Annotated in this window: 56 protein-coding genes, 2 tRNA genes and 3 pseudogenes (2 of these 61 cut by a window edge); 38 read left to right on the top strand and 23 right to left on the bottom strand. The window is 70.8% G+C overall.

What is annotated here, in order from left to right; translation table 11 throughout:
* Together PV796_RS20985 and PV796_RS20980 are read right to left on the bottom strand one after the other, a co-directional pair.
* Positions 1-321: the 5' portion of a DUF2617 family protein gene (locus PV796_RS20985; protein ID WP_274914850.1), read on the bottom strand. Its footprint begins 198 nt before the window's first position; the window shows 321 of its 519 coding nt (coding positions 1-321); its start codon is at positions 319-321; its stop codon lies off the left edge, out of view.
* A gap of 453 nt (positions 322-774) precedes the next feature.
* The gene (locus PV796_RS20980; RefSeq protein WP_274914849.1) at positions 775-1,077 is read right to left on the bottom strand and encodes a hypothetical protein; all 303 of its coding nucleotides are present in this window, start codon (positions 1,075-1,077) and stop codon (positions 775-777) included.
* 232 nt (positions 1,078-1,309) lie between these two features.
* On the opposite strand from PV796_RS20980, the gene PV796_RS20975 reads away from it, so the two are divergent.
* Positions 1,310-2,488, top strand: coding sequence for a pyridoxal phosphate-dependent aminotransferase (locus PV796_RS20975; RefSeq protein WP_274914848.1), 1,179 nt, complete (start codon positions 1,310-1,312; stop codon positions 2,486-2,488).
* Positions 2,489-2,586: 98 nt separating this feature from the next.
* Entirely contained in the window at positions 2,587-3,789 is a 1,203-nt protein-coding gene (locus tag PV796_RS20970; RefSeq protein WP_274914847.1) for a hypothetical protein, read from the top strand.
* A gap of 90 nt (positions 3,790-3,879) precedes the next feature.
* Here PV796_RS20970 and PV796_RS20965 read toward each other — a convergent pair whose 3' ends face one another.
* On the bottom strand, positions 3,880-4,416 hold the full coding sequence (locus PV796_RS20965) for a YbjN domain-containing protein (protein WP_274914845.1): 537 nt from the start codon (positions 4,414-4,416) through the stop codon (positions 3,880-3,882).
* Between the two features lie 122 nt (positions 4,417-4,538).
* Positions 4,539-7,172, bottom strand: coding sequence for an ATP-dependent chaperone ClpB (gene clpB, locus PV796_RS20960; protein ID WP_274914844.1), 2,634 nt, complete (start codon positions 7,170-7,172; stop codon positions 4,539-4,541).
* 193 nt (positions 7,173-7,365) lie between these two features.
* Between clpB and PV796_RS20955 the strand changes: the two genes are divergently transcribed.
* From PV796_RS20955 to PV796_RS20945, 3 genes are all read left to right on the top strand, one after another.
* Positions 7,366-7,947, top strand: a complete 582-nt coding sequence (locus PV796_RS20955) for a Uma2 family endonuclease (RefSeq protein ID WP_274914843.1) — start codon at positions 7,366-7,368, stop codon at positions 7,945-7,947.
* A 42-nt stretch (positions 7,948-7,989) separates the two neighbouring features.
* A complete protein-coding gene (locus PV796_RS20950) occupies positions 7,990-8,394 on the top strand; it encodes a pyridoxamine 5'-phosphate oxidase family protein (RefSeq protein ID WP_274914842.1) in 405 nt (134 codons plus the stop codon).
* 510 nt (positions 8,395-8,904) lie between these two features.
* Positions 8,905-9,309 (top strand): hypothetical protein, encoded by a 405-nt coding sequence (locus PV796_RS20945; RefSeq protein ID WP_274914841.1) that lies wholly within the window; start codon positions 8,905-8,907, stop codon positions 9,307-9,309.
* A gap of 80 nt (positions 9,310-9,389) precedes the next feature.
* Here the strand turns inward: PV796_RS20945 and PV796_RS20940 are convergent, their stop codons facing one another.
* From PV796_RS20940 to dnaK, 4 genes are read right to left on the bottom strand one after another with little or no spacing between them, the layout of a single operon-like run.
* A complete protein-coding gene (locus PV796_RS20940; RefSeq protein WP_274914840.1) occupies positions 9,390-9,845 on the bottom strand; it encodes a heat shock protein transcriptional repressor HspR in 456 nt (151 codons plus the stop codon).
* 1 nt (position 9,846) lies between these two features.
* Positions 9,847-11,034 (bottom strand): molecular chaperone DnaJ, encoded by a 1,188-nt coding sequence (dnaJ, locus tag PV796_RS20935; protein ID WP_274914839.1) that lies wholly within the window; start codon positions 11,032-11,034, stop codon positions 9,847-9,849.
* 45 nt (positions 11,035-11,079) lie between these two features.
* Positions 11,080-11,766, bottom strand: a complete 687-nt coding sequence (grpE, locus tag PV796_RS20930) for a nucleotide exchange factor GrpE (RefSeq protein ID WP_274914838.1) — start codon at positions 11,764-11,766, stop codon at positions 11,080-11,082.
* Complete coding sequence (dnaK, locus tag PV796_RS20925; protein ID WP_274914837.1) at positions 11,763-13,616, bottom strand: molecular chaperone DnaK; 1,854 nt, start codon at positions 13,614-13,616, stop codon at positions 11,763-11,765. Before dnaK ends, grpE begins: the two co-directional genes overlap by 4 nt.
* A 334-nt stretch (positions 13,617-13,950) precedes the next feature.
* Here dnaK and PV796_RS20920 point away from each other — a divergent pair, with 334 nt between their 5' ends.
* The gene (locus PV796_RS20920) at positions 13,951-16,221 is read left to right on the top strand and encodes a (Fe-S)-binding protein (RefSeq protein WP_274914836.1); all 2,271 of its coding nucleotides are present in this window, start codon (positions 13,951-13,953) and stop codon (positions 16,219-16,221) included.
* Positions 16,222-16,643: 422 nt separating this feature from the next.
* Positions 16,644-17,591, top strand: a complete 948-nt coding sequence (locus PV796_RS20915) for a Yip1 family protein (RefSeq protein ID WP_274919157.1) — start codon at positions 16,644-16,646, stop codon at positions 17,589-17,591.
* Between the two features lie 108 nt (positions 17,592-17,699).
* Here PV796_RS20915 and PV796_RS20910 read toward each other — a convergent pair whose 3' ends face one another.
* From PV796_RS20910 to dcd, 3 genes are all read right to left on the bottom strand, one after another.
* A complete protein-coding gene (locus PV796_RS20910) occupies positions 17,700-19,265 on the bottom strand; it encodes a ricin-type beta-trefoil lectin domain protein (protein WP_274914835.1) in 1,566 nt (521 codons plus the stop codon).
* A 151-nt stretch (positions 19,266-19,416) separates the two neighbouring features.
* The gene (locus PV796_RS20905) at positions 19,417-19,914 is read right to left on the bottom strand and encodes a phosphoribosyltransferase (RefSeq protein WP_274914834.1); all 498 of its coding nucleotides are present in this window, start codon (positions 19,912-19,914) and stop codon (positions 19,417-19,419) included.
* Between the two features lie 69 nt (positions 19,915-19,983).
* Positions 19,984-20,559, bottom strand: coding sequence for a dCTP deaminase (gene dcd, locus PV796_RS20900; protein ID WP_274914832.1), 576 nt, complete (start codon positions 20,557-20,559; stop codon positions 19,984-19,986).
* 559 nt (positions 20,560-21,118) lie between these two features.
* Here dcd and PV796_RS20895 point away from each other — a divergent pair.
* Positions 21,119-21,192: transfer RNA gene (locus tag PV796_RS20895), tRNA-Gly, on the top strand.
* A 910-nt stretch (positions 21,193-22,102) separates the two neighbouring features.
* Here PV796_RS20895 and PV796_RS20890 read toward each other — a convergent pair.
* Both PV796_RS20890 and PV796_RS20885 read right to left on the bottom strand, forming a co-directional pair.
* The gene (locus PV796_RS20890; protein WP_274914830.1) at positions 22,103-22,231 is read right to left on the bottom strand and encodes a hypothetical protein; all 129 of its coding nucleotides are present in this window, start codon (positions 22,229-22,231) and stop codon (positions 22,103-22,105) included.
* Positions 22,228-22,713, bottom strand: a complete 486-nt coding sequence (locus PV796_RS20885) for a hypothetical protein (RefSeq protein ID WP_274914828.1) — start codon at positions 22,711-22,713, stop codon at positions 22,228-22,230. The genes PV796_RS20890 and PV796_RS20885 overlap by 4 nt, the downstream gene beginning before the upstream one ends.
* 434 nt (positions 22,714-23,147) lie before the next feature.
* On the opposite strand from PV796_RS20885, the gene PV796_RS42405 reads away from it, so the two are divergent.
* From PV796_RS42405 to PV796_RS20855, 6 genes and pseudogenes are all read left to right on the top strand, one after another.
* Positions 23,148-23,513: an asparagine synthase-related protein gene (locus PV796_RS42405; RefSeq protein ID WP_446750612.1), complete on the top strand. Its 366-nt coding sequence runs from the start codon at positions 23,148-23,150 to the stop codon at positions 23,511-23,513.
* Positions 23,514-24,169: 656 nt separating this feature from the next.
* Positions 24,170-24,412 (top strand): annotated as a pseudogene (locus PV796_RS20880) (asparagine synthase-related protein); the annotation flags it as partial.
* Between the two features lie 209 nt (positions 24,413-24,621).
* Complete coding sequence (locus tag PV796_RS20875; protein ID WP_274919155.1) at positions 24,622-25,161, top strand: lasso peptide biosynthesis B2 protein; 540 nt, start codon at positions 24,622-24,624, stop codon at positions 25,159-25,161.
* 308 nt (positions 25,162-25,469) lie between these two features.
* Positions 25,470-26,549, top strand: a pseudogene (locus PV796_RS42400) (IS630 family transposase).
* 114 nt (positions 26,550-26,663) lie between these two features.
* A complete protein-coding gene (locus PV796_RS20860; protein ID WP_274914826.1) occupies positions 26,664-27,050 on the top strand; it encodes a hypothetical protein in 387 nt (128 codons plus the stop codon).
* An 11-nt stretch (positions 27,051-27,061) separates the two neighbouring features.
* Positions 27,062-27,427, top strand: a complete 366-nt coding sequence (locus PV796_RS20855; protein WP_274914825.1) for a hypothetical protein — start codon at positions 27,062-27,064, stop codon at positions 27,425-27,427.
* Positions 27,428-27,441: 14 nt separating this feature from the next.
* Here the strand turns inward: PV796_RS20855 and PV796_RS20850 are convergent, their stop codons facing one another.
* Complete coding sequence (locus tag PV796_RS20850; protein ID WP_274914824.1) at positions 27,442-28,308, bottom strand: hypothetical protein; 867 nt, start codon at positions 28,306-28,308, stop codon at positions 27,442-27,444.
* A gap of 596 nt (positions 28,309-28,904) precedes the next feature.
* Here PV796_RS20850 and PV796_RS20845 point away from each other — a divergent pair.
* A complete protein-coding gene (locus PV796_RS20845) occupies positions 28,905-29,219 on the top strand; it encodes a hypothetical protein (RefSeq protein WP_274914823.1) in 315 nt (104 codons plus the stop codon).
* A 369-nt stretch (positions 29,220-29,588) separates the two neighbouring features.
* On the opposite strand, the gene PV796_RS20840 is transcribed toward PV796_RS20845, so the two are convergent.
* Positions 29,589-30,587: a bifunctional lysylphosphatidylglycerol flippase/synthetase MprF gene (locus tag PV796_RS20840; RefSeq protein ID WP_274914822.1), complete on the bottom strand. Its 999-nt coding sequence runs from the start codon at positions 30,585-30,587 to the stop codon at positions 29,589-29,591.
* Between the two features lie 201 nt (positions 30,588-30,788).
* On the opposite strand from PV796_RS20840, the gene PV796_RS20835 reads away from it, so the two are divergent.
* The 8 genes from PV796_RS20835 to PV796_RS20800 all read left to right on the top strand — a co-directional run bounded on the left by PV796_RS20835 (position 30,789) and on the right by PV796_RS20800 (position 38,243).
* Entirely contained in the window at positions 30,789-32,495 is a 1,707-nt protein-coding gene (locus PV796_RS20835; protein WP_274914821.1) for an aldehyde dehydrogenase family protein, read from the top strand.
* Between the two features lie 93 nt (positions 32,496-32,588).
* Positions 32,589-33,722 carry an acyl-CoA dehydrogenase family protein gene (locus PV796_RS20830; RefSeq protein ID WP_274914820.1) on the top strand — a complete coding sequence of 378 codons (1,134 nt, stop codon included), beginning with the start codon at positions 32,589-32,591 and terminating at the stop codon, positions 33,720-33,722.
* Between the two features lie 10 nt (positions 33,723-33,732).
* Positions 33,733-35,073 carry an aspartate aminotransferase family protein gene (locus PV796_RS20825; protein ID WP_376568335.1) on the top strand — a complete coding sequence of 447 codons (1,341 nt, stop codon included), beginning with the start codon at positions 33,733-33,735 and terminating at the stop codon, positions 35,071-35,073.
* Entirely contained in the window at positions 35,066-35,578 is a 513-nt protein-coding gene (locus PV796_RS20820; protein WP_274914819.1) for a type II toxin-antitoxin system RatA family toxin, read from the top strand. Before PV796_RS20825 ends, PV796_RS20820 begins: the two co-directional genes overlap by 8 nt.
* The gene (locus PV796_RS20815) at positions 35,578-36,069 is read left to right on the top strand and encodes a hypothetical protein (protein ID WP_274914818.1); all 492 of its coding nucleotides are present in this window, start codon (positions 35,578-35,580) and stop codon (positions 36,067-36,069) included. The genes PV796_RS20820 and PV796_RS20815 overlap by 1 nt, the downstream gene beginning before the upstream one ends.
* Positions 36,070-36,138: 69 nt before the next feature.
* Positions 36,139-36,378 carry an acyl carrier protein gene (locus tag PV796_RS20810; protein ID WP_274914816.1) on the top strand — a complete coding sequence of 80 codons (240 nt, stop codon included), beginning with the start codon at positions 36,139-36,141 and terminating at the stop codon, positions 36,376-36,378.
* Complete coding sequence (locus PV796_RS20805) at positions 36,375-37,625, top strand: beta-ketoacyl-[acyl-carrier-protein] synthase family protein (RefSeq protein WP_274914815.1); 1,251 nt, start codon at positions 36,375-36,377, stop codon at positions 37,623-37,625. Before PV796_RS20810 ends, PV796_RS20805 begins: the two co-directional genes overlap by 4 nt.
* Positions 37,626-37,745: 120 nt before the next feature.
* Positions 37,746-38,243: an SRPBCC family protein gene (locus PV796_RS20800; protein ID WP_274919153.1), complete on the top strand. Its 498-nt coding sequence runs from the start codon at positions 37,746-37,748 to the stop codon at positions 38,241-38,243.
* Here the strand turns inward: PV796_RS20800 and PV796_RS20795 are convergent.
* Positions 38,203-38,952 carry a hypothetical protein gene (locus PV796_RS20795; RefSeq protein WP_274914814.1) on the bottom strand — a complete coding sequence of 250 codons (750 nt, stop codon included), beginning with the start codon at positions 38,950-38,952 and terminating at the stop codon, positions 38,203-38,205. The two genes, PV796_RS20800 and PV796_RS20795, sit on opposite strands and share 41 nt — an antisense overlap.
* Before the next feature lie 201 nt (positions 38,953-39,153).
* Between PV796_RS20795 and PV796_RS20790 the strand changes: the two genes are divergently transcribed.
* The 8 genes from PV796_RS20790 to PV796_RS20755 all read left to right on the top strand — a co-directional run bounded on the left by PV796_RS20790 (position 39,154) and on the right by PV796_RS20755 (position 45,406).
* Positions 39,154-39,240, top strand: a tRNA-Cys gene (locus tag PV796_RS20790).
* A 202-nt stretch (positions 39,241-39,442) separates the two neighbouring features.
* Complete coding sequence (locus tag PV796_RS20785) at positions 39,443-40,123, top strand: class I SAM-dependent methyltransferase (protein WP_274914813.1); 681 nt, start codon at positions 39,443-39,445, stop codon at positions 40,121-40,123.
* Positions 40,124-40,146: 23 nt separating this feature from the next.
* Positions 40,147-41,574 carry a cytochrome P450 gene (locus tag PV796_RS20780; RefSeq protein ID WP_274914812.1) on the top strand — a complete coding sequence of 476 codons (1,428 nt, stop codon included), beginning with the start codon at positions 40,147-40,149 and terminating at the stop codon, positions 41,572-41,574.
* A 64-nt stretch (positions 41,575-41,638) separates the two neighbouring features.
* Complete coding sequence (locus tag PV796_RS20775; RefSeq protein WP_274914810.1) at positions 41,639-42,658, top strand: hypothetical protein; 1,020 nt, start codon at positions 41,639-41,641, stop codon at positions 42,656-42,658.
* Positions 42,655-42,804, top strand: coding sequence for a hypothetical protein (locus tag PV796_RS20770; RefSeq protein ID WP_274914809.1), 150 nt, complete (start codon positions 42,655-42,657; stop codon positions 42,802-42,804). The genes PV796_RS20775 and PV796_RS20770 overlap by 4 nt, the downstream gene beginning before the upstream one ends.
* An 80-nt stretch (positions 42,805-42,884) precedes the next feature.
* Complete coding sequence (locus PV796_RS20765; protein ID WP_274914808.1) at positions 42,885-43,376, top strand: SRPBCC family protein; 492 nt, start codon at positions 42,885-42,887, stop codon at positions 43,374-43,376.
* Positions 43,377-43,484: 108 nt separating this feature from the next.
* On the top strand, positions 43,485-44,072 hold the full coding sequence (locus tag PV796_RS20760; RefSeq protein WP_274914807.1) for a flavin reductase family protein: 588 nt from the start codon (positions 43,485-43,487) through the stop codon (positions 44,070-44,072).
* Positions 44,069-45,406, top strand: coding sequence for an NAD(P)/FAD-dependent oxidoreductase (locus tag PV796_RS20755; RefSeq protein WP_274914806.1), 1,338 nt, complete (start codon positions 44,069-44,071; stop codon positions 45,404-45,406). The genes PV796_RS20760 and PV796_RS20755 overlap by 4 nt, the downstream gene beginning before the upstream one ends.
* A gap of 53 nt (positions 45,407-45,459) precedes the next feature.
* Here the strand turns inward: PV796_RS20755 and PV796_RS20750 are convergent, their stop codons facing one another.
* Positions 45,460-45,849, bottom strand: coding sequence for a hypothetical protein (locus tag PV796_RS20750; RefSeq protein WP_274914805.1), 390 nt, complete (start codon positions 45,847-45,849; stop codon positions 45,460-45,462).
* 90 nt (positions 45,850-45,939) lie between these two features.
* Between PV796_RS20750 and PV796_RS20745 the strand changes: the two genes are divergently transcribed.
* From PV796_RS20745 to PV796_RS20725, 6 genes and pseudogenes are all read left to right on the top strand, one after another.
* A complete protein-coding gene (locus PV796_RS20745) occupies positions 45,940-46,752 on the top strand; it encodes an AraC family transcriptional regulator (RefSeq protein WP_274914804.1) in 813 nt (270 codons plus the stop codon).
* 335 nt (positions 46,753-47,087) lie between these two features.
* Positions 47,088-47,849: an AfsR/SARP family transcriptional regulator gene (locus PV796_RS20740; protein WP_274914803.1), complete on the top strand. Its 762-nt coding sequence runs from the start codon at positions 47,088-47,090 to the stop codon at positions 47,847-47,849.
* Positions 47,850-48,114: 265 nt separating this feature from the next.
* Positions 48,115-48,357, top strand: a pseudogene (locus PV796_RS42395) (transcriptional regulator); the annotation flags it as partial.
* A gap of 33 nt (positions 48,358-48,390) precedes the next feature.
* Positions 48,391-48,945 carry an AfsR/SARP family transcriptional regulator gene (locus PV796_RS20735; RefSeq protein WP_274914802.1) on the top strand — a complete coding sequence of 185 codons (555 nt, stop codon included), beginning with the start codon at positions 48,391-48,393 and terminating at the stop codon, positions 48,943-48,945.
* Between the two features lie 230 nt (positions 48,946-49,175).
* Complete coding sequence (locus PV796_RS20730; protein WP_274914801.1) at positions 49,176-49,964, top strand: GntR family transcriptional regulator; 789 nt, start codon at positions 49,176-49,178, stop codon at positions 49,962-49,964.
* 3 nt (positions 49,965-49,967) lie between these two features.
* A complete protein-coding gene (locus PV796_RS20725; protein WP_274914800.1) occupies positions 49,968-50,789 on the top strand; it encodes a glycosyltransferase family 2 protein in 822 nt (273 codons plus the stop codon).
* Here PV796_RS20725 and PV796_RS20720 read toward each other — a convergent pair.
* Complete coding sequence (locus tag PV796_RS20720) at positions 50,786-51,712, bottom strand: FkbM family methyltransferase (protein WP_274914799.1); 927 nt, start codon at positions 51,710-51,712, stop codon at positions 50,786-50,788. The genes PV796_RS20725 and PV796_RS20720 overlap by 4 nt on opposite strands.
* A gap of 91 nt (positions 51,713-51,803) precedes the next feature.
* Positions 51,804-53,066, bottom strand: a complete 1,263-nt coding sequence (locus PV796_RS20715) for an amidohydrolase family protein (protein WP_274914798.1) — start codon at positions 53,064-53,066, stop codon at positions 51,804-51,806.
* A 157-nt stretch (positions 53,067-53,223) separates the two neighbouring features.
* Between PV796_RS20715 and PV796_RS20710 the strand changes: the two genes are divergently transcribed.
* Positions 53,224-53,673, top strand: coding sequence for a DoxX family membrane protein (locus PV796_RS20710; RefSeq protein WP_274914797.1), 450 nt, complete (start codon positions 53,224-53,226; stop codon positions 53,671-53,673).
* A 98-nt stretch (positions 53,674-53,771) separates the two neighbouring features.
* On the opposite strand, the gene PV796_RS20705 is transcribed toward PV796_RS20710, so the two are convergent.
* The 4 genes from PV796_RS20705 to PV796_RS20690 form a co-directional block, all read right to left on the bottom strand.
* The gene (locus PV796_RS20705) at positions 53,772-54,200 is read right to left on the bottom strand and encodes an RNHCP domain-containing protein (protein WP_274914795.1); all 429 of its coding nucleotides are present in this window, start codon (positions 54,198-54,200) and stop codon (positions 53,772-53,774) included.
* Between the two features lie 25 nt (positions 54,201-54,225).
* Positions 54,226-54,591 (bottom strand): RNHCP domain-containing protein, encoded by a 366-nt coding sequence (locus PV796_RS20700; RefSeq protein ID WP_274914793.1) that lies wholly within the window; start codon positions 54,589-54,591, stop codon positions 54,226-54,228.
* Between the two features lie 351 nt (positions 54,592-54,942).
* Entirely contained in the window at positions 54,943-55,347 is a 405-nt protein-coding gene (locus PV796_RS20695; RefSeq protein WP_274914792.1) for a Pycsar system effector family protein, read from the bottom strand.
* Positions 55,348-55,545: 198 nt separating this feature from the next.
* Positions 55,546-55,974 carry the final stretch of a DUF4407 domain-containing protein gene (locus PV796_RS20690; protein WP_274914790.1) on the bottom strand. Its footprint extends 870 nt past the window's final position, so only the last 429 of its 1,299 coding nucleotides appear in the window; the start codon falls outside the window, past its right edge; its stop codon occupies positions 55,546-55,548.

The raw sequence follows: 55,974 nt of genomic DNA, 5'->3' as shown, positions 1-55,974 counted from the left end.
CTGCGCCCGGCCGGCGAACGAGCCGCGCGAGAGCGTCTCGACGTGCGCCGCGAACTCGTACTCCCAGTCACCCAACCGTTTGGCCACGCCCAGCGGCAGCGGCGTGCTGCTGCCCGGCATACAGGCGACGGTCTCGGAACACGTGCCGTGCTCCTCTTCGAGCAGCACCTGATGAGAGGCCCCGAGCAGCCTCAACTGCACGTGGGCTCCGTCGAGTTGAAGATTCAGTACGGCCAGCGCCGGCAGGGGTTCCCTGCCCAGGGCCCAGGCCAGATCGGATGCTCGGGTATCGGTGTAGGCCGTTTTCAGGGTCGTGAGCATGGGGCGGCTCCGCAAGCACGCAGGGGTTGGTGGGTCGGCCCGTCCGTGAAGGGGATCAGGGAGCAGTGACTGCCTGCCGGCTCGTGCCCACGCGAGGTCCGAGAACTGGGGGATTCCCAAGGGAGAGGGAATCACGAATCGGGTGGTGCTCACAGCGTTTTTACCCATCTTCGCCCTGGTTTCCATCCCCTAGAGGGCCCCGCAGTTCACCTGTTCAACACCCCATCGCACAAAGGGTGTTGGGCCATTTCACGCCACTCGCCGGGCGCATATGCGAGGCCGCATGAGCTGGCCGCATGTGTGTCGACGGGGAGCCCGGAGAAGCCCCATATAGACGGTTCTGGACGCCCCGGAAAAGGGCGGTGCCCATGACCGCGGACGGATGCGTTCCGCGGTCATGGGCACATGCGTACGAGCGCCTCCCGGAGGCTTCATCGGCCCCCGGCGCCACTGTCAGGAGCCGCCACCGCAGCCACCCCCGCCACCGCAGGAGGAGCCCCCGCCACAGGAGTGTCCGCCGTGGTGGCCGCCGCCCCCGCCGCACGAGGAGTGGTGAGGGTGGTGCCCACCGCCCCCGCCGGAACCCCCGTCGCTCCCGGCCACCCACCAACTGCCGCCGCTGCCAACGCTGCTGGCGCTGCCGGCCCCCGCGTACCTGCCGCCACGGCCCCGCTTACGGGAGCCGCCCCGCGCGGCCAGGCCCACCGCCACCAGCACGAGGATCACCAGCACCGCGAACACCACGAATCCCAGCATGACTGCCTCACACCCCTTCCGTTCCCCCGAAGCGTGGGGCACCTCCCGCGCCTTCGGGCAGGGGGAGGGCATCGCTCCGTCGGCGCCGGTACGCCGCTGCCGCGCCGCCCCGCGCCACCGGCCGCCCGGTCGGGCCGCCGCCGTCTTCCATGGTCAGGTGGCTTGTGCCCGGCCCGCGGCGACTCAAAAGCACAGTTGAGGAACTCCAGAGGTTGGGCGGAGGATGGCGCCCATGGACCGACCGCTGCTCAACCGCCGCCTCGCCGCCTTCGGCACCACGATCTTCGCCGAGATGTCGGCGCTCGCCCAACGCACCGGCTCCATCAACCTCGGCCAGGGCTTCCCCGATGCCGACGGTCCGGAGGAGGTCCGGGAGGCGGCGGTGCGCGCCCTCCGCGACGGTCGTGGCAACCAGTACCCGCCGGGCCCCGGCATCCCCGAACTCCGCGCCGCCGTCGCCGCCCACCACCAGCGCTTCTACGGACACCGCGGCCTGTCCTACGACCCCGACACCGAGGTCCTGGTCACCGCCGGCGCCACCGAGGCCATCGCCGCCGCGCTGCTCGCCCTGGTCGAGCCGGGCGACGAGGTCATCGCCCTGGAGCCCTACTACGACTCCTACGCCGCCTGCATCGCGATGGCCGGCGGCCACCGCGTCCCGGTGACCCTGCGCCCCTCCGCGGAGACCGGCCGGTACCACCTCGACCTCGACGAGCTCCGCGACGCCCTCACCGACGACACCCGCCTGCTCCTCCTCAACACCCCCCACAACCCCACCGGCACCGTCCTGACCTCCGAAGAGCTCGCCGCCATCGCCGAACTCGCCGTCGAGCGCGACCTGTTGGTCATCACCGACGAGGTCTACGAACACCTGGTCTTCGAGGGCGAACACCTGCCGCTCGCCTCGTTCCCCGGTATGCGCGAGCGCACCGTCACCATCGGCTCGGCCGGCAAGACCTTCTCGTTCACCGGCTGGAAGGTCGGCTGGGTGACCGCCGCCCCCGCGCTGATCACCGCGGTCCGCTCCGCCAAGCAGTTCCTCACCTACGTCTCGGCCGGCCCCTTCCAGTACGCCGTGGCCGAGGCGCTGGCCCTGCCCGACTCCTACTTCACCGGGCTCCGCGACGATCTGCGCGCCAAGCGCGACATCCTCGCCACCGGCCTGGCCGACGCCGGCTTCCAGGTCTTCCGCCCGGCCGGCACGTACTTCATCACCACCGACATCCGCCCGCTCGGCGAGGGCGACGGCTTCGCGTTCTGCCGCTCGCTGCCCGAGCGCGCCGGCGTCGTCGCCATCCCCAACGCCGTCTTCTACGACCACCAGGACCAGGGCGCGCCCTTCGTCCGCTTCGCGTTCTGCAAGAGCGTCGAGGTGCTCCGGGAGGCGGCGGACCGCCTCAAGCGGCTGTAGCCGCCCACCGGCGCGCCACCCGATCCGACCACCCCGCTCGCACGCCCCGGCACGGGCACCGAGAGTCGGGTGCGACGACGGGTGAGCGGAGGTGGGCGGTGGTCGCCGAGACGTTGGGGGGCGGCGGGGAGCCGTCAGCGGCCGGCGGGGAACGGGTGGCGGCCGCGGCGCGACGGGCGGGGCCGGCGCTGCTGCTGTTCGCCGGGATCCGGGGCATCGGGGTGCTGTGCGTGGCGGGCTGGGCCCGGCACACCGGCCGGCATCCGCGGACGCTGCTGGGCGCGTCCTGGGACTCCCAGTGGTACCTGAGCATCGCGCAGCACGGCTATGGTTCGCCGGCCGTGACCCGGACCTGGCCCCAACTGCCGGCGGCCGACCTGGCGTTCTTCCCGCTGTACCCGTGGCTGGTGCGGGCCCTACGGGCGGCGGTGCCCCTCGGTGCGGCCTCCGCGGGGCTGCTGGTCTCCTGGGCCGCGGCGCTGGCGGCGGCCTGGGGGATCTTCGCGGTGGGCGAGCGCCTGCACGGGCGGCGCACCGGCGTCCTGCTCGTCGCCCTGTGGGCGCTGCTGCCGCACGCCGTCGTCGAGTCGATGGCGTACACCGAGCCGCTGCTGACCGCGCTGGCCGCCTGGTCGCTGTACGCGCTGCTGACCCGGCGCCCGGTGTGGGCCGGGGCGCTGGCCGCGCTGGCGGGGCTGGCCCGGCCCAGCGCGCTGGCGAGCGTCGCCGCGGTGGAGCTGGCGGTGGTGGCCGTGGCCTGGCGGCAGCGCCGCCCGGACGGCCGGGCCGGCGGGCGGGTGCCACCCGGGCGACTGTGGGCGGCCGCGCTGCTGGCGCCGACCGGGTGGCTGGCGTACGTGCTGTGGGTGGGGTGGCACACCGGCCACGGACCGCTGGGCTACCTCGACGTGCAGGCACTGTGGGGCTCGCGGTTCGACCTCGGCCGGGACACGCTGCGCGCGGTCCGGCGCCTGGTGCTCACCGGGGCGCCACCGGCGTACTGCATGGCGCTCGCCGTGGTCGCGGTGGCGCTGCTGCTGTACGCCCTGCTGGTGGCGGACCGGCCGCCGGCCGCGGTGCTCGGCTACGTCACCGTGCTGGTCGTCCTCGCCCTGGGCGGCACCCACTACTTCGCGTCGAAGCCGCGTTTCCTGCTGCCGGCCTTCCCCCTGCTGCTGCCGGCGGCCCGGGCACTGGCCGGGGCCCACCGGCGCACCACCGCCCTGCTGTGCGGCGCGTTGGCCGCGCTCTCCTCCGGGTACGGGGCGTACCTGCTGACCGTCGCCGCGATACCGCTGTGAGGCGGCCGGGCGCCGGCCCGGGAACGACCGCGGGCCCCGGAGCCGACGGCGTCGGTTCCGGGGCCCGGGCAGCCAGGACGCGAGGGGCTCTCAGCCCTCGTCGTCGCCCGGCTTCTCGTCGGAGTCGCCTTCGATCTCGGCCTCCAGGCCGAGCTGCTCGACGATCCACTTGTCGAATTCGATCGAGGCACGTACCCAGCTCACCGTGCTCGACACGAAGTGTTCGAGCGAGACGCCGGTGCCGACCAGCATCGATGCCTCACCGATCAGACGGACGCTGCCGTCGTCGTGGGTGTGGGTGTACACCTTGGGCCAGAGCGTCCGACGGTTCCAGTCGTCGATCGCCTCCAGCAGCTTCAGCTTCTCGTCGATGTCGTGGGCGCGGTCGTAGAACGTGCGGACGGAGAAGATCTCCTGCTCCGCCTCACCGCGGAACATGAAGTACGTGCGGAACTGCTCCCACGGGGCGGCGAGGTCACCCTCCTCGTCGACGACGTACTTCAGCTCCATCTGGTCGAGCAACTGCTTGACCAGGTCCTGGTCGGGGACGACGGGCCCCTCAGGCCCCGACGGCTGCGGTTCGGGCTGGCCCCCGAAATTCGGAATCGAGGACGGGTCGATGCTCACCGTGGAATTCCCTTCGTATGGTCCCTGCCATCCTCCCCCATACGCTCCCGGTCCTGGCAACCCCGGGGCGGCGGACCGGCGCGTATGGGGGCGACGGCGCGGCCGCGGGGCGCCCGGCGCCGTCAGGCCGCGGGGCGCACCGCGGCCACCGACAAGCGCTCGCCGTCGGTGTCCACGTCCACCCGGACCGTGTCCCCGTCGAGCACGTCGCCGGCCAGGATGGCGCGCGCCAACTGATCACCGATGGCCGTCTGGACCAGGCGGCGCAGCGGGCGGGCTCCGTAGGAGAGGTCCGGGGCCGGAGCGTCGACGACCGGCTCCTGGCCGAGCCAGGCGAGCCAGGTCAGCGCGCGGTCGGTGACGTCCAGGGTGAGGCGGCGGTCGCCCAGGCGACGCTGCAGGTGGTCCAACTGAATCCGCGCGATCCGCTGAAGCTGATCAGTGCCCAACGGATGGAACACCACCAGATCATCAAGCCGGTTGAGGAACTCCGGACGGAAGGCGGCACGCACCGCCTCCAGCACCTTCTCCCTCTTCTGCTCCTCCTTCAGCAACGGATCCATCAGGAAAGCGGAGCCGAGGTTGGAGGTCAGGATGAGGATGGTGTTCCGGAAGTCGACGGTGCGCCCCTGACCATCCGTGAGCCGACCGTCATCCAACACCTGCAACAAGATGTCGAAGACCTCGTGATGCGCCTTCTCCACCTCATCGAGCAACACCACACTGTACGGACGACGACGTACCGCCTCCGTAAGCTGACCACCCTCCTCATACCCAACGTAACCAGGAGGCGCGCCCACCAGGCGGGCCACGCTGTGCTTCTCGCCGTACTCCGACATGTCGATGCGGACCATCGCCCGCTCGTCGTCGAAGAGGAAGTCGGCCAACGCCTTGGCCAGTTCGGTCTTGCCCACCCCGGTGGGACCAAGGAAGAGGAAGGAGCCGGTGGGCCGATCCGGATCAGCGATACCCGCACGGGTGCGGCGCACCGCGTCGGAGACCGCGCGGACCGCCTCGCCCTGACCGATCAGCCGCCTGCCCAGCTCCTCCTCCATGCGCAGCAGCTTGTGGCTCTCGCCTTCCAGCAGTCGTCCGGCGGGGATGCCGGTCCAGGAGCCGACCACGTCGGCGATGTCGTCCGGGCCGACCTCCTCCTTGACCATCGACTCCTTGGCCGCCTCCTGCTCGGCCTCCGCCTGCGCGGCCTGCGCCAACTCCCGCTCCAGGCCCGGGATCTCGCCATAGAGCAGTTGGGAGGCGGTGTCGAAGTCGCCGTCGCGCTGGGCCCGCTCCGCCTGCCCCCGCAACTCGTCCAGCCGCTCCTTGAGCTCACCGACGCGGTTGAGGGACTGCTTCTCCTTCTCCCACCGCGCGGTCAGCCCACGCAGCTCCTCCTCCTTGTCCGCCAGGTCCTTGCGCAGCTTCTCCAGCCGCGCCACCGAGCCGGCGTCGGTCTCGTTCTTGAGCGCCAGCTCCTCCATCTTCAACCGGTCCACCGAGCGCTGGAGTTCGTCGATCTCCACCGGCGAGGAGTCGATCTCCATCCGCAGCCGGGAAGCCGCCTCATCGACCAGGTCGATGGCCTTGTCCGGCAGGAAACGGGAGGTGATGTAGCGGTCGGAGAGGGTGGCCGCGGCCACCAACGCCGAATCGGCGATCTGCACCTTGTGGTGCGCCTCGTAACGCCCCTTCAACCCCCGCAGGATCGCCACCGTGTCCTCAACGGTCGGCTCCGCCACCAACACCTGCTGAAAACGCCGCTCCAACGCCGGATCCTTCTCGATCCGCTCGCGGTACTCATCCAGCGTCGTCGCACCCACCATCCGCAACTCACCCCGCGCCAGCATCGGCTTGAGCATGTTGCCCGCATCCATCGCCGAATCCCCACCAGCACCCGCACCAACCACCGTGTGCAACTCATCAATGAACGTGATCACCTGCCCATCACTGGCCTTGATCTCCGCCAAAACGGTCTTCAACCGCTCCTCAAACTCACCCCGATACTTCGCCCCCGCAACCATCGCCCCCAAATCCAACGCAACCAACCGCTTGTCACGCAACGACTCCGGCACATCCCCCTTCACAATCCGCTGCGCCAACCCCTCCACCACCGCGGTCTTGCCCACACCCGGCTCACCAATCAACACCGGATTGTTCTTCGTACGACGGGACAACACCTGCACCACCCGCCGAATCTCCTGATCCCGCCCAATCACCGGATCCAACTTGCCCTCACGAGCCGCCGCAGTGAAATCCGTACCGAACTTCTCCAACGCCTTGTACGTGCCCTCCGGATCGGCGTTGGTCACCCGCTGGCCGCCGCGGCTGGCCTCGAAGGCGGCCAGCAGCTTCTTGGCGGTGGCGCCCTGCTGCTCCAGCAGCTCACCGGTGCGACCGCCCTTGGCGGCGATGCCGATGAGCAGGTGCTCGGTGGAGATGTAGGCGTCGCCCAGCTCCTTGGCGCGCTGGGCGGCGTCCGCGATGACGGCGAGCAGCTCGCGGTCCGGCTGCGGCGGGGCCACGGTCGAGCCCTGGATGCTGGGCAGCCCGGCGAGCTGCCGCTCGGCGCCGGAACGGAGCTGGGCGGCGTCCGCCTCGACGGCCGCCAGCAGATCCATGATGTTCTCGTTGTCCTGCCCGGCGAGCAGGGCGAGCAAGAGGTGCGCGGACGTCATGTCCGCGTGCCCGGCGGTGACCGCCCGCTCATTGGCGGCGCTCAGCGCCTCCCGGCTCTTGTTGGTCAGCTCGGCGTCCACGTCTGCCTGATCCTCCTCGTGCGTCCGGCGCTCCGCGCGCTCCCCTATCCAATCCTGCCTTGCTCAACATGCGATAAGTTGAGTCTACTCCACTCAAGTAAATCGCTCACGCTTACGAGTGAAGATCCGACCATCGGCTTCATCCCGCCGGCGGGGCCCGTGACACTGGCCTTCGACCACAAGGAGGTGCAGCATGACGGCTATGGCACACGAGCCGATGGCCACGGACAAGGAAACCCTCCTGGACTTCTTTCTCAGCCTGGACACCCCTGAGGGGTTCCGGGCCGAGCTCGTCGAGGGGGAGCTTGTTGTGACACCGCCGACGGACGGCGACCACGAGGACTACCTGGGCATCATCAACGAGCAGGTGTATGGGCAATCGGCAACGCCCATGCGGAGCTCGGGCGGCAAGGGGTTGGTCCTCTCCAGCTCGGGCGACCATCCCGCAGACCATGTGATCCCCAACGCCACCTTCGCCCCGCGCTCCTTGCGCCTCTTCCGGGGCGCACCGCCCTGGATGCCCAGCGACGGCGTCGCCATGGTCGTCGAGGTGACGTCGAGCAAGCCCCGCAACGACCGCGAGGGAAAGAGGTACGCCTACGCGCGTGCCGGTATTCCGCTCTACCTCCTCGTCGACCACGACAGGTCGGCAGTGACGCTGTTCAGCGAGCCTTCCGACGGGGACTACGGGGGCAGCACCACCGTCCCCTTCGGCAAAGCCCTCCCCCTCCCCGCCCCCTTCTCCTTCGACCTGGAGACGACCGAGTTCGAGTGACCGGCCGGGGGCCGCCCTCCGGCCCCCAACTACCCTGGCCCCATGGCCCACGACCTGAGCGCACTGCCCCCCGAGTACCTCGCCTTCTGGGACGAGCACCTCATGTCGACCCTCACGACGCCGCGGGCCAACGGCACCCCGCACGTCGTCCCGGTCGGCGTCACCTACGACGCCGGGCAGCGGATCGCGCGGGTCATCACCCGCAAGGACAGCACCAAGGCCAAGAACGTCCTCGCCGCCGGCGTCGACGGGGCGCGGGTGGCGGTGTGCCAGGTGGACCGCCGCCGCTGGGCGACCCTGGAGGGCATCGCCCGGGTGCGGACCGACGCGGCGGCGGTGGCCGACGCCGAGCGCCGGTACGCCGAGCGGTACGGCCGGACCCCGTCGCCCAACCCGGACCGCGTGCTGATCGAGATCGCGGTGGCCCGGGCCCTCGGGCGGGCCTGAGCGCCCCGCCGGCACCCGCCCCGCCACCCTGCGCGCCCGCGCACCACGCCCCTGGTATCGGCCGTATGCCCGCCGACGCGCCTGGCCGGTACGGGTACCGGGCGGGCCGGCCCGTCCACCAGGTCCGGACCTGGCCGAAACCGGACCGTTCAAATCCGCTCCTGGGCCCCCAACTGGTACTCAAGAACGGCAGGAACCGAACACCTCCGCACATCCGTGAGCGGCATCGGACCTGTCCCGGGCAGAAAAGACGGCAGTGGGAGGCCGCATGGCGTCGGCACTACGCAACACGACGACCGTTCCGCGCCCGCTGCCCGGGAAACGCACCAGGCGTCCCCGCCCGTGCGCCGAGAACTGCCCGCGCTGCGGCGGGCAGTTGGCCGTGAATCAGGACGGCTGGAAGATCTGCCACGCCTGCGGATATGCGTCGCCGCCCGGCGCCGCCCCTCCACCCCGGGCCCTTCGCGGGGGTATCGTCGCCCCCACAGTCGCCACGCCCCGGAGGGCACGATGAACTCGGTCCGAGTGACGGCGATCGCCTGCCTGATGCCGCTGTCCGAGCTGGACGAGGATCCGTTCCTGGTCGATGACCGCAGCCAGCACGCCATGTGCAAACAGTGGGCGGCAGCCCGTGACTACCGCCTGACCTGCCAGCTCAGCCTGCACCAACTGCGCGCCGACCACAGCGCACTGTGGCACGACGTCGAAAAGGGCCTGGTCGACGTGTTCGTCGCGCCCAACCGCCGGGCGCTGGAGTACGCCATCAACGGCGCCGACGAGTTCACCGAACGCTGCGCGGCGGCCGGCGTCCGACTGGAGACCGCCGACCTGGACGAGCCGGTCTACACCCTGGCGATGAAGTCGCGGGTGCACCGGCGGCTGTCGATGCCCACCGCGGGCTACAACGGCTGCTGACCACGGGGGAGTTGGGCGGGAATGCGCGAAGGGCCGGGGTGGCTGCGCCATCCCGGCCCTTCATCGCGTCGACCGCGGCGTCACTCCGACGACCGCTTGGGCCGCCAGACGACCAACGCGCTGGTCTGCTGCACGTCCTGGTACGGCACCAGATCGCGGCGGTACGAGGCGTGCACCGCCGCCTCCCGCTGCCGCATCGTGCTGGCCGCGCCCTCCAGGGCGCCCTGGAGCTCGGCGACCCGCTGCTGGAGCGCCGCGACCTGGTTCTCCAGCTCGATGATGCGCTTGATGCCGGCGAGGTTGATGCCCTCCTCCTGCGACAACTGCTGGACGGTGCGCAGCAGTTCGATGTCGCGGGCGGAGTAGCGGCGGCCCCGCCCGGCCGTGCGGTCGGGCGAGACCAGCCCCAGGCGGTCGTACTGCCGCAGGGTCTGCGGGTGCAGGCCGGAGAGCTGGGCCGCGACGGAGATGACGTACACCGGCGATTCTTCGGTCAGTTCATACGGGTTACGACGCTGCCCGCCCCGGCTGTCCATCTCATGCTCCCTTCGCGGCCTGGAACAGCTCCGCCCGCGGGTCCGGGCCCGCGGTCGCCTCGCGATAGGACTCCAGCGCCTGCCTGGCCTGGTCGCCGAGGTCCTTGGGAACGACCACCTCTATGGTGACCAGCAGATCACCGCGGGTGCCGTCCTTACGGGTCGCGCCCTTGCCGCGGGCCCGCATGGTGCGTCCGTTGGGCGTGCCGGCCGGCAGCTTGAGCGTGACCGGCGGGCCGCCCAGCGTCGGCACCTTGACCTCGCCGCCGAGCGCGGCCTCCGGGAAGGTGACCGGCACCGTGACGGTGAGGTTGTCGCCCTTGCGGCCGAAGACCGGGTGGGCCTCGACATGGACGACCACGTAGAGGTCACCGGCCGGGCCGCCGTGCTCGCCCGGAGCGCCCTTGCCGCGCAGCCGGATGCGCTGCCCGTCGGAGACGCCCGCGGGGATGCGGACCTGCATCGTGCGGGCGCTGGACGCCCGGCCGCTGCCCTTGCAGACCTCGCAGGGCTCCTGCGCGATCAGGCCGCGGCCCTTGCAGTCGGCGCACGGGTCGGTGAGCGAGAAGCCGCCGCCCGCGCCCCGGCTGATCTGGCCGGTGCCGACACAGGTCGGGCAGACCCGCGGCGTACCGTTTTTGTCGCCGGTGCCCGAACACGCCTTGCAGGGCGCCTGGCTGGACATCCGCAGCGGGACCGTGGCCCCGTCGACCGCCTCGGTGAAGCTGAGCGTCACCTCGGACTCGATGTCCTGGCCGCGGCGCGGCTGCGTGCGGGTGCCGGTGCCGGCGCCGCCGCGGTTGAACAGGCCGCCGAAGACGTCCCCGAGCCCGCCGCCGAAACCGCCGGCACCGGAGCCGGAGCCGCCCGCGCCCCCGGCGCCCCCGAAGAGGTCGCCGAGGTCGAAGTTGAAGCTCCCGCCCCCGCCGGGGCCGGGCCGGAAGCCGCCGTTGCCGAACAGCGCCCGGGCCTCGTCGTACTCCTTGCGGCGCTTGGCGTCGCCGAGCACGTCGTTGGCCTCGGAGATCTCCTTGAAGCGCTCCTCGGCCTTGGCGTCGCCCTTGTTGGCGTCCGGGTGGTTCTCCCGGGCCAGCTTGCGGTACGCCTTCTTGATCTCCGCTTCGGTGGCGTCCTTGGGGACGCCGAGGACCTTGTAGTAGTCCTTCTCCACGAAGTCCTTGGTGCTCATCCTCGACGTCCCTCCTTCCGAACGGCTCTCGTTCCGGCCCGCACGTCAGCCCTCGTCCGGGCCACCGTTCTCCTTGTCCGCGGCCTCGGCACCCTCGGCTCCCTTACCGCCCTCGGCGCCCTTGGGCTCCTCGTCGGAGGCCGACTTGGCGCCCTGCGCACCCGGCTGCGGCTCGGCGACCGCGACCCGCGCGGGGCGGATCGTGCGCTCACCGATGCGATACCCGGGCTGCAGGATGGCGACGCATGTCGTCTCCGTGACGTCGGGCGCGTAGGAGTGCATCAGCGCTTCGTGGATCGTCGGGTCGAAGGGCTCGCCCTCCTTGCCGAACTGCTGCAGACCCAGCTTGGCCGCCACCGTCTCCAGCGATTCGGCCACCGACTTGAAGCCGCCGACCAACTCGCCGTGCTCCCGGGCCCGACCGATGTCGTCGAGCACCGGCAGGAGCTCGGAGAGCAGGTTGGCGACCGCGATCTCCTTGACCGACACACGGTCCCGCTCCACCCGGCGGCGGTAGTTCTGGTACTCCGCCTGGAGGCGCTGGAGGTCGGTGGTGCGCTCGCTGAGCGCGGTGCGCACCTGGTCCAACTGAGCCGTCAGACTTGCGTCCTGGACGTCCCCGGCCGGGGCCGAGCCCGCCTTGTCGGCGGACTCGGCCGGTGCCGCGTCTTCGGGGGCGGCATCGGAAGGGACGTCGGGCTTCTCCTCGAAGCCCGGGGTCTCCTCCGTCACGCCGCACCGTCCTTCTTCGGCTTCTCGTCGTCGACGATCTCGGCGTCCACGACGTCGTCCTCGGCCTTGGCCTGCTGCTGGCCGCCGGCCTGGGCGCCCTCGGCACCCTGGGCCGCCTGCGCGTCGGCGTACATGGCCTGGCCCAGCTTCTGGGAGACCGCGGCGACCTTCTCGGCCGCGGTCTTGATCTCGGCCGTGTCCTCGCCCTTGAGCTTCTCCTTGAGCTCGCCGACGGCGGTCTCGACCTCGGTCTTGACCTCGGCGGGCACCTTGTCCTCGTTGTCCTTGAGGAACTTCTCGGTCTGGTAGACCAGTTGCTCGCCCTGGTTGCGGGTCTCGGCGGCCTCGCGACGCTGGTGGTCCTCCTCCGCGTAGCGCTCGGCCTCCTCACGCATGCGGTCGACCTCGTCCTTCGGCAGCGAGGAGCCGCCGGTGACGGTCATCTTCTGCTCCTTGCCCGTGCCCAGGTCCTTGGCGGTCACGTGCATGATGCCGTTGGCGTCGATGTCGAAGGAGACCTCGATCTGCGGGACGCCGCGCGGCGCCGGCGGCAGGCCGGTCAGCTCGAACATCCCCAGCTTCTTGTTGTACGCCGCGATCTCGCGCTCGCCCTGGTAGACCTGGATCTGCACGGACGGCTGGTTGTCCTCGGCCGTCGTGAAGATCTCCGAACGCTTCGTCGGGATCGTGGTGTTGCGCTCGATCAGCTTGGTCATGATGCCGCCCTTGGTCTCGATACCGAGGGACAGCGGGGTGACGTCCAGCAGCAGGACGTCCTTGACCTCACCCTTGAGCACACCGGCCTGGAGGCTGGCGCCCATGGCGACGACCTCGTCCGGGTTGACGCCCTTGTTGGCGTCCTTGCCGCCGGTCAGCTCCTTGACGAGCTCGGCGACGGCGGGCATCCGGGTCGAGCCGCCGACCAGGACCACGTGGTCGATCTCGGACAGCGCGATGCCGGCGTCCTTGATCACGTTGTGGAACGGGGTCTTGCAGCGGTCGAGCAGGTCCGAGGTGAGCTGCTGGAACTGCGAGCGCGTGAGCTTCTCGTCCAGGTGCAGCGGGCCCTCGGCGGAGGCGGTGATGTAGGGCAGGTTGATCGTCGTCTCGCTGGACGAGGACAGCTCGATCTTCGCCTTCTCGGCGGCCTCGCGCAGGCGCTGGAGCGCCATCTTGTCCTTGGCGAGGTCGACGCCGTGGCCGTTGTTGAACTGCTTGACCAGGTAGTCGACGATGCGCTGGTCCCAGTCGTCACCACCGAGGTGGTTGTCACCGTTGGTGGCCTTGACCTCGACGACGCCGTCACCGATCTCCAGCAGCGACACGTCGAAGGTGCCACCGCCGAGGTCGAAGACGAGAATGGTCTGGTCTTCCTTCTCCAGGCCGTAGGCCAGGGCGGCGGCGGTGGGCTCGTTGACGATGCGCAGGACGTTGAGGCCCGCGATCTCACCGGCCTCCTTGGTGGCCTGGCGCTCGGAGTCGTTGAAGTACGCCGGGACGGTGATGACCGCGTCGGTGACCTTCTCGCCGAGGTAGGACTCCGCGTCCCGCTTCAGCTTCTGCAGGATGAACGCAGAGATCTGCTGCGGGTTGAAGTCCTTCTCGTCGATGTTGATCTTCCAGTCAGTGCCCATGTGGCGCTTGACCGAACGGATCGTCCGCTCGACGTTGGTCACCGCCTGGCGCTTGGCGACCTCGCCGACCAGCACCTCGCCGTTCTTGGCGAAGGCGACGACGGACGGCGTGGTCCTGGCGCCCTCGGCGTTGGTGATGACGGTGGGCTCACCGCCTTCGAGAACACTGACGACGGAGTTAGTCGTGCCCAGGTCGATGCCGACCGCACGTGCCATTTCGATTCCTCCAGCTAACTTGAGTGGAACAGGCTCAAGCGTGCAGCACCCGATCGATCCTGTCAACAGACCTGAGTCAGGGCCACTCAACTTTTATGGGGCGCTTATCCTCACCAGACCCTTCGGGAGGACGCCGGCGCCTGCGCGACGGTTGCGTGCGCGACACAGATCACCGGCCGGGCGGCTTCATGGGGCCCGGAATACTGGGTAACCTCAGCGCAGACCCGAAAAGTTACCGCTTAGTAGTTCCGCTCGGATCCCGCGGCCCGGCCGCTTCCGATCACGCGGAGCGCCTTCAGATTTCGCCCGCTCTCGCAGGTTCGAGGAGCCTCCCATGCAACTCGCCGCGATCATCGTGTCGCTGGTCCTAATCGCGGTCGGCGTCGCGCTGTTCGGCCGTGCCATCCTGCAGATCTTCCGCCAGGTCCGACTCGGCCAGCCGGTGCCCGCCGGCACCCGCACCGACGAGCCCGTGCAGCGCACGGTCACCCTGGCCAAGGAGTTCGTCGGCCACACCCGGATGAACCGCTGGGGCGTCATCGGCGTGGCCCACTGGTTCGTGGCGGTGGGCTTCCTGTCCCTGCTGCTGACGATCGTCAACGCCATCGGGCAGCTCTTCAAGGCCGACTGGATCCTGCCGGTGATCGGCAACTGGCTCCCCTGGGAGCTGTGGGTCGAGGGCATGGGCACCCTGACGACCCTGGGCATCCTCGTCCTGATCGCCGTCCGGCAGCTCAACCGGCCGGGCGGTGCGGGCCGCAAGTCCCGCTTCGCCGGCTCCAATACGGGCCAGGCGTACTTCGTCGAGGCCGTCATCCTCATCGTCGGCATCTGCATCGTGTCGCTGCACGCGCTGGAGGGCGCCCAGCACGGCGTCGACCACTACGAGGCGGCGTACTTCGTCACGTACCCCCTGGTCGCGGCGTTCAAGGGGCTGAGCCTGGGCACGCTGCAGAACCTCACCTACTTCTTCGCCGGCCTGAAGATCGCGACCTCCTTCATCTGGATGATCACGGTCGCCCTGAAGACCGACATGGGCGTGGCCTGGCACCGCTTCCTGGCCTTCCCCAACATCTGGTTCAAGCGCGAGGCGGACGGCGGCACGGCGCTCGGCGCGCTCCAGCCGATGGTCTCGGCCGGCAAGCCGATCGACTTCGAAGACCCGGGCGAGGACGACCAGTTCGGCGTCTCACAGATCGAGCACTTCTCGTGGAAGGGTCTGCTGGACTTCTCCACCTGCACCGAGTGCGGCCGCTGCCAGTCGCAGTGCCCCGCGTGGAACACCGGCAAGCCGCTCTCCCCCAAGCTGCTGATCATGTCGCTGCGCGACCACGCGCACGCCAAGGCCCCGTACCTGCTCGCCGGCGGCGGCAAGGACGCGGAGGGCACCGAGAAGGCGACCGAGGAGCAGCTCAGGGACGTCCCCGCGGCCGCCCTCGCCGAGGCCGAGCGCCCGCTGATCGGCACCCTCGCCGAGAACGGGGTCATCGACCCGGACGTGCTGTGGTCCTGCACCACCTGCGGCGCCTGCGTCGAGCAGTGCCCGGTGGACATCGAGCACGTCGACCACATCGTCGACATGCGCCGCTACCAGGTCATGATCGAGTCCTCGTTCCCGTCCGAGGCGGGCACGATGCTCAAGAACCTGGAGAAGAAGGGCAACCCCTGGGGTCTGGCCAAGAAGCAGCGGCTGGCCTGGACCAAGGAGGTCGACTTCGAGATCCCGGTCGTCGGCAAGGACATCGAGGACCTCACCGAGGTCGACTACCTCTACTGGGTCGGCTGCGCCGGCGCCCTGGAGGACCGCGCCAAGAAGACCACGAAGGCGTTCGCCGAGCTCCTCCACATCGCGGGCGTGAAGTTCGCGATCATGGGCGGCGACGAGGCGTGCACCGGTGACTCCGCCCGCCGCATGGGCAACGAGTTCCTCTTCCAGCAGCTCGGCCAGCAGAACGTCGAGGCCCTGAACACGGCCTTCGGCGAGGACGGCGAGGACGAGTCGACGAAGAAGCCCAAGTCGTCGAAGAAGATCGTCGCGACCTGCCCGCACTGCCTGAACACCCTCGGCAACGAGTACCCGCAGCTCGGCGGCGACTACGAGGTCATCCACCACACGCAGTTGCTCCAGCACCTCGTCGACGAGGGCAAGTTGATCCCGGTCACCCCGGTCGAGGGCCTGATCACCTACCACGACCCGTGCTACCTGGGCCGCCACAACAAGATCTACACGCCGCCGCGCGAGATCATCGGCAAGGTCCCGGGCCTGCGGAACGAGGAGATGCACCGCCACAAGGAGCGCGGCTTCTGCTGCGGCGCCGGCGGCGCCCGGATGTGGATGGAGGAGCGGATCGGCAAGCGCATCAACGACGAACGCGTTGATGAGGCCCTGTCGTTGAACCCCGACATCGTCTCCACCGCCTGCCCGTTCTGCCTGGTCATGCTGACCGACTCGGTCAACGGCAAGAAGAACGACGGCAAGGCCAGGGAATCCGTCCAGGTCGTCGACGTCGCCCAACTGCTGCTGGACTCCGTCAAGACGCCGATGGATCCGCCGGCGGGCGACGAGGAGACGGCGGGCACGCCGGAGCCGGCCCCCGCGACGTGAGTTCTCGACGTCCCGGACACCGGGGCGTTTGACGGCCGGTCCCCTAGGGGACCGGCCGTCTCCCTTTTCGCCCATCCACCGCCGGCCCGCTGGCGCGGAGCACTCGGGCCGCCAGGCTGAGCAGTGACCGTAAGAAGACCGGTCAGCTCAGCCCCAACTCACCTGTTCTCCCACCCGTCACCGCACCCGACAGCCCCGCGCAGCGGCTCCGCTTCGCCCCGCGCAGCGGCTCGGCGGCACGGCGGGAGAGCCGACGACGCGCGGCGCGGCCCGCCGCAGGCCCACGGCCGGAAAGCCGGAATCGTGGGGCCGGCCAAGTGCAGCGAACTGTCACAGCTCGGCCCCAATGGGCCACCGCCGCTCCATCGCGGGCCACCCGATCTGCCGGACCAGGTACGTTCGGGAGCGTGGCTGGATTCAGGATGGGTCGCGGACGGGACGCCCGTCCCGCGCAAGACGGACAACAGGCGGGGCCGCAGGGGCCGCCCGGGTACGGGCCGCCGGCGACGTACGGGCAGCAGCCCCCGCAGCCCCCGCCCACGCCCCCGCGGGGCCAGTGGCCCCCGGCGCCGCAGCCGTACGGCGGCCCGGGCCAGCAGGGACGCCCGCAGGGGCAGGGGCCGCAGGGCGAGCCCGAGTACTTCGGCGACGGCGGCGGCTACGCACCGTACGACGCCCAGAACAACGCCCCGGGCCACACCCAGCAGTTCAGCGTCGGCGAGGCGCCGGACGGCTACGGCACGTACGGGGACGGCTACGGGCCCGGCGACGAGCAGTACGCGGCGGGCGGCACCTACCGGGCCGGGCAGACGTCCGCGCCACCGGCCGGCCCCCGGCTGCCGTGGAAGGAGCTGCTGTCCGGCATCGTGCTGCGGCCCACGCCCACGTTCTGGCAGATGCGGGACCACCCGTTGTGGGGCCCGGCGCTGATCGTCACGTTCCTCTACGGACTGCTCGCGGTCTTCGGCTTCGACAAGGCCCGCGAGGACGTGCTCAACGCCACGTTCAGCAACAGCGTCCCGTGGGTGCTGATCACCGCGGTGATGTTCATCGTCGGTGGGCTGATCCTGAGCGCGGTCACCCACACCATGGCCCGCCAGCTCGGCGGCGACGGCGCCTGGCAGCCGACCGTCGGCCTGGCCATGTTGATCATGACGATTCCGGACGTTCCGCGGCTGCTTTTCGCCATGTTCCTGGGGGGCGACAGCCCGCTGGTGCAGGTCCTGGGGTGGGCCACCTGGCTCGCCACCGGCTATCTGATGACGTCCATGGTCAGCAAGTCGCACGACCTGCCGTGGCCCAAGGCGCTGGGCGCCGCCGCGATCCAACTGGTCGCGCTGCTGGCCCTGGTGAAGCTCGGCACCCTGTAACGGGCGCGCGGCGCGATCCGGCCCACGGAAGAGCCCATGGCTGAGGGGCCCGTCCCGGGAGAGACATCTCCCGGGACGGGCCCCTCAGCCGTACCGAACGGCAGGCGTTCACGCGAAGCGCTGCGCCGCCGACCCGTCGCACTTCTGGAGCCGCAGCGGGTCCTTGGCCGCGCCCAGCGTCAGGCAGAGCGTCGGCGCGGCGGTCGGCCGGAGCGTGCCGCCGTCCCGGGTGAACTGCTGGTTGGCCGCGCCGGAGCAGCTCCACAGGATCAGGTTGGCCCCGGCCTCGTAGCGGGCGCCGGGGACGTCCAGGCAGCGGGCCTGGGTCAGCTCCACGTGCAGCGACTTGCGGTCCGGGTCGTACCACCAGCCCTGGTTGCGCTGGCCGTTGCAGTCCCAGCCGCCGACCGCGGTGCCGTTGCGGGACAGGCCGCCGGTGGCGTCCACGCACGCGCCGGTCGCGGCGTTCGTCAGCGGCCGGTAGGCGTCGTCCCAGGCGCCGGCGTACAGCTTGGGCTGCCCGGTGTCCGCGGGGTCGGCGCAGGACGCCTCGCGCAACTGCGGCGCCGCGTAGAGCTGGGTCAGGCAGGACGCGAACGCGGCGTGACCGCGGGCGTTGGGGTGGAACGACTGGCGGACCGAATTGGCGTCCGGCGGGAAGGGGTTGGCGATGTTGACGTACAGCCCGCGGGCCCAGGTGTTGGCCATGCACACCTCGTGGCCGTGGAAGAGCCGCGAGGAGTCGAGGTAGGTGACGCCGGTGTCCTGGGCGATCTTGCGGACGCCGCGCTCGAAGGCCGGCACGGCGGCGTTGCGGCCCCAGCCGGCGTCCGAGGTGTAGCCGGTGCAGCCGCCCGGGAGCTTGCCGGGGTAGTGCGGGTTGTCCTCCACGTCCGGCCCGATCGGGCTCGGGTACGACATCACCACGAACCGGTAGTCGCCGTCGGCGTATCCGGCGCCGCGCATCACCGTGCGCAGGTCCCGCACGGTCGTCTCGACCTTCGGCACCAGGCCGTCGACGCGCGCCTGCCACCCCGGTTGGTACTTCGGCTCGCAGGTCCCCTGCAACAGGAACCAGCGCTCGACGCAGTCCGTCATCACCGGGCCGAACTGGAGGTCGTCGTTGGCGCCGGCGACCAACAGCACCATTTTCAGCCGGGTGTTGCGGGCCGCGATCGCCAGGCTGTCGCTCTGCACCAGCTCGTCGGGGTACTGCTTGCTGCCGCCGATCCGGATGTTGCCGGTGTACGCCCCGGAGCAGGCGACGTTGTACGTCACGTCCGCCGCGATCCCGGTCCGGTGGATCGCCGAGTCCGGCGACCGGTGGCACCAGTTGGTGGGCCCGTCGGTGCCCGGCTCGTACGTCCCGACGCCCTCGCCCGAGATCTCGCTGTCGCCCAGCGAGATCAGCGAGGTCTTCCGGTCGGCGAGCGGCCGCACCGCGGGGTCGCCGTACAGCTTGGTCGCCTGCTGTGCCCGGATCCGTTCCAGTTCCGGCGCCAGGGGGGCAACGGCCCCCCGGCCGGCCGCCGTTCCGGCTCCCGCCGTCGTGGGCCGGACCCCGACGGCGCTCGCGCCGCCGGCCGTCACCGTGAACGCGGCAGTCAACACCGCCGCCGACAGCGCCACGGCGGCCCGCAGCCGCCGCCCTCGCCCGCGTCTCGCCCGCACCATGGGCCTCCCCTCCGGTCTGCTGTTACCGCCGGTTTTTACTCGGAGGTAGTGACCGGCGGAACACCGGGGACGGAACTGGCCGAAAGGCGCGCCACAAACGCCACGAGCCCGCGGAAGAACGCGGGCTCGTGGGAAGGCGACGGGGCGGCCGTCAGGCGTCGAGGATCTGACCCTCGCGCCGGACCACCGGCGGCTCGACGCTCCACGGGAAGTTGATCCAGTCGTCGGTGCGCTTCCAGACGTACTCGCACTTCACCAGCGAGTGCGGCTTCTCATAGATCACCGCGCTGCGCACCTCGGCGACGGTTCCCAGGCAGAAGTCGTGCACCAGCTTCAGCGTCTTGCCGGTGTCGGCGACGTCGTCGGCGATCAGCACCTTCTTGTCCGAGAAGTCGATCGCGTTCGGCACCGGCGCGAGCATCACCGGCATCTCCAGGGTGGTGCCCACCCCGGTGTAGAACTCGACGTTCACCAGGTGGATGTTCTTGCAGTCCAGCGCGTACGCCAGCCCGCCGGCCACGAACACCCCGCCCCGGGCGATCGACAGCACGATGTCGGGCTCGTACCCGTCATCCGCGATCGTCTGCGCCAGTTCCCGGATCGCTCCGCCGAACCGCTCGTACGTCAGGTTCTCCCGCACGTCACCCACGACTCTCCCAGACCTTCTCTTCGTCTCCGGGACCCGCACCGGCCCCGCCTCGCACCTGCATGAGGTGCCTCACACCTGCGTACGGTGGAAATTCTTGAACGACCGGGACGGGGTCGGACCGCGCTGCCCCTGATAGCGCGAGCCGTAGCGCTCGCTGCCGTACGGGTGCTCCGCCGGCGAGGTCAGCCGGAACATGCAGAGCTGCCCGATCTTCATGCCCGGCCACAACTTGATCGGCAGCGTCGCGACATTGCTCAGCTCCAGCGTCACGTGCCCGTTGAACCCCGGGTCGATGAACCCGGCGGTGGAGTGCGTCAGCAACCCCAGTCGCCCGAGGCTCGACTTGCCCTCCAGCCGCGAGGCGATGTCGTCCGGCAGGCCGATGACCTCGTACGTCGAGGCCAGCACGAACTCACCGGGGTGCAGGATGAACGCCTCGTCGCCCTCCGGCACGACCTCTCGGGTGAGGTCGGGCTGCTCGACGGCGGGGTCGATGTGCGGGTAGCGGTGATTCTCGAACACCCGGAAGAAGCGGTCGAGCCGCACGTCGATGCTGGACGGCTGCACCATCCCCTCGTCGTAGGGGTCGATGCGCACCCGACCTGCGTCGATCTCGGCCCGGATGTCCTTGTCTGAGAGAAGCACGCAGACGAGGATACGCGCCCGCGCACACCCCTTTTGCACGACGAGGGCCCGGCCCCCACCGGGGACCGGGCCTCTCCTGTCTCACGTCGACGTCACGCGCGGAGATCGCCGTCGGCCTCCGCCGCGACCTCGCGACCGCCGCTACCGCTTCGCGTGCTCCACCGGCACCGCGTGCCGCAACCGAGCACAGCGCGGGCAGCGCAGCAACCGCCCCGGACCGAGCCGGTCGGTGGTCTGCATGGGGAACGAAGCGGTGCTGAACACGTGCCCCTCGGCACAACGTACGACGGTGCGCTCCATCAAGTCCCTCTCCCAACTGCCTGGACAACAAAAGCCACATTAGGGGATGAACTGGATGGACTCGCGGGCGGCACTCCGGTGCCCCACCGTACGCCTCAACTCCCTTCCCCCGCACCCGCGTCCCGCCCCGCGGCGCCCCCCGAACCGCCCCGAAATCCGCCCCGCCACACGGCCCTTGGACATGCCAAATGCACCGCGGCGCGGTGATGGGGTAGAGTGTGCGGCGACGCTCCGCCTTCAGAACATGGGGCGGTGTTACGCGGGTGTAGTTTAATGGTAGAACATGAGCTTCCCAAGCTCAGAGCGCGGGTTCGATTCCCGTCACCCGCTCCATAACGAAGGCCCAGGTCAGAGACCTGGGCCTTGTTCGTTGTCTGGACCATTTTCCGGCGGCGTGCCATTCGCGTGCCACAAGTCACCCGTTAGCGCTCCGAGTTGGGGCCCGCAAGCCCCTCCCGGCCTCCCTGATCGGCCGTCTTCTCAAATCGCGAGGCATGATTTTTTTGGCGCGCGCCACGGCCCATCGAGTCGCCTGCAACGGTGCATGCGCAAACCACACTGACATCGCCGCGCTTGGTCGACGACGAAGGCCGGGCCGCCCCCTGTCAGCCCGGCCACTGACTGCAAGCCCTGACTTACGCCGGGACGGGCTCTCCCAGGATTCCGCGCAGGACCGCGCCCACAGCCGGCGATGCTTCGACCACCCGCCTCAGGGCTTCACCCGTGAGGTAGCGGTAGCTCTGCGGCGAGTGGAAGGCCCCGGCGGCTCGCAGGGCGCTGAGCGACACCGGCTCCTCGAAGGGCTGGGGCGCTTCAAGGGTGAGCCCGCTGGCCTGAGCAGCGTCGCTCGTGTACTTGTCGAACTCCCTTCTTCTGATACCGGTTTGGGCCAGTGGGCGCGCCACACCTCCCGGGGAGAGCCGACGCTGACAGCCGCGATGCGCGCCAGCCCCACCAAGGCCATGATGGGGGCGGTGGCGTAGAGGACCACGGTGGTGCCGGGTGGCGCGGCAACGCGCTGGCGGCGTACCTCGACCATCTTGGCGCCCGCCAGGATCGCGGTGGCGAAGCGGGGGTATGCGGACAGCAGCATCGGGCGTTCCAGATCGTTCACGTCCTTCGGTGGTGTCCCAGCGAAGGACGCCCCTGGCCGGCGCGCAGCAATTCGCGGTGCCATACGACCGTGTCACCAGCCAAGGCTTCCAGCCGCTGGGCGAACGCCGAGCCGCCTTCCTCCCCCCGACTAGTCGAAGAACGCCACGAGTTCGGCCTCCGCCCCCGGGGCGACCTCGCCGGCGCGGAATTCCGTGCCCATGAGATCGGCCGGCCGGTACATCTGGGTCTGCCGCAGCTCGTCCACGTGCAGCGTCACACCGACGGTGTCACGACCTTGGCTCCGGCCACATCCCAGGCCGCATCGGTGAGTTGTAACAACACCGAATCCCGGGTCACAAGCATCTGCAGGCCGGCGCACGAGGTCTCGGCCACGTATTGCAAGGCGCGCAGCAGCTCCGGATCGCTCGGCACGCCGTTGGCTGGTGCCGCTGATCGGACCCTCTGCATCAGCTCGCGGATCCGTGCGCACACCGCCTCGGCGTTCAGGGTGAGGTGACGCAACCACTGCGAAGCAGTCCGCTGCTGTTTGCGCTCCGCTGTGTTGGCGATATCCCGGATCTCGTACAGCAGTTGCGGTGTGGCAGCGACTTCGACGAGGACTGTCAGCCATCCAACTTCAAGTGTCTGCGACTCCGCCGCTTCACCCGTGGGCGCCCCCTCACGCAGGTCGGCGAACACACCACGGTCCACGGCCACGACCAACAGCGCTTCGCTCTCCATGCCCGCGAACAGGTCCAAGTGGCCATGGTCCAGCCACCAACCATCCAGGGTCTCCCCGTCCCATCCGCGGCTACGCACCTCCCCGCGCGGAACGAAACCCAGGCTCGTCCACATGTCGCTGAGTCCGTAGTCACGACGGCACTTGGCCTTGATTCCCAGCCGGTCCCGATGCCGGCGCCGGATCTCCTACACCAGCAACCGCGCTGCGCCTTTCCCACGGTGTCCCTCGGCCAAGCACAGGTGCGCAAGCCGCACGTGCGGGCTCCGCTTCGGAAGACCGAACAACGCTTACCTGATCACCTCACCGCTGTCGACTGCGGCGAGCAGACCACCATCGCTCGCGTGCTTGCGGTACGCGGGCGGCGTGAGCAACGCCAAATGTCTTGGTGTAGCGGTCACCCAAGGCCACGGCCGCGTCGACTAACTCGTCTTGCGTCTCCGCCACCTGCCCGATGCAGCCGGACCTTGCATCGGGCAGGTTCGTGACCTGCGGCATGGAAAGTGGATCTGCATGGTTGGCCCGTCGTTGGTCAGATCAACATCGGCGCCCGGTTCAGCAGTTACGCCAGCAGATTGACGGGCAGGCCCTCATCCCTCCCGACTCCGCCGTAGTTCCGTCGCAGCGTCTGCGCTCCGCTCTGACCGGCGCCGTCGCACTCCGAGCGGCACACGACCCCGACCTGTCATGCGACCTGTCTGGAGGACTGGACTCGACCCCCATCGCGGTCCTGGCAGCGCACGCGGTCCCCGCCTCAACGCCGTCACCGTCCACCCTGAAGGCAACGCATCAGGCGCGGGCCTGCATTACGCACGACTGACGGCCAAGGTGTACGTCGACCTCCCCGTCCACCACCTGCTGCCGATCACAGCAGAGCACTTGCCGTATACCCGCATCACCGCCACACCGGCCACCGACGAGCCTGCCCCCTCCGCCCTCACGCAGCCCCGTCTGACCGCCCAGCTGGACTGGCTGCACGTCGGAATCAACACCCGTACGCACCTGACTGGCGACGGCGGCGACAGCATTTTTTCAACCGCCCCTCTATCTCGCTGACTTGATACGCCAAGGCCACTGGAGGCGCGCAGCCGGAGAGGCGTTCGGCTGGGCCCGTCTCCGACACACCCAGGTTCCAACCCTCCTGCACGACGCCGCCATAGCCGCCAGGACCAACCGCCGCCAAGCCCTGGTCGACCTCGCCCAGGCTGTCGGCACGCACGACCGCACGATCACGGCCGCGTCCACTGGTTCCCCCTCCTGCCCTTCCCCACCTGGGCCGAACCACCAGCCCGCCGCCTCCTAACCCAGGCGGCACTCCAAGCCGCCGCTACACCGGACCCGTTGCCGGGCCTCGACGCCGCCGTCCGGTCCCTGGTCGACGAGATCCGCGAGGTCGCCCGCACAGCAGCCGCCGACGCACAACTCGCCGCCGCCTGCGACATCGACCTGCACAACCCGTTCCTCGACCCGACCGTGATGGACGCCGTACTGAGGACACCGATCGGCCAGCACCCACCGGTCCACGCCTACAAACCCCTGCTCAGCCGTGCCATGGCCGGCCTACTCCCGCCCGCCGTAGCGGCCCGCACCCCCAAGGGCAGCTTCGACGCCGGCCTCCGCGCCAACCTCCCCGACCTCCGCGCCCTGACCCACGGACACCTGGCCAACCTCGGCCTCATCAACCCGACCGCGCTCGACCGTGCCCTGCGCGAAGCCGCCGCTGGTATCCCCACACCGCTGGCAACCCTCGAACAAGCCCTGGCCGCCGAAGCCTGGTTGCCCGCGACCCCGCACCCGCCTGGACGACCGAACCCCTCCGGAGCGCACATGACTGACCCGCCCCGCTTCGCCACCGCGCCCGATCACGTCCGCGCCCTGGACTTTGGCCACGTGCTCGTCCTCATCAACTACCGCGCCGGCACAGTCCAATGCCTCCTACCCAACACGGCGAAGCACTGGCACGACGCAGCAGCCACCGGACGGCTGGATTCCCTCCCACCTGCCCTCAGCACCCAACTCCTCACCGCCGGCCTCTTACGCGCCCCTGCCGTCCCCACTCCGTGGCTGGCGCCTATCCCCGCAAAGGCCGCAACCCCAAGCTGGGGCAGCGCAGAACACGCCGCCGGCACGGCCCACCCCGCCCCCAGCCACGGCACCACCACCGCAGCTGCCGCACTCACCGCAGCCCTCACCGTCAAACGGCTCGGCCCCCGGAGCACCGCCCTGCACCGCATCACGACCGCCCTGACGAGTGGCATGTCAACCTGTCACCGCCCGCCACCCACGATCAGGCGGAGGCGGCCGTCCGCGCCGTCCACCGGGCCGGTTGGTACTCACCGGCGAGAACCGCCTTCCTGGAGGAATCCGCCGCCGCCGTGCTGCTCCTCGCCTCCCGACGCCTGTCGGTTACCTGGTGCCACGGCGTCGCTCCAGACCCCCGTACGACTCCACGCCTGGGTGCCAACTGACAACGGCACCCCGGCCGCCGAACCGCCCTCGACGCACGCCTACACCCCGGCACTCACCATAGGAGCCCGTCATCAGCACGCACACTGACCCGATCCTGTGACTCGGGACCGACACCTGCGCCCTCAGCCCCTACCGCGCCGACCTCGTCGAAACGTACTGGCGCTGGGAACAGGCCCCCTCCTCGTCGGCTACGGCCGCCAGGCACCCAGGCCACCCGCCTCACCCTCGACAGTTACGTAGCTACTTACCTTGAAGGCGGGTTGTCGTAGGGGCTGACGGTTGGTGATCGTCGCGGTATGCCGAAGGTATGAGGTATCCGCAGGGTGGAGGGCTGACCGCGGAGAGGCAAGCGTTCCGTGAGCGGGTCCGGATGGAAGCGGTCGGTATGTTCACCGAGGGGCTGGGCAGTACCGAGATCGCGAAGGAGTTACGGGTCAGTGTCCGGTCGGTTCAGCGCTGGCGCGGGGTCTGGCGGGAGGCCGGTCAGGACGCGGTTCGCTCCCGTGGCCCGGCGTCCCGGCCGAAGCTGAACGAGGCGCTGTTCGCCGTGCTTGAGGAGGAGTTGGCCAAGGGGCCGGCCGCTCACGGCTGGCCTGACCAGAGATGGACGCTGGCCAGGATCAAGACCTTGATCGGCCGACGCTTCCACAAGTCGATGACGCTTTCGGGTATCTCGCAGATGTTGCGACGGCACGGGTGGAGTCATCAGGTTCTGGCTCGTCGTGCCGTCGAACGTGACGTGGCGACGGTGACCGGCTGGGTGAAGGACGTGTGGCCGCACGTGGAACCCTCGCGGCGGCGCTTGGAGCCTGGATCGTCTTCGAGGGCGAAGCCGGATTCTCCATGACGCCGCCAGCCTCACACACTTGGGGCAAACGCGGGACCACTTCCGTCATCCGGGTCCGCGGCCGTTCCCAGCGCCGCATCTCCATCGCAGCCCTGTGCTGCTACAAACCCGGCGAACGCTCCCGCCTGGTCTACCGGCCCAAAAGACATACCGACCACAAGAGCAGAGGCCGCAAGAGCTTCGCCTGGACCGATTACCGAGACCACCTCATCGCCACCCACCAGCAGCTCGGCGGCCCGATCGTCCTCATCTGAGACAACTTGAACGTCCACAAGGACCGACGGATGAGGGCGTTCATCGACGCCCACGACTGCATCACCGCTTGCCACCTGCCGCCCTACACACCCGACCTCAACCCCGTCGAAGGAATCTGGTCCATCCTCCGCCGGACCAGCCAACACCGCCTTCGCCGACCTTGACCACCCCATCCGCCGAATCCGACACGGCCTCCGCCAGATCCAATACCGCAGCGACATCATCGACGGCTGCCTCACCGCCACCGGCCTCGCACTGACGACACCACACCTTCAACCTCAGTAACGGAGACCAGCAGGCTCATAAACGCTATGGGCCGAGCTGGTTGACACACAGCGGGTTGCCGTGTCGACGCCAGTTGAGCTACTGGAAGCAGCGAGTGGTGGCGTAGCGGGAACGATGGGGACTGACCTTTACGGTTACGCGCGCCAGCGCGTCGTCGATCTTTGGCGACATCTCAGGGGTGAAGCAGCCGACAGCGAAGCCGAAGCGCTGGCTCGGCTTGACACGTTGGAGCAGGCGGTGGCGGCCATCGAACCTGAGCAGCGGGCTGCCATGGCCGGAGGCGTGCAGGTGCCGGTGCGGGAGATTCTCGCCGCCTGCGTTGGTGACGATCGGCCCGAAGCGCTGCAGGAACTCATCGATGCATTGGAAGCACGGGCTGCTGAGACTCCGGTGATCTCGCACCAGACGATGACGGGGAACCTCGTCCTCGGCAACATCAATGTCGCAGGACGTGACAACAACTTGGGGGGCTCGCTATGTCCTCGCCAACGCCGCCCCTGAACGAACCTACGGTGGAGCAGGACGTCAAGGGCAACGTCGTCCTTGGCGACGAGAACATCACCGGCCGAGACAACAACATCACGAACTACCTGACCGGGCTGCGACACTTACGGCCACACCCGGTAGACCTGGATAAGTTGATGCTGGCGAACCGCTTCGTCAGCCCTGGTGACAACTTCGCCAGAGCCGCAGGCCGTCCGACCGTCCTTCGGGAGCGCCGCGAACGTCCGCGTCGTGGTCCTGCTCGCTTCCGAGGAACACGGCCGCAAGTCGGCTGGGCTCCGGCTGCTGACGGCACCGTCTGGTCCAGGTCAGTGACCCGGACCTCTGCCATCGCTCCCGGCCATCCGCACCTCACCAGTGAGGTGCGGATGTGAAGCCCGGTTCGCGGTCAGTCAGCGATGAGCATCTGGATGGGGCGAGGCATTTTCTCCCCCTTTTGCAAGCGCAGCGATTTAACAGGCCTGCCAGCCACCCATGCGTTCCACGCCTTGATGTAGAGGCCGATTTGACCACGTGTATCAGTTCGCCGTCGCTGAGACACGCCGCCTCGGAGCATGTTCACGACTTTAATCAAGGCCAGTCGAGGGTCTTCAGACCCCAGGTTGGCCTGAGTCGTGAGTCCGCGCAGCCATTCATCCACCTGCGCAACTGGCGCCGATTCGACTGTCAGGAAGTACGCACATGCCGCGGCAGTAGGAATGAAGCCCAGCTCCTTGCCCAACACTCTTCCCTGCTTGACAGCCTCACGGAATTCCGAAGATTGGGGTCGAAAAATTTCGAGAATCTCATTGTTTGCAACCCGAGAATTATGTCCCACCCAGCTCCCGGACGGAGACGTTCGGAACAGGTGCACGTGCCTGATGGTCGCGGCGAGCAGAGTGGTGTCCCTTTCTCCACGCAGCGCAAGTACATCGCCGCCACTCCTGCGCTTTCCGGTATCGAGGACCGAGAATGTTTCCGGAGGTACATTCTCAAAGATAAGCACCTCAGTCGCAACGCCGGATTTGGCGATCGCATTCAGGCGATGTTGCCCATCTACAACATTCCCTGAGGAGATCGACCCGTCCAGGGCAATCCCTTGATGAGTTACCTGCCAACTCCCCCTGCGGATCTCCCCCGCCATCTGCGCCACGACCGACTTGTCCAGTGGACGATTGTTCGCGTTGCGCTTGAGCAACTCCCTCGCCATGTCCGGGGTCACAGTGACAACGCGGGGAATCGGAAAATCGGCGGAGGCGGCCTGAAAATCTTTCATGTGTACATACTCACACGCAATGACACCACAAAACATGTCGCGCGCATGAAATAGCCTTAACTTGGTCCATTGCTAACGAAGAAGGATCGATTCTGATCGATTAATACCCGATCCGGCTGTAGTATCAATGCCCGTCTGGGTGAGCAGCGGCGGGCGCGCCTTCCTCCCAAGCTCCTCAGCCCTGGGGCCCGGTCTCGGGCCATCCCTTAGATATTTGTTGAACCCACGCAGCCATCGGACACCAGCCCGCAGGGAGGTAGGTCATACGGCCGGCGTGTCCAACTAGTTGTCGAGCCCGCCGATGGTCGAGGACGTCCAGGAAAGCTGCGCTGGCCGGCGCGATATCCCGCTTGTCAACCCGGACTCGGGATCTCCAATCGCGCCATGGGCCCGCGCTCAGCTCCGGGGCGGGCCTGCGTGCGCTGACCGACCCGCTTCGGGGTCCACGAGTGCTCTGGCCGTGCGCACGGCCACACCCGACAGCCCCGCCCGCTCCTGACTGGCCGCCAGCGGGACGCCGTCGGTATCGGCGCCCACTCCGACGAGACCTGAGAACCCCACATACCCCGAACCCTCCACACGAAAAGGACACGGTCATGGCCACACTGTGCGAACGCCAGTCCTGCCGCGACCAGGTGCTCCGGGCCCTGTACGAAGCCGTCGAAGGCAACCGTCTCCTCGGCATCGCCGGAGCGCAGTTGCGTCGCGGCCTCCACGTACCGGAACAGGACCTGGCCGACGACGGCATAATCACCGTCGTCTGGGAACCGGACGGCACCCCCACGATGGTCACCCTCACCCACAAAGGAATCCGGCACCTGGAGGCCGAGGAGGATGAAACAGCTGGAGCCTTCGCACGCCTGAAGGGCATGCTGCCAGGGGTATCCGGTGCCTCAGATCGGCATCCCTGACGCAACCACAAGGCTCCAAGACGCCAAGCTGAGGGACCCGTGCCCCATCCGCGCCTTTGAGGACGGTGAACAGCGGTCAGTGCAGGTACGGAACACCCCCCGCGACGCGTCGCCCGAAACCACATAACCCGAGCTCAAGGGCCAAATCGAAGCCTGGCGCGCCAGACTTCCCAAGCTCAGAGCGCGGGTTCGATTCCCGTCACCCGCTCCACGGTCAAGAGCCCAGCTCAGGGATGCAACTCCCCGGCTGGGCTTTCTTGTTGTTCGGGGTGCTTCGGGCGCGGCGTGCCGGGGTGGGCGGCAACTCGGTTGTCCGGCGCGGCCGTTGGTTGGGCGGCCCCGGTTGTGGGTGCGCGCGGCGCCGGTGGGTCAGACGGACTTGGTGACGCGCAGCAACTGCCAGATGGCGGCGAGGCTGGCGCGGCCGTGGAAGGCGAGGTACTCGGGGAGCACCAGGTCGGGGCCCCATTTCTCCTTGTAGGCGAGCTGGCTGGCCGAGGGGTAGACCTTCTCGCCGCGGTCGGCCATCAGGCGCATGAAGCGCGTGGTCAGGCCGCTGGCGCCGGTGACCTCGTGGTCGGCCGACAGGCCGACGAACGGGGTGAAGCCGAAGTGCAGCCACTCGGCGCCCTCGCCCCGGAAGGTCTCCATGGCGTGCTGGTTGATGGCCTCCATCACCCCGGGCGGGGAGGTCGCCCGCCGGCGGCTGAGGTCGTGCAACCAGCCGGGCCGCGAACCGTACGCCGGCGAGTAGGAGATGTAGCCGATCGCCGTGCCCTCCAGGCGTCCCAGCAGCAGCCGGCGGTGCGGCTGCGCCGGGCCGCCGCGCTCGCCGACCAGGAACTCGATCTCCTTGACGTGGCGGCCCTTGGAGCGCAGCCACTCGCGGTCGATGTCGGCGAGCTCCGCGGCGACCTCCTCGTGCTCCACCTCGGTCACCTCCAGACCGCTCCGCTTCGCCTTGGAGATCTTGTTGCGCAGCTTCATGAACTTGCTGCCGCGCAGCGTGTGAGCGGGCAACCGCAACGCGTACGAGGAACCGACCTGGTTCACGGTGAAGCCGCACCGGGCGTACAGCTCCGCGTCGGCGCGCTGGAGTTGGACGGCGACCACCTTGCGCCGGGCGGCGCGGGCGAAGGCGAGGAAGGACCTCAGCAGGCCCTCCCGCTCCGCCCCGGGGGCGAAGGCGCCCCCGAGCTGGATCAGATAGCGGCCGGCCTCGCGGTAGGCGATCACCCCGTCCGTCGACGGGTCGGTGAAGTAGGCGTTGCCGTCATTGAGCGCGAGGAAGGCGCTGGGGTTGTCGGCGTGCTCCCGGAGGGCCGTGACCACTCCCTCGCGGTCGATCCTCTGGTGGACCGTGGTCATCGGATCCCCCTGTCGTCGGGAAAGCGGCGGCGAACTCCCGGCCGATGGTGGCGGATTCCGCTCTCATCGGCCTGACACGTCTGTCTCAGGTCCGTCTCCGCGGTTTGTCAGGCCGTGCTGTGACAGTCGGATCCGAGGCACCGACCTCGGACATTTCTTCCCGACCTTGAGCGGTCGGGGGCGGGAGAGCGGAGGATCTGCGTGAGCAGTGCCCGTACGACGCCCCGGGCGTCGCACGATGAGGACGCCGCCGGCGCTGCGGCGGGCGGCGGTCTGCTGACCTACACCTCACTGGTCGACGGCAAGAGCGTGCCGAGCGACCAGTGGGTGTACGTGGTCGACTCGGACGCGCTGCTGAAGGACGCGTTCTCAAGCCTGACCCTGAAACGGAAACTGGAGAGCGGCCGGCTGACCCCCGAGGAGGCCCCCGGGGACAGCATCGTCGGCCGGGTGGCGCGGGCCGATTCCGAGACCGTGGTGCAGGCCGTCGAGGCGGCGTCGCGCGCGAGCGTCGAGTGGAACGCGTTCCCGCTCGACGTGCGGCTGGACCAGTTCGGCGCCCTGCTGCACCGGCGGCTGGCCGAGCAGGCCGACCGCACCATCGAGATCCTGCTGCGCGAGGGCCATCCGCTGGAGCTGGCCCGCTGGCAGGTGTCCGGGGCGCTGGAGTGCTTCTCGCCGGAGTCGCTCGCCTTCTACCGCAGCCAGATGCTGCACGAGACCCGGCACGGGGACCGGCGGATCTCCGTGCGCCGCCGGCCGGACGGCGTGGTCTGCCTCAACCCCCCGCAGAACGCCCCGCTGTCGAGCGCCCTGCTCGGCGTCACCTCCCTCATGGCCGGCAACTCCCTGGTGGTCCGCGCCCCGCGCAGCGCCCCGTTGGGGGTGATGTACGTGCTGCACGAGGTGGTCGCCCCGGTCCTCGCCGAACTCGGCGCTCCCGGCGGCACGTTGAACGTGGTCTGCGGGGACCCGGCCCCGATGCTCTCGGCCTGGCTCGACAGTCCGCTCGTCGACGACATCATGTACTTCGGCAGCAGCGAGGCCGGCGTGCGCTTCCAGGAGCGCTGCGTGGCGGCGGGCAAGAAGCCGATCCTCGAACTCGCGGGCAACGACGCGGTGGTGGTCTGGAAGGACGCCGACCTGGAGTACGCCGCCGAGGCGCTGACCGAGAGCTTCTACGGCTCCGGCCAGTTGTGCATGATCCCCAACCAGGTGGTCGTCCACCCGGACGTCGTGGAGCCGCTGGTGGCGCTGCTGGCCGAGAAGGCCGCGGGCATCCGGGGCGGCTCGGTCCGGGAGGAGGGCGTGCTGCTCACCCCCGTGCTGCGCAACGAGAAGTTCTTCGCCTGCCTGGACGACGCCCTGGCCGGCGGCGCCGAACTGGTCTGCGGCGGCCACGCGATGCAGGACGACGGCACCCGTAGCCCCACCGGCATCTTCCTGGAGCCCACGGTGGTCCTGGTCCGGGGGCTGGCCGGGGCCCGCGAGATCCAGGCGGTGCGGCACGAGACGTTCTTCCCCCTGCTGCCGGTGATCGCCGCCGAACCGGCCCCCGACGCCGTCCTGCTGGAGCGGTTCGTGGAGTTCGTCAACAGCAACGCCTACGGGCTGCGCAACTCGGTGTGGGCCCGTGACCCGGAGGTGGTCGACCAGTTCGTCACCCGGATCACCAAGGGCGGCCTGCTCAAGGTCAACGACTCCCACATCGGCTTCCTGCCGGGCCTGCCCACGCACGGCGGCACCGGACTGACCGGCGGCGTGTACGGCGAGGCCAACTACCCCATCCTGCGCACCTCGCACATCCAGGGCGTGAGCGTCTCCGGCGGCGGCATCCGCCCCCGGGACGCCGTGTTCGGCGCCTGGCACGCGATGCGCGCGGCGGCCGCGGGGACGCCGGACGCCTGACACCGCCATCGGCCGCGTCGCCGGCGGACCGCCCGACGGACCACCGGCGACCGGCGGTGGCAGACGAGACAACTGACAGAGCAGAGAGAGACCATGCGCCCACTGGAAGCGGCACGTGCTGCTTGTGAATCCTTCCTGCCCGGCCTGCTCGACCGCCTCGCCGACGTTCCGCTGCCGGAGCTGGAGGCACCGGGCAGCCCGGCCCTTCGCCACTTCCGCGAGTGCGGCGGACCCGCGCTGGTGATCCCCAAGGAGTACGGCGGGTACGGCGCCGACCCGTTGGAGGCGATGGCCGTGACCCGGGCGCTGGCCTCCCGCGCGCCGTCCCTGGCCGTGGCGACCACCATGCACCACTTCTCCGTGGCCACCCTGTTCAGCCTGGCGGCCAGCGTGCGCAGCAGCGGCATGGAGTGGGCGCTGCTCGAAGGGGTCGCGGAGCAACGGCTGTTGGTCGCCTCCGGGTTCGCCGAGGGGCGGCCCGGCCAGGGCATCCTGTCCCCGACCATGACGGCCCGGAAGGCCGAGGGCGGCTATCTGATCGACGGCGCCAAGAAGCCGTGCAGCCTCGCCCACTCCATGGACCTGCTCACCGCCAGCGCCGCCCTGCCCACCGACGACGGCGGCTCGCAGATGGCCGTGCTGCTGATCCCCCGGCAGACGGACGGGTTGACGGTGCACCCCTTCTGGGCGAGCCGGGCCCTGGCGGGCGCCGAGAGCGACGAGGTCCGACTGACCGACGTCTTCGTGGACGAGCAGTTGCTGATGCCGAACACCGCGGACCCCGGTGAGCTGGACGACCTCCAGACCGTCGGCCTGATCTGGTTCGAACTGCTCATCTCCAGCTGCTACTTGGGCATGGTCAGCGCGCTGGTCGAGCGGGCCGTGGACGGGCGTCGGGGCACCGAGTCGGACCGGGCGCGGGCGCTGATCCGCCTGGAGACGGCGGCGCAGCTCCTGGAGGGCGTGGCCCGCCGGGTGCGGGACGGCGAGACCGGCAACGGGGCCCTCGCCCAGGCGCTGGCCGCCCGCTACGGCGCGCAGGACGCCCTGGGCGACGCCCGCGACCAGGCCGTGGAACTGCTCGGCGGCACGGCGTTCATGGGGTCCTCCGACATCTCCGTGCTGGCCGCCGCCTCCCACGGCATCGGCTTCCACCCGCCGTCCCGCACCAGCTTCACCGGCCCCTACCTGGAGCACGTGGCGGGCGCACCGCTGCGGCTGGCCTGAGGAGACCCCCATGACCGTCACCCCCCGCACCGACACCGCACCGGTGCCCCCGGCCCGCTCGACGGGGACCGGGACCCGTCCCCTGCCCGGCCGGGAGGAACTCGGTCGGCTGTACCGCGCGCACATGAACCAGGGCCGGGCCACGCTCGGCGAGATGTTCGGCGGCCACGTCGAAGTGGAGTCGCAGGGCGCCTGGGTCACCACGGCCGACGGGGACCGCTTCCTCAACTGCGGTGGCTACGGCGTCTTCCTGGCCGGCGCCCGGCATCCCACGGTGATCCGGCACGTCACCGAGCAGTTGCACCGCCACCCGATCGCCACCCGGCTGTTCCTGGAGCCGCAGGCCGCGCTGGCCGCCGAGGCGCTGACCGCCGTCGCGCCGCCCGGGCTCTCGCGCGTCCACTTCGCGGGCTCCGGCGCCGAGGCGGCCGAGACCGCGCTGAAGATGGCGCGCACCAAGGGCCGCCACCGCCTGGTCGCCACCGTCAACGGCTACCACGGCAAGACGGCCGGCGCCCTCAGCCTCACCGGCAACGACGTCTTCCGCACCCCGTTCCAGCCGCTGCTGCCGGGGACCACGCACGTGCCGTTCGGCGACGCGGAGGCCATGGAGGCGGTGCTCGCCGAGGCGCCCGGCGAGGCGTGCGTCTTCGTCGAGCCGGTGCAGGGCGAGGCCGGCGTGGTCATCCCCCCGGACGGCTATCTGCGTGCCGTGCGGGACGCCTGCGACCGGCACGGCGCGCTCCTGGTGCTCGACGAGGTCCAGACCGGCCTCGGGCGGCTCGGCACCTGGTGGGGCGCGGACCGGGAGGGCGTCAGCCCCGACATCATGCTGGTCGGCAAGGGGCTCAGCGGCGGCGTCGTGCCGGTGTCGGCGGTGCTGGCGACCCGCGAGGCGTTCTCCGTCTTCGACCGCGACCCGTACCTGCACACCTCCACCTTCTCCGGCGCCCCGCTCGCGATGGCCGCCGCCCGCGGGGCGCTCGCGGCGATTCAGGAGGACGACCTCGTCACGCGGGCCCGCGAACTCGGCGACGAACTGCTGCCGGAGCTGCGCCGGATCGCCGTGGGGCACTTCGGGGACGTCGTGCGCGAGGTGCGCGGCCGGGGGCTGATGCTCGGCATCGAGTTCGCCGAGCCGGGCCCCGCCGGGGACCTGCTGATCGAGCTGATCGCCAACGGGGTGATCGCCAACCACTCCCTCAACTCCCACTTCGTGCTCCGCCTCACGCCGCCCGCCGTCCTGGTCCGCAGCGATGTGGACTTCCTCTACGAGGGCTTCGACCGGGCGTGCCGCGCGCAGGCGGCCCGCTACCCATCCGCCGCAGGAGGCAGCCGAGACCATGCGTAACGCATCCGTAGTGCTCCGTATCGAGGGCATCGCCCCCGAGACCGTGTTCGAGCGCATCCACGACTTCGCCCGCTACCCGGAATTCACCGATGTGGTCCGGAGCGTGACGGTCCATCAGGTCTCGGAACAGGAGGAGACCAGCGACTGGGAGGTCTACTTCCGCAACGGCATCCTGCGCTGGACCGAGTCCGACCGCTTCGACCGGGCCGGCCTGGTCATCGCCTTCGAGCAGGTCGACGGCGACTTCGCCGAGTTCACCGGCACCTGGCGGATCGGGACCGACGGGCCGGACAGCCTGGTCGACTTCTCCGCGGACTTCGACTTCGGCATCCCCAGCCTGGCCGGGATCCTGGACCCGGTGGCGCAGCGGGTCTTCAAGGAGACCATCACCCGGGTCGTGTTCGGCCTGTTCGAGGACAAGGTGTCGGTGGTCGGTGACGACGCGGTGGCCCGGGCCGTCGCGGCGCCCACCGCCCCCGTGCCGAGCGCCAGGGTGCTGGGCTGATGGACGCCAAGAACTTCTTCGAGACGCCCACCACCTCGCGGCTGGTCCGTGCCGAGTACGGGCTCGGCCTGGTGGTGGCCGCCGCCTTCTTCTTCGCCCACCTCGGCGAGGTCCGCTGGCTGCCGGCGATCGGGCTCTTCGTCTACATCGACCTGATCGGGTACCTGCCCGGTGCCCTCGCCTACCACCGCAGCCCGGACAAGCAGGTCCCCAAGGTCTACTACGTCCTCTACAACGTGATGCACAGCCTGGTCACCCAGGGCCTGGTGGTCCTCGCCTGGATCTGGCTGTTCGGCGCGGAGTGGGCGCTGCTGACCGTTCCGATCCACCTCTTCGGGGACCGCGCCCTGTTCGGCAACTTCCTCAAGCCGTTCGGCGTGCGCTTCGAACCCGAGGCGCACCCGGCGTACGCCGCCTTCCGCGAAGGCTACGAGCGGCCCGGTGCGCCCTCGCCCTCCGGCACGCCGGCCGGGGTGCCCGCCCACCACTGACCGCGCGCGCCGCCGCCCGCGCTCCCGCCACGGTCCGCACGGGCCGCCCAACAACTTACGGAGCCAGTCATGAGCAACGTCTACGACCGTCTGGTCAAGCTGATCGCCGAGGGGTTCGGGTTGGAGCCGGGCGAGCTCAACCCGGACGACACGCTGGGGGGTCTGGAGATGGACTCGCTCGCGCTGGTCGAGCTGACCGTCGCCGTCGAGGACGAGTTCGGGGTCGCGCTGACCAACGAGGAGGTCGGCCCGGACGCCACGTTGGCCCGGGCCGCCGAGTGCATCGAGCAGAAGATGGACCCGGCGTGACGGGGGAACGGAGCGGGGGCCGCCGGCGGTTCGACGCGGCCGTCACCGGACTCGGCATGATGACCCCGGCCGGGAAGGGGACCGCCGCTTCCTGGGAGGGCATCAGGCGGGGCGCCGGCACGGAGGCCGTCAGGGTGCCCGAACTCGTCGGCATCGCCCCCGAGTTCGTCTGCCAGGTCCCCGACTTCGATCCGGTCGCCGTCGTGGGCCGGCGCCGGGCCGGGCAGTTCGACCGCTCCAGCCTGCTGCTGCTGGCCGCCGCGATGGAGGCGGTGGCCGACGCGGGCCTGGACCCGCAGAGCTGGGACGGCACCCGGGTCGGCGTGGTGATCGGCAACGGGATCGGCGGCGCCGAGACCTGGGAGGCCCAGCACCGGCGGCTGCTGGAGCGGGGGCCGCGCCGGGTCTCCCCCCGGCTCATCCCCATGCTCTCGCCCAACATGGCCGCGGGCTATGTGTCGTTGGAGTTCGGCGCGCGCGGCCCGTCGCTGGTGACGGCGACCGCCTGCGCCTCGGGCACGACCGCCATCGGGACGGCCCGTGAACTGCTGCGGTCCGGGGCCTGCGACGTGGTGATCACCGGGGGCGCGGAGGCCCCGCTGACGCCCTCGCTGGTCACCGGGTTCCAGCAGATGGGCGCGCTCTCCGGACGCGGCGACGACATCCGTGCCGCCTCGCGTCCCTTCGACGCCGACCGGGACGGCTTCGTCGCCGCCGAGGGCGCCGCCGTCCTGGTCCTGGAGCGGGCCCGGGACGCCCGGGCCCGCGGCGCCCGGATCCGGGCGATGGTCAGCGGCTACGGCGCCTCCGCCGACGCCTACCACCCGACCGCCCCGGACCCGGAGTGCACGGGCGCCTCGCTCGCGCTGCGGGCCGCGCTCCGGGACGCCGGCATCGGCCCGGGCGAGGTGGACCACGTCAACGCGCACGGCACCGCGACCCGGATCAACGACGCCACCGAGGCCCGGCTGATCCGCCAGGTCCTCGGGGACCGGCCCCTGGTCACCTCCGTCAAGGGGGTGACCGGGCACTCGCTCTCCGCGGCCGGGGCGATCGAGGCGGCGGCGTCCGCACTCACGCTGCAGGACTCCTTCGTCCCGCCGACCGCCAACCTGGAGAGCCTGGACCCCGAGATCGAGCTGGAGGTGGTGGCCAAGGAGGGCCGCTGGACGCCGGCCGAGGTGGTCGTCAGCAACTCCTTCGGCTTCGGCGGGCAGAACGCGGTGCTGCTGCTCACCCGGGCCTGACCCGCGCCCGCCCCTCCGCCATCCTGTCCGCTGACACCACACCGCCACGACGGGCCGAACCGGACGCCGCGCAGCCGAGCCGGCGTGTGCTTCGCCCCAGGAGGGAGCCGACAGTTGTCGGTGACACGTCGCTGGGAGATCGAGGAGAGCGTCTTCATCGAGGCCGCTCCGGAGCAGGTGTACGCCGCGGTGGCCGACGTGCGGTCGATGGGGCGGTGGAGCCCGGAGTGCCGGGCGGTGCGCGGGGTGCCGCCCGGCCCGGTTGCCGTCGGCGCCCGTTTCCTCGGCCTCAACCGCAAGGGCGCGTTCGTGTGGTTCACCTCGTGCCGGGTGACCGACGCCGTGCCGGGCGAGGCGTTCGCCTTCCGGGTGAGCACCTTCGGGCTCCCGGTGGCCCTGTGGGGCTACCGGTTCGCCGCGGAGGCCGGCGGCGCCCGGGTGACCGAGCACTGGCGGGACCTGCGCACCGGCCGGCGCGGCGCGCTCGCCGCGCTGCTCGGCAGGGTCTTCACCGGCACCCGGCCCGACCGTCGCCACCTCGCCAACCGGGCCGGGATGCGCGCCACCCTCGGCCGGCTCAAGCAGACGCTGGAGGGCCGGGAGGGCCGGGTTCTCTAGCGTCAACTGCCTTGGTTTCGCGGCGTGTTCGGTCACCCAGCGCCCGCACCACCGCCGCCGCCGTCACCGCGTGCCCCCGACTGTTCAGTGCCGTACCGGTGCTGCCCCACACCTCGGCCGCTGCCCCCGGAGGGCCGGCCGAGAGGTCCACGTGCAGGGCCCCGTGCCGCAGGGCGAGGGTCCGCGACTGCCTGGTGCGGGCCCGCTGCCGGGCCCGCACCGCCGCCGTGTCCGCCCCCCGCGCCGCGGGCGCGTGCGCCAGGTCGAAGGGGTCCACCCACAGCACGTCGTAGCCGCGCTCGCGCAACGGGGCGATGATCCGGACGAGTTCCGTCCGCACGGCGCCGGCGTCGAGACCGGGCCGCAGCAGATCGTGTCCGGTCAGATGGACCACCGCCAGGTCGCCGCCGAAGGCCAACGCCTCCGGCACCTGCCGCGAGCGCACCTCGGCAACCTGCCGCGCCTGGCCGCCCAGCAGATCGAGACAGGCCGCCCCGGGCGCCACCTCCCGCAGCGCGCCCGCGACCCGCGCGGTCCACGGCGTCCCGTCGTAGCCGACGACCCGCTCCGGGCGCCGCCCCGCCCGGCCGTCGCCGAGCACCACCATCCGGCGCCAGCGCACTCCGGTCAGCAGCCGTCGCGCCTCGCCCGCACCGAGACAACTGGGGTCGTCCCGCTCCCCCTTGGCGGCTATCGGTGGTTCCAGCACCAGGCTTCTCCCTCGTCGCGGCCGATCCGTGCAGCGCCGGCCCGCGGGTCGGCGCTGCGCTGCGCGACTCCCTCTTACTCCTGTCCCGGCCGTTGATGCCAGTGATCCGGGCATCTCAGGACCGTCTCAGTCAAATGTCAGGGGGCCTCGGCAGAATCGTGTTCACCGGCGAGCGGGCAAGCAGTGCGCGGCTCGCCGAGAGGAGAGGTACCCGAAGCGGCCCAACGGGGTGCCGGGGCAACCTGGTTCGGGCGAAAGTCCTCGCAGGTTCGAATCCTGCCCTCTCCGCATCGGCCCTCCGGGACGGACCGCCAAGGCCCGTCCCGGAGGGCCGGAACGCGCCACGGTCCCGCCGCCGGCGCACCGGGACGACGACGGCCACGGGCCGGACCCGTCCGCCGGTGCCGTTGCCGGCCGGGAATCCCGGCGGCCCTTCTCGCGCCGTCGGCCAGGGACGCCTGCCAACCCGCAAGCCGCGAAGGGATCCCGGATGATCGGCTCGCTCCTGAAGAAACCCCTGGAAGTCGTCGAGGCGAACTTCCGGCAACCCAACGGCACGGCCGGGCAGCTCGTCGGCCACCTGATGACCCTTCAGCACCGCTCGTTGACGGTGTGGGCGATCGAGCACATGGACGTGCGCCGCTCCCAGCGGGTCCTGGACGTGGGATGCGGCGGCGGAATGGCGGTCAGGCTGCTGTCCGAGCGGACGCCGCGGGGCTTCGTCGCGGGCGTCGACTACTCGATGGACATGGTCAGTCAGGCCGTGCGGCGCAACGCGGACGCCATCGCCCGCAACCGCGTCGAGATCCGGCACGGCGACTCCGCCGCGCTGCCCTACGACGACGCCAGCTTCGACCACGTGAGCGCCGTCGAGACCTTCTACTTCTGGCCCGACCCGATGCGCGGCCTCGCCGAGGCCCACCGGGTGCTGCGGCCGGGCGGACAGGTGGCGATCACCCTGGAGATGAGCCGGGAGGCGGCGGCCGACCCCTCGCTGCTCCAGCGGTTCTTCGGCCGGCGGTTCACCGAGCGCTCGGAGCGGGACGGACTGCACATCCTGTCCGGCTCCGAGCTGGCCGGGAAGCTGTCCGAGGCCGGCTTCAAGGACGTCCGGTTCGTCGCCGAGCCGCGCCGCTCGCTCGGCTGGGTCTGCGCCCTCGGGCGCAAGTGACGGGCGCGGAGAGGACATTGGCGATGACATCGGGGCAACGACCGGGCGGACCCGCACCGGAGGCCGGCGGCCTGCCGCTGCTGGGCAACGTCGTGGACTTCCGCAGGGACATCCTGGACGCCCTGCACCAGGGCTGGCAGGCACACGGCGACCTGGTCCGCTACCGGCTGGGGACCGTCGTCGTACACGGCGTCTCCAGCCCCGAGTTGGCCGGGGAGGTGCTCACCGACAGCGCGACCTACGGCAAGCTCGGCCCGGACAACCCGCTCCGGCTCATCCTCGGCGAGGGGCTGCTCACCAGCGACGACCACGAGAGCTGGATGCGCAACCGCCGCATGATGCAGCCGATTTACTCCAAGCAGGCGCTCTCGGGGATGTACCGCGCCATGGTGGACTCCGTGGCCGAGCAGCTGACGCACATGGCCCGCGCCTATCCGTCCGGGGCCGAGGTCGACGTGCACGGCGAGATGATGCGGGTCACGTTGGACATCGTCAGCCGCTGCATGTTCAGCACCGACGTCAGCCGGACCCGCGACAAGCTCAGCCCCGAGGCCGTGGACGTGGCCGTCAACTACGCCTTCGACCGGCTGCAGAACCCGTTCAGCCCGCCCACCGCCTGGCCCACCCCCCGCAACCGGCGCTTCCAGCGCGTGATGGCGGGCCTCGACGGGATGATGTACGGCCTCATCGAGGAGCGCCGGGCGGCCGGCGTCCCCGAGGGCGGCGCCAACGACCTGCTCGACATGCTGCTCGCCGCCCGGGACGCGGACACCGGGGAGGGGATGACCGACCGCGAGCTGCGGGACGAGATCATCACCACCTTCGCGGCCGGCCACGAGACCACCGCCGTCACCCTCACCTGGGCCTTCTACCTGCTCTCCCAACACCGGCAGGTGCTGCGCCGGGCGCAGGAGGAGGTGGACCGGGAGCTCGGGGACCGGATGCCTGACGTGGAAGACCTGCAGCGGATGCCGTACCTGCTGCAGATCTTCGAGGAGGCGCTGCGGATGTACCCCTCGGCGCCCATCGTGCCGCGGCTGACGCTCAAGGACACCGTGCTCGGCGGCCACCACGTGCCGAAGGGCTCCCGGATCATGGTCGACCTGTTCAACATCCACCGTCACCCTGACCATTGGGACGATCCGGAGCGCTTCGACCCCGACCACTTCACCGCGGCGCGCAGGAAGGGCCGTTACCGCTTCGCGTACCTGCCCTTCGGCGCCGGCCCGCACCTGTGCATCGGCAAGCACTTCGCGCTGCTGGAGGCGCACCTGCTGCTGGCCGCGCTGATCCGGCGGTACGACTTCCGGCACATCCCGTCCCACCGGGTGGTGAACCACGCGACCATCACCCTGCGGCCCAAGTACGGCATGGCCATGACGCTGCACGAGCGCCACCGCGCCCGGCGGACCGCGGCCGTACCGGCCACCGCAGGCACCCCGACGGACTGACCGGCCGACCGACCGCCCCATCACCTGTGTCCGCGCGCTGCGGCAGACCGGAGGAGACGGATCCATGCACATCGACTACACCACCGCCGACGCGAACACCCTCAACCGCACGTTCTACCGGCCCGGGCAGCGCGAGGGGCACTACGAGAGCTTCTACCAGCGCGGCAACCACCCCACGGAGCCGAGGGCGTTCTGGATCCGGTACACCATCTTCAGCCCGACGGGGATGCCCGAGGCGGCCATCGGTGAGCTGTGGGCGATCTACTTCGACGGGGTCACCGGGGAGCACGTGGTGGCCAAGGAGGAGTACCCGATCGCCGAGTGCGCCTTCGACCGGGACACCTTCAGCGCCCGGATCGGCGACCGGGTGCTCGAACCGGGTGCCCTGCGGGGCGAGGCGGTGGGCACCAACGCCAGGATCGCCTGGGACCTGAGCTACAAGGGCGACGAGCCGCCGCTGCTGCTGCTGTCGCCGAAGATGTACACCGGCGGCTTCCCCAAGGCCAAGAACCTGGTGGGGGTGCCGCTCGCGGAGTACGACGGCACCCTCACCGTGGACGGCCGGACCGTCGAGATCGACGGCTGGACCGGCAGCCAGTGCCACAACTGGGGCAGCCGGCACACGGATTACTACGCCTTCGGCCAGGTCGCCGGCTTCGACGACGCCCCCGACAGCTTCCTGGAGATCGTCACCGGACGCACCCGGATCGCCGGCCCGGTGACCACCCCGATGGTGACCTTCGCGGTCCTGCGCCACGAGGAGCGGGAGTACCCGCTGGTGTCGCTGCGTCAGGCGCTCGCGGCCAAGGCCGACTTCGGCTACTTCTACTGGAACTTCGCCGGCGGCGACGACACCGTCGCCATCCGCGGGCGCTTCGACGCCCGGCCCGAGCACTTCGTGGGGCTGAACTACTACAACCCGCCGGGCGGCATCAAGCACTGCCTCAACACCAAGATCGCAAGCTGTGAGTTGACCCTCACCAACAAGATCACCGGGCGCACCGACCGGCTCCGGACGGGCCACCGCGCGTTGATGGAGATCCTCACCGACGACCGCACGCACGGAATCGCGATGCGTGCATGACCCGGCTCGCGGACGCGCTCAGCGGCGGCGGCCGGTACGTCACGGGCGCGCCCCCGCGGGCCGCCGCCGGGCGGTCGACCCACGGCTTCGAGGGCCGTGGCGCCGGTCCTCTCACCCCCGTCGTCAAGGACGCCGGCCGCGGTTGACGGCCCGCGGGAACCGGTGGCTGCCCGGCCGGAGATCCCGCGCCCGGCGAGAACCCCCTGACTTCGAAAGAGGTGACACGGTGCGTGAACCGATGGCCGGGCCCGCGGTGGCCGAACGGCTGACCGTCGAGGTGCCGCCCGAGACCGCCTGGGCGGCCGTCAGCGATGTGCGGCGGATGGGCGAGTGGAGCCCGGAGTGCCGGGGGGCCTGGCTCCTCGGGGGTGGCGTCCCCTTGCCTCCGGGGGCCCGCTTCCTCGGCCGCAACCGCGCTTCCTGGCTGCCGTGGGTGACCCTGTGCCGGGTGGTCGCGGCCGTCCCCGGCGAGGTGTTCGCCTTCGACGTCAGCTTCTTCGGCGTGCCGCTGTCCCGTTGGACCTACCGCTTCACCGCGGTGCCCGGTGGCTGCGAGGTCACCGAGGAGTGGCACGACCGCCGCCGCGGGCTGCCCGGCCGGCTGCTCACGGCCACCGCCCCGCTGCTCACCGGAGTGGTACGGCGGCGCGACCGCAACCGGCTCACCTCCCGCGCCACCCTCGTCGCCCTGCGCAACGCGCTCGAAGCGGGGCGATGACCCCAACGCCCGCGGCGCCGGCCCCCGGTGGCCCCCACCGGACGGCCCGGCGCAGGAGAGACCCCGAACCGGAACGCCACCTGACGGATTCCAGAAAGGAGCCCCGTGATGCGCCAGGCCACCGCCGGAGCACTGACCGGTGAGCCGACCGCGGCCGTGCCCGCCCCCCTCACCGCGCCGGAAGCCGGGGCGGCGGCCTGCCGGGACTTCTACGCCACGCTGGCGTCCGGCGTGACGGTGGTGACCACGCAGGGCCCGGACGGACCGGCCGGCAGCACCGCCTCGGCGGTCACCTCGCTCTCCGCCGACCCGCCCCTGCTCCTGGTCTGCCTGGGCACCGGCTCGCGCACCCTGGCCGCGATCGAGGCGGAGGGCCGGTTCGCCGTCAATCTGCTGCGCCAGTCGCAGCGGGCGCGCGCGGAACTCTTCGCGGACCCCCGGGCCGGCTCCGCCGAGCGGTTCGCCTCGGTGCGCCACCGGCGGGTGCTCACCGTGCCCGTGCTCCAGGACAGCCTCGGCTGGTCGGTCTGCCTGACGGAGGACCTGCGCCGCTACGGCGACCACTGCCTGGTGGTGGGCCGGCTCGCGGCGGTGAGCACGGCCGCCGGGCGCCCCCTGCTCTGGCACGGCAGGTCCTTCCACGCCCTCGCCGACCCCGCCGGGCCCGAGCACCGACCGCCGTTGGAGGAAGCATGACCAGGCCGCCGGCCGGCCGCCCCTGTTGGCCGGGCCCCGCCCCCGACCCCACGGCGCCCCCCGGCGCGGAGCCGGCCGCGCCGCCCCGGGTGCGCGGCGTGGTCGACGCGGACGTGACCGTGGTCGGTGCCGGGCTCGCCGGGCTCTCCACCGCCTACCACCTGGCCGACCACGACCCGTCGCTGGACGTCCTGGTCGTCGACGCCGAGGGCCCCGCCGCGGGCGCGAGCGGACGCGGCACCGGACTGCTCGGACCGCGGGTCGGCCCACCCGTCGACCGGGCGGTCGCGCGCTTCGGCCCGGACACCGCCCGCCGGATGCACCGGGCCAGCGTCGACGCGGTCGAGCAGGTCATCGAGTTGTGCGCCCGGCTGGGGGTGACGACCACCGTCCGCACGGGCGAACAGGTGGTGGCCACCCGCACCGCCGACGGACTGGCCGCGCTCGCCCGACAGTCCGCCGCCTACCGCGAGTTGGGCCTGGACGTGCCGGTCCTGACCGCGGCGGAGATCCGCGACCGGCTGGACGTGCCCTACCACGCCGGACTCCGCTACCGCGCCGCCGCCCTCGACCCGTCGGCGCTCACCGGGGCCCTGGCGCGCGCCTGCGCCGCCAAGGGCGTCCGCTTCCTGGGCAACAGCCGGCTGCTGGCCCTGCGGCCCGGCCGGACCGCGGCCGAGACCCACCTCGCCTTCCCCGGCGGCACGGTGCGCACCCGCAAGGCGGTGCTGGCCGTCAACGCGGCGGCGGGGGAGCTCAACCTCCCCGTCGGAACGGTGCTGCCGCTGCTCGTCCACGCCCTCGCCACCGAACCGCTGCCGGACGCGGCCCGCGCGGCGTTCGCCGGCCGGGGCGACTGCGCGCTGATCGACGCCCACCCGCTGGCGCCGTACTTCCGACTCACCCCCGACGGACGGCTGGTGCTCGGCGGCGGCAGACCGCTGCTCGCGCCGGTGGCCGACGACGCGGGCGCGGCGGCGGTGTGGGCCTGGTTGGAGGAGCGGCTGCGCCGGTTGCATCCGGCGCTCGCCGAGGTCGAGGTGAGCCACCGCTGGGCCGGGCAGATCGGGATGACCGCCGACGGGCTGCCGGTGGTCGGCCCGCTCACCGGCCACCCCGACGTCTGGTACGTGGGCGGCTGCTGCGGCCACGGCCTGGCCATGTCGGTGGCGCACGGCGCCCACGTGGCACGGGCGTTGACCGACGGTGCGCCCGCAAGGCTGCCCTGGCACCGCTCCCGCGCTCCCCGGCTCCCCCTCCCCCGACCGGCCCGGCCGGCGCTGAGCGCCGCGCTGGGCCTGATGGCACGGGGCGCCCGCAGGGCGGCGGCCTGACCGCGTCGCGCCCGCCCCCGGAAGGGCGGGCGCGACGGCTCCGTTGAGTCCGCTCAGGCGTGCTTGCGCCAGAGGAGGACCGCGGCCACCGCGAGCAGCACGACGGCCGCGATGTCGATGCGGGCGACCCGCATCGTGGCGCCGTTGAGCGCGGGCGTGGCGTAGGCGAACAGCAGGAAGGTGCCCATGCTGACCCCGCCGGCGGTCATCGCGGGCACCCGCAGCGACGGGATGAACGCCGCGCACAGCAGGCCGATGCCGACCAGCGCCAGCAGCACCGCGCGGTGCCGCAGCAACAGCACCAGGTCGGGGCTGTCGCCTCCGTCGACGGCGACCCCGTAGGCGGTGCCGATCCGGGACGGGGCCACCGCCACGAAGCCGGGCAGCAGGTTGATCGCGCCCACGATGAACAGCAGCGCGGCGGTGAGGCGTTCGGTCGTCATGACGAAAGTCGTTCCGTTCTCGGACGGTGCGCGGCCGGGGCCGTGCGGCACGGCGGACAGGGGGCTGACCTCAGCGGCTAGCATGCCCGCATGCGACCCGCGCCGCTTTCAGAAACGTGCTGCGACCAGGCCGCGTTGTGGCTGTGGCCCGGTCAAGCCCTGTATCTCGGCCCCGCGTTGGGGCTGGGCTTCCACTCCGGTGCGGTGAGCTGTCTGGCGGTGGGCGTCGACGGGGACTTCACGATCGAGCTGGAGCACGGCCCCCGCCACCGGGCCCGTACGGCCCTGGTGGCGGCCCGGGTGCGGCACCGCATCGTCGCCGGGGAGACCCGGATGGCCTTCTGCTACCTCGACCCGGCGTCGGAGCGGGAGCGGGCCTGCCGCCGGCTGATGGGCGGCGGCGCCGAACTGGCCCTGGGGCACGAGCGGGGGGCCGAACTGGTGCGGACGGCCGCGTCGTTGGACGGGGACGCACCGCTCGCCCAGGTCCGGCGCTGGCTGGACCTGACCGGCCCGGACGGGCTCGACGGCACCCGGGACCCGCGCATCCTCATGGCCACCGCCTGGCTGGACGGGCCGCTCGGGCAGCGGGTCGCGGCCCAGGACCTGGCCGCCGAGGCCGGCCTCTCCGTCTCGGCGTTCCTGCGGCTGTTCCGCGCGCAGACTGGCACCACCTTCCGCCGCTACCGACTGTGGACCCGGATGCTGCGGGTGGCCGAACTGCTCGGCACCTGGCCCGACTTGAGCACCGCGGCCGTGGAGGCGGGGTTCGCCAGCCCGTCCCACTTCAGCAGCGCCTTCCACGCGATGTTCGGCCTGCGCCCCAGCACCCTGTTCTCCCGGCGCACGGTGATCAGCGCCGTCGGCCGGCCGGCGGAGGAGTCGACCTCGTCCGCGGTCTGAGCGAGGGCCGGGCCGGCACCGGGCACGAAAGCGAAAACCACCGTCGCCGATAAGCGGCGCTCCCCGCCCCGGCCCACGACAAGTCGAAGACAAGAAACGTGGGTCAAGATGCGTTCATCTATGTGCCACCGCTTCGGGGGGAAGCTGGAGGGCTGGCACCCAGGATACTGACCAGTAACGCGCCGCGCGAGGCGCGGCAATATCCCGCGGCACGATGAGCACTTGAGGCCAATGGGCGGCGCGCACCCGCCGCCCCGCTTCGGACGCATTCTGTCGAGGACTTCTCTTCTCTTGCGTGGTTGGCTGGCAGTCAGCGCTTCATGAAGGAGAATTTCGTGGAAATCAAGCTCCTCGGCCCCTTAGAGGTATGCGAAGAAGGGGTGTTCCTCCGAATCCCCGGGGAGAAACTAAGGTCCGTCATCGCCGTCCTCGCCCTGTCGCCCGGGCGTCCGGTGTCCCGGCATGTCCTGATCGACGAATTGTGGGGGGAAACGCCGCCCAGAAACGCCGAGAATTCACTGCACGGTCACATCGCACGGCTCCGCCGCGTGCTCGCGGCCGGCAGCGGAAAGCCCGAACTACGGGACGTCATAGCGACCTCACCCTCCGGATACGCCCTGATCGGGACGGACATCGAGGTCGATGCCGTCCGCTTCGCGGAACTCGTCCAACGGGCCGAAACCCTGGGCGACGGGAGGCCGGCGGAGGCCGCCGCGCTGCTCACCGAAGCGACCCATCTCTGGCGCGGTCCGGCGCTGGTGGACACCGGACAGGGCGACACCTGTCGAATGGCCTTCAGCCGGCTCCAGCAAACCCGGATCACCGCCTCCGAGAAACTCTTCGACTTAAGGCTCCGGCTCGGCCAACACCTTTCGATCCTCTCCGAGTTGGAGCACCTGCACGCCATGTACCCGTTCCACGAGCGGTTCTGCGCCCAGCTCATCACCGCGCTCTACCGCTCCGGCCGGCAGGCGGACGCGCTGGACGCCTACAGCCAGATGTCCGAGCGGCTCTCCCACAGCCTGGGCCTCGACCCCGGCCGCGACCTGCAGAGCAAGTTCTACGGGATTCTGCGCCAGGACCCGGCGCTGCTCTGAGGGGCGCCCCTCGCCCGCGGGCGACGCCGGCCGCCGCAAGGCGCTCTGCCGCCGGGCAACGCGGCACGTTCCGAAGACCGGGGAAAACGGCGCCCGTTCGGCATTGACGGGGAACCAAAAAGGCTATCGGGAGCGTCCGCGCGAGCGGCTCGTAGCGGAGTGCGTGAATTCTCTGGAGAAGATGTGAATACCGGTGCTGCACCGAGCTAGCTCGATGCTTCAAAGATCTACTAGCATCTAGTCATCGACCTGAAATTCGCGCGACGTGATCGGGGGCCACGTGTCTACTTTCGAGTTCGGGCTGCTGGGACCGTTGGCCGCGCACTCTCGCGACGGGGTCCTGAGACTCGGCCCCCCGAAACGGCGTGCGCTTCTGATCCGGCTGTTACTCGGACGGGGGCACGCTATTCCGCTGGAGTCCCTGTGTGAGGACCTGTGGCCCAACCGCCATACCCGGGGGGCCGTTTCCTCCGTCCACGCCCACATCAGCAGACTCCGCGACACACTGGAGCCCGGGCGGGCCCGGCGAGGGGACGCGAGCGTGCTGGTCCGCGAGCCCGGAGGCTACGCCCTGCGGGTGCCCCCGGAGGCCCTGGACGTCTTCCGCTTCGAGCGGAAGCTGGGCCACGCCCGGCGGCGGCTGGACGAGGGGCAGGTCGCGGCGGCGCACCAGGAGGTCGTCGCGGCACTCGCCCTGTGGCGGGGGGCACCGCTCGCCGAGGCGGCGGACTACCCGTTCGCCTCGCAGGAGATCGCCCGGCTTGAGGAAGCGCACATGCTGGGACGGGAGTTGATGGTGACCGTCCTGATCAAGGAGGGGAATCTGGAGGAGGCGGTCCTGTCGGCCGAGGAGCTCGCCGCCCGCACGCCGCTGCGCGAGGTCGCCTGGGAGCTGCTGATCTACGCGCTGTACCAGTCGGGCCGGCCCGCCGTGGCCCTGCACCGGTACGCGAAACTGCGCGAGTTCCTCATGGACGAACTCGGCATCGCCCCCGGCCCGCGGTTGCAGCGGCTGCAGTCCGTGATCCTGCGGCAGGAGGACACCCCGCTGGACACCGCCTGCGCCCCGCCCTCCAGGCGCCAACTCCTGCCCTAGGCCGCCCGGGAGAGGCCGGCCTCCCGCGAACACCGCTGCGCACGGCCAGACTTGGCGCGCCGCGGACGGGCCCCCCGGACCGCTCGGCGGCGGTGGGGCCGGGGTCCGGCGGCATCGGGGGCCCGCCGGCCGAGTCGTTGAGTCCTCATGAGGAGTCGTACGCTGGGAGTGGCGCCGGGGCCCTCGGCTCCGGTGGTCGGTCGGGGCGCCGAGGAGTGGAGTGGGCACCCATGGCAGTGGCGTACGAGCGGATCGCGGACGCGCTCCGGACGGCCATCCGGACCGGGCAGCTGCGGCCCGGTGACCGGCTGCCGGCCGAGACCAGGCTCGCCGAGCGGTTCGGGCGCAGCGTGCCGACCGTCCGGGAGGCGCTGCGGGCACTACGGGACGAGGGGCTCATCGAGAAGCGGCACGGCGTCGGCACCTTCGTCCGGCGTCCGCGGACCCCCGCCCGGCGCACCAACCTCCGGCACCAGTGGGAGAAGGACCGCGCCCGCGCGCCCCTGGAGCGGCGGGCCCAGACCGGCGCCACCGAGTACGAGACCGGGCTCCGGGCCGACGACCTCGTCTTCCGCGCCCGTTACCGCGAGGTCGCGGCCGACGCGGAGCTCGCCGGGGCGTTCGGCGTCCCCGAGGGCACCGAGCTGCTGGAGCGCTGCTACCGGACGCGGTGCGCGGCCGAGAGCGCCCCGTTCGCCCTGGTGACCTCCTGCCTCGTGCGCGCCGTGATCGCGGCCGATCCCGCCCTCCTGGATGCCTCCAACGAGCCCTGGCCGGGCGGCTCGCAGAGCCAACTGCACTCCGTCGGGATCGAGCTGGACCGCGTCGAGGAACATGTCACCGCGCGCCCGCCGACGCCCGAGGAGGCGGCGGAGCTGGAGCTGCCGCCCGGGACGTCGGTGCTGGTGCTGCGGAAGGTCTCGTACGCCACCGACGGGCGCGTCGTGGACGTCTCGGACGTCATCCTGCCCGGCGACCGCACGGAACTGCTGTTCGTAACTCCCTTGGAAAGGTGGTGAGCCGTGCCCCGGCGCATCAGCATCGTCACGGCCGTCCATGCCCCGTCCGCCCCGTTCCTGGCGGACGCCTACCGCTCGCTGCGGCAGCAGGAACTCCCCGAGGGGTGGGAGTGGCAGTGGGTCGTTCAGGAGGACGGGCGGAGCGCGGAGGTCGCGGGGGAGCTGCCGGATGACGCGCGGGTGTCGTTCCGGCAGGGGCGGCCGGGCGGACCGGGCGTCGCGCGCACCATCGCGCTGGCGCGCGCCGAGGGCGAGTACGTCAAGGTGCTGGACGCCGACGACCAGTTGGCGCCCGGCGCGCTCGCCCGCGACCTGGCCGCGCTGGAGACCGACCGCGGCCTCGGCTGGGCGACCTCGCGCGCCCTGGACCTGCTGCCCGACGGCTCCACGGTCGGCTTCGACGGGGACCCGGCGGCCGGCCCGGTCGAGCGGGGCGCGGTCCTGGACTTCTGGGCGGCCCACGACTTCCGGGCGCAGGTCCACCCGGCGACCCTCTTCGTCCGCCGCGAGCTGCTGCTCGCGCTGGGCGGCTGGATGGCGCTGCCGGCCTCCGAGGACACCGGTCTGCTGCTGGCCCTGAACGCCACCAGCCGCGGCTGGTTCACCCCCGAGGTGGGCCTGCTGTACCGGAAGTGGCCCGGGCAGGTGACCGGCCAGGCGTCGCACACCGAGGCGGCGGAGCGGGAGGCCCGCATGGCGGTGGTGGAGGCCCGGGCCCGCCAACTCGCCGCGTGGGGCTGGGGGTATCCGGCCTCACCCGCCGATGACGGCCGGCCCGGGCCCGGTGAGAGCCCGTCCGACGGAGCGGGGTCAGAAGCGCCCTAGGAAAGACGCTCCCCATCGACGCGGGAGAAGACGAGGTCGCTCTCCTCCACCACGGGGCCGCGCCAGCGGACCGCGGCGGAGGCCGCCGAGGCGGGCAGGGACGCCGGATAGCCGCCGGCGGCATAGGAGTTGGGGAGCCGGTAGGTGTGGAAGCCGTGCCGGGCCATGGTGTCCAGGAGCTCGTCGAGCGAGTCGCCCAGGCGCGCCATCCGCTCGGGGGTGACCTCCACGGTGATCTCGGCGTCCGGTCGGAGCCGCGCGAGGAGCGGTTCCAGGCCGCGCACCACCGCGCCCTCCGCCCCCTCCACGTCGATCTTGATGACCCGGGCGGCGGCGATCTCCTCGGGCTTGACGAGGGCCGGCAGCGGCTGCGCCTCGACGTCGAGGGTGATCTCGGCCGGTCCGTCGTACGGGACGATGCTGGCGGCGCCCATGTTGCGGGAGCTGGCGAGGATGAACGTCAGCGTCCGCTGGGCGTCGGAGACGGCGGCGTTGACGGTGCGGACGTTGCCGAGGTCGTTGAGCGCGAGGTGCTGTTCGAGCCGGCGGTGGAAGGTCGGCATCGCCTCGATGGAGACGACCTTGCCCTCCGGGCCGACCAGGTGGGCGGCGAGCAGGCTGAAGTAGCCGATGTTGGCGCCGACGTCGATGAAGGCGTCGCCGGGCCGCAGCCGGCGGCGGAGCCAGTGCGACAGGTGCGGCTCCCAGAGGCCGAAGAGGTAGAGGTAGCGCTGGATGAGGTCCTGGGTGTCGACGGCCATCCGGGCGCCGAACCGCGTGCGGACCACCCGGCGGCGCGGATGGTCCCGCAGGTACGGGTTGACCAGCCGTTCCGCCAGCGCGGCCTTGCCCCACAGGCCGGGCGCCTCGCGCAGGTAGCCGCGGCCCAACGTGGCCAGGGCCTCGGCCATGGTGTCGCTCATCCGATCGCCTCTCAGCGGGTTGGTGAACCGCCGTGCCGGGAGCCGGTGCCCCCGGCACCCCACCGCCGCGCGTGGTCGGCGCCGGCGGTGGTCACACGGCCGCTCGCGCACGGTCGAACGGCAGGTCCAGCATACGAATCGCGTTTCCGCGCAGGAGCTTGTAGGTCACCTCCTCGGACAGGTGGCCCACGTGGTCGGCGGCCACCTCCTTGGTGTGCGGCCAGGTCGAGTCGACGTGCGGGTAGTCGGTCTCGAAGGTGGCGTTGTCCACGCCCACGGTGTCGATCGCCGCGACGCCGTGCTTGTCGCGGAAGAAGCAGCAGAAGATCTGCCGGTAGTAGTACGTCGACGGCGGCTCCGGGACGAGGTCCTTGACCCCGCCCCAGGCGCGGTGCTCCTCCCAGACGTCGTCGGCCCGCTCCAGGGCGTACGGGATCCAGCCCATCTGCCCCTCGCTGTAGGCGAGTTTGAGCCGCGGGAACCTCACCAGCACCCCGCTGAAGAGGAAGTCCATCATCGAGGCCATGGCGTTGTTGAAGGAGAGCGACGCCTGGACGGCCGGCGGGGCGTCCGGGGAGGCCGCCGGCATCTGCGACGACGACCCGATGTGCATGTTGACCACCGTCCCGGTCTCCTCGCAGGCGGCGAAGAACGGGTCCCAGTAGCCGGAGTGGATGGACGGCAGCCCCAGGTAGGTGGGGATCTCGCTGAAGGTGACCGCCCGCACGCCCCGCGCGGCGTTCCGCCGGATCTCGGCGACCGCGAGGTCGATGTCCCAGAGGGGGATCAGGCACAGCGGGATCAGCCGGCCGCCGCTGTCCCCGCACCACTCCTCCACCATCCAGTCGTTGTACGCCCGCACGCAGGCCAGCCCGACCTCCTTGTCCTCCGCCTCGGCGAAGGTCTGCCCGCAGAACCGCGGGAAGGTCGGGAAGCACAGCGACGCCTCGACGTGGTTGAGGTCCATGTCCGCCAGCCGGGCCGTGGGGTCCCAGCAGCCGCGCCGCATCTGGTCCCGGGTGATCCCGTCGAGCGTCATCTCGTCGCGGGAGAAGCCGACGGCCGCGATGATGCGCTTGTACGGGAACAGCAGCCCCTCGTACTCCCACCAGTCGGTGATCTGGCCCTCCGGGTCCGTGGTGAACCGGTACTTCCCGCCGACGTAGGCCAGTTCGCCGATGCCGGCGGTGAAGGGCTTCGGGCCGCGGTCCCGGTACTTGCGCGGGAGCCAGGTCTCGAAGAGGTGCGCCGGCTCGATCACGTGGTCGTCCACGCTGATGATCCTCGGAAGCTCCCCCGTACCGCTGTTGCCGCTGGTCACGTTGTACCCCCAACTGCCGCGCCGGTGGGTCATGCCGGTCCGATATCTGACGACCCATCAGTTCGGAGGTTAGGAGCTCACCCCCGCAACCACAAGGGACGCCGGGAAACTCGACCCCTTGCGCGCGCGGAGCGCATCCGCTGAACTGACGCCTCGTCAGAATTCCTTGCGAGGGCGGAGGGCGGTTCACATGCAGACGATCTGGCTCGGCGGCGCCGCGTGGTGGGCGGTGCTGCGCATCGGCCTCGGTCTGTGGTGGCTGGAGAGCTGGCGCCACAAGGACAAGAAGAGCTGGTTCGCCGGCGGCGGCATCACCTGGGCGGCCGGGATCGCCGACGAACACCGCTGGCCCGTGGTCCGCAAGGGCTTCGACCGCGTCGTACGGCCGCGGCCACGGTTGATGGCGCACCTGGTCGCACACGCGGAGCTGGCGCTCGGACTCGGCCTGATCGTCGGCCTGTTGACGCCGCTCGCCCTGGCCGCGGGGCTGCTGCTCAATCTGATCTACCTGGTGCTGATGATCCACGACTGGGCGGAGCAGGGCCAGAACCTGATGATGGCGCTGATCTCGGCGGTCGGGCTCGGCGCGATGTGCTGGCAGGGCTGGTCGCTGGATGCGGCGCTGGGATGGTTCGGCTGAGGGGACGTGGGAGGCGGGGAGCGCAGGGGCGTTGGGGCGGGGGCCGAACCGCCGCGGTCAGCACGCGGCGGTGGTCCGACCCCCTCCCCACCCCCTCGTCAGAGCGCGAGCAGGGCGCGGGTGGCGACGCCCGGGTCCTGGAGCGGTCGGAGCGCCAGGTGGACCAGGGCCAGGGGGCTGTCGTCGCCGGCGATGCGGTTGGTGCTCAACTCGCCGCAGGACAGGCACTGGTGGATGAGCAGCCACTCGCCGTCCGGCCGGACCGTCATCCCCAGGGCCGCCATCCGGCCGCCGCAGTCCGCGGCGCGGTCGCCCGGGACCCTGCGGTCGACATGGCGGCTGGCCAGGCAGTTCGGGCAGTGGTTGCGGTGCGCGGTCCCCGGTGCGTCCAGGGGCACCTCCAAGCGGCAGCCCACGCAACGGAACGCGGGCGCCCGGTGGCCACCGGGGCCGTGCAACACGGTCTTGTGCCGCTGCGGACGGCGGTCGCGGCCGCGGCCGCCGTCGCGGTTGGTGCGTCGAGGCATCTGCGGTCCCTCCTTCCGGGCGCGGTCAGAGGGTGCCGAACGCCTCTAGCGGGAACGGCGGTTGGGCCAGCGGCCGGACGGCCATCCGCATCAGGATGAGCTGGTTGTCGTCGGCGCAGACCGGGTTGGAGGTGAGCTCGTCGCAGCGCACGCAGCGGTGGATCACCCGCCAGTCGCCGGTGCGCAGGACCGCGATGGCGATCGGGGACATCCGGCCGTGGCACGCGCTGGGGCCGCCCTCGACGTGGTCGAGGACGTGCCGGGAGTGCAGGCACGACGGACAGTGGTTGCGCCGGGCACCGTCGGCGGCGCACGCGGAGACGGTCAGGCCGCACCACGCGCAGGCGAAGGTGTCGAGGGCGAGGGGGGAGGGAGTGGTGGTGTGGGACACCCGGAGCTCCTTGCTGAGAAGTGGTTCGGAACAGCAAGAGCAGGCCAAGCGGCCCCGCCCGGGGGCGGTACGAGAGCACCGGAGAACGCGTCCGGCAGCCGCGACGACGAGGCGCGACGCGGGGGTGGGCGGACGGTTACGCGGTACGGCGGGGCGCACTCGGCGCGGGCCGGAACATAAACACCTTTTCCAGGGCACAGGGACCCAGAGGAGAACGAATGCGAGGACACCAGCTAACGCGGGGGGTGCGGGGGGTGTCAACGGATTTAATCCGAGGCGGTCGAGGTCGTAAGCGTCTCTACGACCGGTCTCGCCCCCTTCCTTCGCCCCGACCCACACGCAGGTCGCTAGCTAGGCCGACGTTCCAGTCAGCAAGCCCAGGAACGTCAGGGTAAGGAACACTGCGCTCCAGAACATCCCGTGGCGGATGTAGCGGTATTTGATCCACACCGTTCGGGACAGGGACACGAACTGGCTCAGGTCCCGGTCCTCAGGATCGGTCCGCTGCACGACGACCGCCAGCAACCGGACGGAGGTCGTCACGACCGCATCCCCGAAGTAGTGCGCCCGAAACCTCTGCGGCTTGCCTGCCCGGGGCACCACGGCCAGCCCAAGCATCACGAGAGCCGGCAGCCAGGACGCGCAACCCGTCCAGAAGAAGACCTGCGACACCGTTGGGTAGTACTGCGGGGTGATGCCGCCGGCGCTCAACGCTCCCACCAGAGCCGTCAACGCCACTCCCAACGCGCTGAGCATGAATCCCGCCTTGCTGTCCGCCCTCTGTAGTTCCTCCCGGGTCTCGATGATCAGAACGCGTACGAGCTCCCTGCTCTGAGCGTGCCGTGTGCTGTCACTCGGGCCAGACATGCCTCTCCCTCCGTGGGCGACCAAGCGGCCGCCCCGGGACGTGCCCGGGGCGGCCTATCTGCTGGTCCAGCTGTGCTCGGATCGCGGTCAGACGCCCGAGGTGCGTCGTAGTTCTTCTTCCAGGGCCTTCACCGCCTGGCGGACCCGGATGTTCATCGCCGCGGTGTGCTCACGGTTACCCGCCTCCGACTCGGCGCGGCTCCGTCGCACCTCCTGCTCGATGGCGTCCCGGGCCATCTCGATGTCCGCCATGGCCCGGCGTTCCGCAAGCCGCTCCTGCTCATCGTGGATCTTGACCGCGCTGTTGCTCGCAGTGGTCAGCATGCGGTCGTAGGCACTTTCGCCACTCAGAAACTTAACCAGCACCGGCAGTGCGTCGAGGAGCACAAACAGCACCCTCACCAGCCATACGCCGACGAACAGCACGCTGTTCCCGTTCGCGAGACCATCCAGCGCCCGCATCCGCTCCAGAACGCCGATCTCCTTCTGCTTCGCGCGTTCCTCTGCGAGACGCTG

This window comes from Streptomyces sp. WZ-12 (assembly GCF_028898845.1).
In the GTDB taxonomy this organism is placed as follows: Bacteria; Actinomycetota; Actinomycetes; order Streptomycetales; family Streptomycetaceae; genus Streptomyces.
The sequence above is the reverse complement of the archived record's forward strand: the minus strand, read 5'-3'. Positions and strand labels throughout refer to the sequence as shown.

Coding starts and splice junctions, on each gene's coding strand:
- PV796_RS20710 (WP_274914797.1), top strand. CDS start 53,224: ATGCAGACGATCTGGCTCGGCGGCGCCGCGTGGTGGGCGGTGCTGCGC.
- PV796_RS20875 (WP_274919155.1), top strand. CDS start 24,622: ATGCCTCCTACCCAACACGGCGAAGCACTGGCACGACGCAGCAGCCAC.
- PV796_RS20715 (WP_274914798.1), bottom strand. CDS start 53,066: ATGACCCACCGGCGCGGCAGTTGGGGGTACAACGTGACCAGCGGCAAC.
- dnaJ (WP_274914839.1), bottom strand. CDS start 11,034: ATGAGCACCAAGGACTTCGTGGAGAAGGACTACTACAAGGTCCTCGGC.
- PV796_RS20920 (WP_274914836.1), top strand. CDS start 13,951: ATGCAACTCGCCGCGATCATCGTGTCGCTGGTCCTAATCGCGGTCGGC.
- PV796_RS20840 (WP_274914822.1), bottom strand. CDS start 30,587: ATGACCACGGTCCACCAGAGGATCGACCGCGAGGGAGTGGTCACGGCC.
- PV796_RS20785 (WP_274914813.1), top strand. CDS start 39,443: ATGATCGGCTCGCTCCTGAAGAAACCCCTGGAAGTCGTCGAGGCGAAC.
- PV796_RS20810 (WP_274914816.1), top strand. CDS start 36,139: ATGAGCAACGTCTACGACCGTCTGGTCAAGCTGATCGCCGAGGGGTTC.
- PV796_RS20910 (WP_274914835.1), bottom strand. CDS start 19,265: ATGGTGCGGGCGAGACGCGGGCGAGGGCGGCGGCTGCGGGCCGCCGTG.
- PV796_RS20825 (WP_376568335.1), top strand. CDS start 33,733: ATGACCGTCACCCCCCGCACCGACACCGCACCGGTGCCCCCGGCCCGC.
- PV796_RS20720 (WP_274914799.1), bottom strand. CDS start 51,712: ATGAGCGACACCATGGCCGAGGCCCTGGCCACGTTGGGCCGCGGCTAC.
- PV796_RS20760 (WP_274914807.1), top strand. CDS start 43,485: ATGCGCCAGGCCACCGCCGGAGCACTGACCGGTGAGCCGACCGCGGCC.
- PV796_RS20955 (WP_274914843.1), top strand. CDS start 7,366: ATGACGGCTATGGCACACGAGCCGATGGCCACGGACAAGGAAACCCTC.
- PV796_RS20780 (WP_274914812.1), top strand. CDS start 40,147: ATGACATCGGGGCAACGACCGGGCGGACCCGCACCGGAGGCCGGCGGC.
- PV796_RS20745 (WP_274914804.1), top strand. CDS start 45,940: ATGCGACCCGCGCCGCTTTCAGAAACGTGCTGCGACCAGGCCGCGTTG.
- PV796_RS20845 (WP_274914823.1), top strand. CDS start 28,905: ATGGCCACACTGTGCGAACGCCAGTCCTGCCGCGACCAGGTGCTCCGG.
- PV796_RS20750 (WP_274914805.1), bottom strand. CDS start 45,849: ATGACGACCGAACGCCTCACCGCCGCGCTGCTGTTCATCGTGGGCGCG.
- PV796_RS20850 (WP_274914824.1), bottom strand. CDS start 28,308: ATGAAAGATTTTCAGGCCGCCTCCGCCGATTTTCCGATTCCCCGCGTT.
- PV796_RS20950 (WP_274914842.1), top strand. CDS start 7,990: ATGGCCCACGACCTGAGCGCACTGCCCCCCGAGTACCTCGCCTTCTGG.
- PV796_RS20945 (WP_274914841.1), top strand. CDS start 8,905: ATGAACTCGGTCCGAGTGACGGCGATCGCCTGCCTGATGCCGCTGTCC.
- PV796_RS20775 (WP_274914810.1), top strand. CDS start 41,639: ATGCACATCGACTACACCACCGCCGACGCGAACACCCTCAACCGCACG.
- PV796_RS20705 (WP_274914795.1), bottom strand. CDS start 54,200: ATGCCTCGACGCACCAACCGCGACGGCGGCCGCGGCCGCGACCGCCGT.
- PV796_RS20975 (WP_274914848.1), top strand. CDS start 1,310: ATGGACCGACCGCTGCTCAACCGCCGCCTCGCCGCCTTCGGCACCACG.
- PV796_RS20940 (WP_274914840.1), bottom strand. CDS start 9,845: ATGGACAGCCGGGGCGGGCAGCGTCGTAACCCGTATGAACTGACCGAA.
- PV796_RS20770 (WP_274914809.1), top strand. CDS start 42,655: ATGACCCGGCTCGCGGACGCGCTCAGCGGCGGCGGCCGGTACGTCACG.
- PV796_RS20755 (WP_274914806.1), top strand. CDS start 44,069: ATGACCAGGCCGCCGGCCGGCCGCCCCTGTTGGCCGGGCCCCGCCCCC.
- PV796_RS20695 (WP_274914792.1), bottom strand. CDS start 55,347: ATGCTCAGCGCGTTGGGAGTGGCGTTGACGGCTCTGGTGGGAGCGTTG.
- PV796_RS20980 (WP_274914849.1), bottom strand. CDS start 1,077: ATGCTGGGATTCGTGGTGTTCGCGGTGCTGGTGATCCTCGTGCTGGTG.
- PV796_RS20830 (WP_274914820.1), top strand. CDS start 32,589: ATGCGCCCACTGGAAGCGGCACGTGCTGCTTGTGAATCCTTCCTGCCC.
- PV796_RS20860 (WP_274914826.1), top strand. CDS start 26,664: ATGGGGACTGACCTTTACGGTTACGCGCGCCAGCGCGTCGTCGATCTT.
- dnaK (WP_274914837.1), bottom strand. CDS start 13,616: ATGGCACGTGCGGTCGGCATCGACCTGGGCACGACTAACTCCGTCGTC.
- PV796_RS42405 (WP_446750612.1), top strand. CDS start 23,148: ATGCAGCCGGACCTTGCATCGGGCAGGTTCGTGACCTGCGGCATGGAA.
- PV796_RS20815 (WP_274914818.1), top strand. CDS start 35,578: ATGGACGCCAAGAACTTCTTCGAGACGCCCACCACCTCGCGGCTGGTC.
- PV796_RS20820 (WP_274914819.1), top strand. CDS start 35,066: ATGCGTAACGCATCCGTAGTGCTCCGTATCGAGGGCATCGCCCCCGAG.
- PV796_RS20915 (WP_274919157.1), top strand. CDS start 16,644: ATGGGTCGCGGACGGGACGCCCGTCCCGCGCAAGACGGACAACAGGCG.
- PV796_RS20730 (WP_274914801.1), top strand. CDS start 49,176: ATGGCAGTGGCGTACGAGCGGATCGCGGACGCGCTCCGGACGGCCATC.